This window comes from Lutibacter sp. (assembly GCF_033723435.1).
Taxonomy (GTDB): Bacteria; Bacteroidota; Bacteroidia; order Flavobacteriales; family Flavobacteriaceae; genus Lutibacter.
The window spans coordinates 1-57,671 of the sequence record NZ_JAWVXC010000005.1; the positions used below are offsets into that span (position 1 = coordinate 1).

Here is a 57,671-nt window from a genome sequence, read left to right on the forward strand (position 1 = left end):
TGCATCTAAAACAGGTAATCCTGCAAGGGTTTGATTTGTATTAGAATACAACGTGCCTGCAATATCAAATGTTGTTCCATTAGAGGTAACGTCTATATAATCTGGAATACCATCATTATCCGTATCTTTTACATATAAAGGTCCCGTACCTTGGCTAACATTACCATAAGAACCTGCAAATGTACTGCCATCAAAATAATCATACTTGTCTAATATACCATCAGTGAATAAATCATCAGATATCACAATAGGGCTTCTTCCGTTAGAACTAATGTCTGTTTCTCTGGTCTTATCATTGTCTGGTCCATCCCCAACACCATCGCCATTAATATCCCCATCTCCATTTTGAGTGCCTGCTGGAGCACTTGTGCTAACTACTCCGGATTCATCCACGTCAAAAATACCATCATTATCACTATCTAAATCTATATAATTTGGTACGCCATCACCATCACTATCTATTGGAGAGGATGTATCTGAGGCGTCATTCATGCCATTACCATTGGTATCTGGAAACCCAAGATTAATTTTTCCTGAGCCATCATATCCAATAATTTTATCTAAATTTCCGCTTTCTACTACATCTGGTATACCATCATTATCACTATCTAAATCGAAAGTGTCTGCAACACCATCACTATCCGTATCACATAAAGTCTGAGAAATTACTATATCGTCTAAGGCAAGGTCGTTACCAGATCCTCCAGGAGCATTATTTATAAACCTAACTATAAATTCGTTTCTATTCCCTATATTAATATCGTTACTACTAAAATTTAGCCAAACATTTTCGCTACATGAATTATCTGTAACATCTGTAGAACACCTACCAAATTGCCCAGTATTAATACTGGAAATAATAGTACCTGATGTGTCTAAAAATTGTACCGTTACGTTTGGTAAAATTGAACCAGAATACGTAGATTGTGCCATTATATTTAAAACCCAAAAGCTATAAGAAATAGGAACATTTGGTAAAACGCCAGTTATTGTAGTTTCATAAAATACACCTGGATCCCATGCTGCATTAAAAACTGCCATTCCTCCTGAATCTCCATCTCCAGAAGTATGATCAAGTACATTTGTCCAAGCTAGGTTTCCATGAATATTATCTGGGTCACTAACTGTTGTTCCAGTAATTTTGGATACTACAACATATTCCCCATCATCAAGAATCCAACTCGTTCCACAAGAAGATCCGCTACCTGTTCCAGGTTCATAACAATATGAAGTAGTTGCGTTGTATGTTGTATTAATTGTTGTTCTAGAACCTGGTGACAAAGTACCAAACGTTTCGTTTAAATATTTATAATTTGCGATTCCTGCTACGGATGATTTCCTACAATTTAATTCTTCATCAGAATCTGTAATACCATCGTTATCGTCGTCTATATCAACATTATCAAAAATACCATCTCCATCACTATCAAAAAAGTTTTGTTGTGCATCAGCAACAATCCTAAATGTATATGGATTTTCTCCCCCTGTTAAATCATTATTTGAAATTGAAATATCAAATTGCGCAGAACCAATAACTGTTGGATTAAAAGTAACGCTAAATGTTAAATCGGCACCGCCACTAGCTATACTATTAGCGGATGGTTGAGTAATAGAAAAAGATGAGCTTCCTGTACCTGAAACAATTGGTGTTCCTGTAAGGTTTAATGTTGAACTACCTAAATTCTGAATAGTAAATGTTTTGGTAACTGATGTTCCTAAATTTATTGATCCAAAATCTGTATAATCCGCTATTAGTGGTGTGATATCTCCACTATTAATTGTTGTTCCATTACCTGTTATATTAATATCTGGTTCATAAACAGTAGCCACAACTGCTGTTCTTGAAGAAACACATGTACTGTTTGTTGCTTCTACATAATATGTTGTTGTTGTAGAAATACTTGGTGTAGTAAAATTAGTTCCTGTACCTAATGATGTTCCTCCTGTTGGCACATCGTACCAATTGATAGCCCCTAGCGAAGCCGTAGCTCCTAATGTAACCGTACCAGGACCAACTCTATTTTCTGGTGTTGTTCCTGTAATAGTTGGAATTTCATTAATTACAAAATTTGTAGCTGTTCTTGAACAAGAACTTGACGAACATTCTGCATAATAAGTATAAGTACCTGGAGTATTAGTATCTGCTAACCCTGAATTTAAAACACCCACAGGGTCAAAAGATAATCCATAGCCAATAGCTGTACCTCCTGTAGAAGTAGTATACCAACTTACCCCTGAAACAGTATAATAAACAGTTATTTGTATATAATCTACATAAGCATCGTTAGTTTGTTTATCATTATTTACCTTTAAAGTAACTCCAAAATTAGAATCATTAATATCAGAAGGATTTAATGATGTATTCCAAATATCATTACTACTGCCATAGCTAACTAATGTGCTTGTATTTGTAGACCAGCTAGTACCTGTTATTGCTTTATTATCTCCTACAGCTGCCCCTGCCTTAATAAGTTGAACTATAACATCACTAGTTCCTGCCCCTGAATTATTAATTGAATAACGATTAATATTAACCTCTATACCGTCAATCGTTGCATTATAAGGAACTGCAAAACCAAAATTAGTTGCATCAAGATTTTGAGAGTCTCCTCTTCCTATAAAACTAGCATCAGATCCATTATCTGAATAAATATTTCCAGTGGCATTCCAAGGATCTCCACTTCCACTATTAGAACCTAATCCAGCATATTTTGAAACTGAGTTAACGGCCTCAGCTGAACAAGAAGAGGAACTTAATGAAGTAGAATTATCTCCTTGGCAAATTGATACTCCCGTTGTAATTAAAGGGGAGCTAACACTTACTGTTACTGTATTTGAATTAGCTGTACATGCTCCGCTTGTTATAAATGCTCGATAATATTTTGTTGTAGTAAGCGCACCCATTTGAGCTCCACTTAAAGTTGAAGTATCAGCTCCTGATATATTAATAAAGTTAATATTATCTGTTGATGATTGCCATTGAATTGTACCTGTTTGACCTGATAATGTTAAATCTGCTGGTAAAGTTCCACTACAAATTGATTGACTAGAAGATATTGAGCCACCAACAGCTGTTGGGCTAACTGTGATTGTGCTTGTTTCAGTATTTGAAATAGAATTACCTGATGAAAATGTACCTGTAACTGTATATGAAAAAAGATATTCTCCAATTTGGTTTAAAGTATATGAAGGAATTGATGTAGTATTTATATAAGAAGTAGTTGTTCCGCTTGGATTTGTTATAAACCCAGAATAGGATACTGTTTCTCCTGAAATAACTGATCCACTATATGATCCTATCAAATCTATAGTAGTATTAAGGCAATACACAGAATTATTAAGCGGATTATCGATATTCGCATTTAAAGTCCCTCCACTTGCAACAATTTCACCAAAAGTAGCTACTTTACCTCCACCTCCATTACAAACAGCTATAAGATCTCCTCCAATATAAATTTCAGTATTGTTAGAACATGCTCCAGTTATTTGGCCTCCATCTTGTATCTCTAACACTGCATTTGTAGGTAAATACAAGTCTACTTTTTGTGTATTAAATCTTAATTCTCCTCCATTAGCAATAGTAAGTAATTGCGTGTTTAGGGTTACGGTTCTTGGAGTTGAACCTCCTATCAAATTTAGGACTCCATATACTTCTACTTCCCCCATATTGGCACTTACAAAATTGGTGTTTACTGCAACTGTATGGCCAGCTTGAATAGTTACCATGTAAGTACCTGTATTTTGTCCTGGGTAAGATGTAGCTAAAACCCATGAAGTTCCATTATAAGTTTCCCAAGTACTTAGCACTTCCCAATCCCCTGTTCCTGTTGACCTATAATCACCTGAGGTTTGCGAAAAAGACAATTGAGTAACTGCTAAGGTTAGTAGAAAAAATAATGTTATTCTTGAGAAATAATTTCCCAATTTTAGGGAATAATTTTTTAAATTTATTGAGTAGCTTAAAAAAACTTCTATTTTAGAAAACTTTTTAAATGTAAACTTTTTCATAAGATAATGGGGTTATTTTCTCAACTAAAATATAAGAACAAGTCTTTAGTTGCTGTAATAACATTTAGTTACAAATATAAAATTTATTTAAAACTTAAATAACGTTACAAAATAATTGATGTTTGTATTTAGAAGCATTACTTTGGTTGGATTTAGGGTTATGACTTACTAAATTACAAAAAATTAAATTAATTGCCTAGTTTTCAGATATAAAGTTATTTTTTTATAAGTATTGAAAAGGTAAAATTTCGTCCTGGATTACTTATTGAAGATGCAAATTCTTTATAATGAATATCAAAAATATTATCTATTTTAAAGAACGCAGTTATACTATTATTAAATTGATAATTGGTATTTATATTAAGAATACTCCAACTTGGAGTTCCTTCATAAGAGTTTGTTTCTGTATTAAACGGAGTTTGCTCAATATTATCTTTCCCTTCAGTTATGTTATAATCTTTTAATTTTTTTTGAGCATTAAATTTCCAATTTATTGTCGCTTGAAATTTATTTTTTTGATATCCTATTTCAAAAGCACCAAATAATGGAGGAATAGAAGAAAGTGGTTCATGAGTATCATAAGCTTTACCTTTTGTGTAAGTTAAAGAAGCTCTTGAAATTAAATATTCATTAATTTTTCCTGTAAAACTATAAGTTCCTCCTAATATATAAGCATTCCCTTTATTTACATTTGCAACTACATTTCCTTCTTCGCCATCATAAATTATTGTGCTTGAATTATTAATTTTAAAATAATCTCGAGTTATGTAATTATTTAATAATGTGTAGTACATACTTACACCCATATTAAATTTTTTATTATTAAAATATTTTAAAGCGTTTATCTCAAAATTATAAGCATACTCAGGTTTTAATGTAATATTTGGCACGGTTACATTTCCACTTTTTTCTCTAATTTTTCCAACATCATCCAAGTTTGGAGATCTAAATCCTGATGAAATTACACTGTTAATTTGCCAATCTTTTGACGGTTTATAAGCATAACCAATTGTAGCTGTTAAGGCTGAATTATTTAAAGATATTTGAGTTTTAGGCAACGTCATAAAAGTTTCATCAATCCATTTTGCTTTTAAAAAATTTGCACTATAACGAATTCCTGTATTTAAAGTTGATTTTTCATTAATATCTTGTCTATAATTTACATAAGAAGCTAAAGTTGTATAACTACTTCCTCCATCAGGATATCTTGATTGTACAGTAAAATCATCACTAAATCCAATTATTTCATTACCTAAAACATCTAATGTTTTACCAAAAGCATTCGAATTTACTTTATTGTAAACAAACTCAACCCCATAAGATAAAATACGATTACTTTCTTTAGTTAATGGGACAAAAAAATCACCATTTAAACTGAAAACATCTACATTTTCTTTTCTATAAGAGCGATCTAAACTAGAAAATTTACGCTGAACTCTAGATTCTTTAATATTTTGATAAGCGGCAGTAATACTACCATTTTCTATCCATTTTTTTTCAGGATTAATTTTTAATTGTGATGAAAGCAACAATCTATTTTGGGGTCCGTAATACCACTCTGCATACTTTAATGTTCCATCGCTATATTCATTTAACTTATCAACTCTATTAATATTAGAAGATGTTGCATATTGAAAATTAAAAATTAAATCATCCTTTTTTGATAAAGGAAATACCAATTTTTGCAATACATCGGTTTGATTATAACCCGTGTTTTTTTGAATATTTGGATTTGGGTTAATAACCGGATTTGGGTTGTAATACGTGTTTGTGTTGTTAGAATACTCAAACACTTTTCCCCAATCCTTATACCCATGATTTCGGGATTTCCCCATTTTTAAATCTCCAAACTTACTATAAGAAACATTGGTAAATGATGCCCATTTTTTAAAACGCAATTCAATATTTCCAGAAGTTGTAAATTCATTATTTATAGTGCTAAACCGATTATAAATAGAAGAATTTACTTGATTTTTATCATTAACTTTTGGCGTTTTAGTAAAATAATGAACAACCCCGCCTAAAGCATCAGATCCATAAATTACAGATGATGGTCCAAAAATAACCTCAACTCTATCCAAAATATTTGGAGAAACAGTAATTGAATTTTGTAAATGACCTGTTCTGTATATCGCGTTATTCATCCTAACGCCATCAATCACTAATAAAACTCTATTAGCTTCCATACCCCTTAGTACAGGGCTTCCTCCTCCAAATTGTGATTTTTGAACTCTAATTCCTGGCAAGTTTGCTAATAAATCTGCTGAGGTTTGAGGTGCTATTTTAACAATATTCTCTTTTCTAATAACATCAATTTGTTCAGCAATTCTTCTTCTTTCTTCTTTTCCTTTTGAAGCTGATAAAATAATTTCATCTAATTGTTCCGATTTTTTATGAAGATGTACCTTGTATTTTAAAGCATTTAAATCTTTTTTTAAAACATCATATTCAATGTATGATAAATGATTAAAAGATATTACATCCGTTGAAGCAAACTTTGATAAATCTGCAATTCCTTTTTTGTTGGTATAAACCATTTTCGAATTATCGTCATTATAAATTGCTACATTTTCTAGAGGAAAATTAGTACCAAACTCTAATACTTTTACTTTTTGTGCTTTTACAGTTATACTAAAAATTAGAACAAATGATAATATTAATACCCTCATATTTAATTAAATACAGATTTTAAAATTGGTAATGATTTTGGTTTTTTAAATCCACTTAAATGAAGTTCGAAATATTTAATTAGCATATTTAGTATAGTTTGTCTGTTAGTTGAACTGAAATTAATTTGAGATAACACATCAAAATTTATGCCTAAAAGCTTTTTAAATTGCACTAAATTTTCACCTAAAATAACTTGCGAATGTTTTTTGGTAGTAAAACTTCCTTCAACTAAATCAAAATAAGGATATTCCACATGATTTAGCTCAGGATAAAACCCTAAAAACTTGGTTAAATTTAATAAAAATAATAAATGAAAATTGGAAACTTTATCATGTACATCTAACCATAAAAAAGAAGTTTCTAAATATTGAAATAAATCTGCATTATGTTCTTCTTCCTGAATAGAATAATATAAAATTTCAGCTAAAAATAAGGCAATGCTTTGCTTTTTTAAATCGGTATAAACCGAGTTGTAAAAATTTAAAACTTCCGCGTCTCTTAAACTATTTAAATTGCCTTTATTATTATGATTTGCGGTTAAATTTAATTGCGTTAAAGGTTGAAAATACGCAGCTTTTATTTTAGCCTTTTTAGCTTTTAATACTCCTTTAAGCATGTATGTTTTTTTTCCGTATTTTTCAGTATAACAAGTTGCAATTAAACTGGTATCGCCATACTTAATTGTATTTATTACAATTGCTTTAGTAGTTTCAATCATATTTAATTGATAATTGCAATTTTGGTAATTGCATTTTCTTGATTATCGGCATTAAACAATAGCACTATATAAACACCTGAAGCGACTTTTTTACCTGCTAAATTGGTCTTATTCCAAACTACTTTTCCGCCAAATAATTCTTGTCCTTCTTTTACATTAGTTTCATAAACTAAATTACCTGCAGCATCTAAAATTTTTACATTGGTATTGTTTGGTATATGTACGCCATTTCTTCCATCAATAGTAATAAATTCATTGTTTTTTGTAGATGGATTTGGATAAGCATAAACTTCAGGCATAGTATCTCCATAAACAGAAACTTTACTGTTAAAAGCTACAATACCTTTATCTGTAGCAAAATAAACTTTTCCAGAGTTTTTATCTACCGCTATTTTTAAAATTGTGTTTGACGGTAATGGTGAATTATCTTTATTGAAATTATGTAAAATAATACTTCCATCTGGATTTGTTTGTGTTGCTCCGCTAATTTCAGTGCCAAACCATTTATTATCAGCACCATCAATAGCGATGCTATTTATAGGTTGATCTCCTAATAATTTCTTCGGAATTCCATCGTCTAAAATTATAATTGGTTGTGCATCATAAGTGGTTTCATTAAATATAGATGCTCCATTATAAAGTACAACTAAACCTTTTTTAGTTCCTATCCAAATTCTATTGCTTGCATCAGCCTGGACTGTTCTTGCATTTAAATCTGGCAAAGAACCTTTAGTAGGTTCTGAAGTAAGCGCTATTTTTTTATTTCCATTTTCGTTAAAAACAAGCACTCCATTTCTTCTTGAACCAATCCAAATAGAATTTCTTTTATCTATAATTAGTTCGTTCAACCCAAAAGCTTCATTTGTTATTACAGAACTCATATCAAAACTTGACCAAGTTCCATTTGAACTATATTTTTTAATTCGATTATCGACCCAAGCATTTGCAATCCATAAATTCCCTTGATTATCAAAACTTGCCCCGTTTATTCTTATGCTAACATAATTAGGATCTGGAGCATAATCTAACTTTTCTAATCCACTATTTAAGTTATTCCAATGTGTTGTAATAGTATCATTTTCAACAACTAACATACCTCCTCCCCAAGAGCTAAAATAAACTTTATTATTATTGTTGGGATCTACAGTTGCGTTAACTAAATCTTTTACACCAAAAGTAGAATTATAGAGTTTATTAATCCAATTAGTTCCATTAAAATGGCTAAATCCAAGCTGTTTTACAAGTGGTGTGTAAGCAGAATCATATCCTCCATAAACCACCCATAAATTATTGTTATTTACTGTTATAGAAAATGGTGAATTTGAGTTTGGACCTTCAGGATGAATTTCTTCAAAAGCTGAAATAGTATTTAAATTACTTTTTAAAATTCCAAACTCTTTAGTTCCTAAATACAGATTAGTATCATCAAAAAAAGCGGTATTTAAATTATAATTATAGGTGCTTGTTGAATTTGGAGTATACATTGCAACTTCTGTATCAGAAATATCATTAATGTAAACACTTTTTAAAGTGGTAATAGTTAAATGATTTAAAGATGCTTTTAACGTTTCAATATCTGATGAATAGGTTTTAACTAATATTAAATTATTATTTTCAATTTTATATAAATTATTATTTCTTGATGTAAAAATTTGATTATTAAAAACTGTAATATCTGTAAAATCACCTGTAAAATTTTGTGTCCAATTATTAAAATCAATTAAATTAGGGTTGTTAACATCTGCAGTAAATATTCCGTTTTCAGTAGCCGCGTATAAGGTATCTTGAAATACTTTAATTTGATTAATTTTTAATTCAGAAGATTGATTTCCAATAAAGTAAGTGTCTCCAAATTGTAGACTTTCTAAATCATATACTACAATAGCAAATGAAGTAGATAAATACAATTTATTATTAAACTCTGTAATATTATTTATTGCTTTATTCCCCGAGTAATTAAAATTAACAATGTCTTTAGCGACAGTAACTTGATTTTGGCTATCAATTATCTCAATTAATCCTGTTTGATAACCTATAACTATTTTATCTAAAATTTTATTATAATAAATACTGGTAATAGTTTCACCTGATAAACCATTTACAGATGATATTTTTGAAATTTCTCCTGAAGTAATATCATAATTAAAAACTGCATTATCTGCTATAGCATAAATAGTTTGATTTTTAATTACAAAATCCTTTACATTATTATATGAATAGAAATCTTCCCAATTAGAAGAATAATCTTGCTGAGCATCTATACTTATAACAAAAAGCAATATTAATATTTGGATAATTTTTTTCATATCTTATTCAAAGATATTTATTAAAATTGGAATGAAGAAAGTATTAGAATTATAAAAGTTTTATCAAAAAAAAACCTCAAACATTGTAATACGTTCTTACAATGTTCGAGGAATAAATAAATCAACCCCAAAGACTTATTTAATGTTTTATTGTATTGTGTCAAAACCCCTCTTGACATTAATACAAGACAAATATAAGGCAGAATCTTATCTTTATTTTACTAAATAAATAAAATCAATTAAAAAATATATAAATGGTACTATTTAAACAATAAATGGTTTTTAAGAGGCGTAAAACGTTAAGTATTAACTAATTCTATGTTGCCAAAAAGCCAATCTGTCCCATCTTTTTTATAGATTACTTTTCGTTCCATATTATCTTTATGAAGTTTTAATTTTCTTATATAAAGAGTTTCTTTTAAATTTTGATAAAAGCTAGCATTACCAACAAAATTTAAATCATTTTTTTTGCGCTTAATATCATTACAGATTTTAGCATCTGACGGAACTGAAAATTTTAAAATTGACATTATTGTTTGGAAAAATTCTATTTAAAAGTAGACAAAATTATCTTTTGTTTTTGTTTTAATTTATTAATCAATAGAATTTGTATATAAACGGAAGTATTTACTTAATAAACGGAATTGTTAATATACTAATGGAAAGCTTATTTTAACCTCTGTTCCTGTTTTTTCGCCATTAGATATATCAGAAGTTATAATTTTTACATTTTCATTTTTATAAAGAATCTTTATTCTATTTTCGGTTGCTTTTGCTCCATAAAATTTACGTTTTTTGTCCATTTTATTAGACTGTTTTACCGAATTAATTCCAACACCATTATCTGTAATTATACACAAAACATTACTATCATCTTCTTTAACGGTAAGTTCAATTATTTTGTCTCCTTCTTTTTTCATTATGCCATGCCAAATTGCATTTTCAATAAAAGGTTGCAAAAATAGCGGTGGAACTTTAATGCTTTCTAAATGTAGTTTTTTATCGATGTTAACTACATAATCAAAACCTCCTGTAACCCTCATTTGCTCTAATTTAACGTATAAAGCCAAAATACCTAATTCATCTGAAAGAGTTGATGTTGGGCTTGAAGAGCTGTTTAAAATAGCTCTAATTAAACGAGAAAATTTAGTTATATAATCAGAAGCTTTTTCTACTTCATTTTTTAGTACAAAGTTGTTAATTGAATTTAAAGAGTTAAACAAAAAATGTGGATTCATTTGGCTTTGCAAAGCGGTCATTTTAAGTTCTTCTATTTCTTTTAATTTATTAGCTAATTTAACTTCTGCATTTTTACTTTTCTGTTCTATTCTTTTTATAATAAAACCAATTATTACTGAAAAAATAATACTTTGCAATATCGCTCCAAAATACACAAATGACATAGGTTGAAAACCATGTTTCAAAAAGGTTTCTTTACCTAAATACATTTCGGCAAAACTAATATGTGCAAAAACAAGATAAATTAATGATCCTATAACAAAATAGAGAGAAAATTTATCTTTTATTTTTGTAATAACTACATAATATGCTAATAATGCAAAAACTGTAAATGAGAGAGCTATAACTAAAAAGAGGTTTTCTTGAAATTTATATCCAAAAAATAGTTGAATGCCTATAAAAACAGGAACTAAAGCTATTAATATTTTGATTATTAATGCAAAAAAACCATCCCATTTTACTATAAAATTTCTAGTATCTAATAAAATTCTGGCAAATGCTACATAAGCAGCATAAGCTAAAAATTGAATAGGAAAATTAAGATATTGATGTAAAGTATTCCATTTTTCTGGAAATATATCTTGTGTTAAGTAAATAGTTAAAGCGGCTATATATAAACTGTAAAATAAATACAATTTACTCCGATTTTGAACATAAATCAAAAAGTGATAGATGAATAAAATAAATAATCCACCTCTAATCCAAGAAAATATTTCAGAATGGAAATCTAAAAACATTCTTAATCCAAATATAATTTATTAAATAACTCTGTTTTTCTATTTCTACTAATACTTGCTGTTAATCCATTTGTCATAATAAGCTCTCCTCCTAATCCTTTTAAATATTCTTTTACATGATTTAAATTGATTAAATAGGAATTATGCACTCTAAAAAATTCTGGAAATTGAAATTTCTTTTCTACTTCTTTTAAAGTTTTTGAAACTACAATTTGTTGTTCTGATTTTAAAAATATTGTGGTATAACTTTTATCCGATTTTAACATAATAACGTCCTCTTTTTCCAATAAATATACTTTCCCATCGGCTGAAATATTTATTTTATCGTTATTATCATTTAAATTATTTAGTAGTAATTGTAATTTGTTTTCAAGTAAGTTATTTTTTTCGGATTTTTTAATTTTTTTCATCGCAGCTAATAACTCATCTTTATCAACTGGTTTTAATAAATAGTCAATTGCAGATACTTTAATTGCTTTTAGTGCAAACTCATCATGAGCTGTGGTAAATATTAAATTAAAATCTCTAAATTCAAGAGCTTCAATTAAAGAAAAACCATCCATTTCAGGCATTTGAATATCTAAAAAAACAACATCAGGTTTAGTATTATTAATTAATTCTACAGCTTTTAGTGGAGAGTTACAGGTAGTAACATTCACATTTTCAATATAGTTGTTTAATTTCCATTCAAGGGCTTCTAAAGCATCCTTCTCATCGTCAACTAGTAATATTTGTAGCATACTTATAGGGTAGACATTAGGTTAATTAAATTGCAAGATACAACTTTTGTTTTTCATTTTCAAAGCTATACTTTTTTTTCATAAAATTTCAAATATTTTTAAACTTTAATTGGAAGCACATAAAAGAACACAGCAATAAAATGACAGAAGCTTCCTAATAGTACAAAAACATGAAAAATAGCATGGTTAAATTTTAATTTTTTTATACTGTATAAAATAGCTCCTATAGTGTAAAAAACTCCACCTGCTAATAACCATATTAATCCTTGAATAGGAAAATTATCTATTAATGGTTTAATAGCAAATATTATTAACCAACCCATTAATACATAGGCAAATGTTGAGATTTTATCATATCTACCAGTAAAAAAAAGCTTTAAAATAATTCCAATAAGAGCTAAACCCCAAGAAACACCTAAAATTGTCCAACCAACCCAACCTTTAAGTACAAGCATGGTAAAAGGCGTATAAGTTCCTGCAATTAAAACATAAATTGCTGCGTGATCAAAAATGTTTAATTTTTTTCTAAACTTAGGATTTTGTGAATAATGGTAAAAAGTAGAAGCTGAATATAAAACAATTAAACTAGCTCCGTATATACTAAAACTAACAACGTGTTTGGCAGTTCCTTCTAAACTAGCAAAAACCACTAATAAAACCAAAGCAATAACACTTAAAACCAAACCAATTGCATGAGATATTACATTGAATTTTTCTTCTTTTGGTTCGTAATATGTAATATTCTTTTCTTCCATTTTTAAAGAACGAAAAAAGCTTTAATTAATTACTTATTTCTTGTTGTTTTAAATCATTTTTTAATTCTTTATAAAGAATATCAAAAGTTTGCTTTTTTATAGGGTTAATGTTTTTTAAAGTGAGTCCTTCTGTGTTTATAAAATTGTGGATTTTCACTCTTAATTTTCCTGGCTTTCCGCTAAAAAAAGTATAAGAAAATCGTTTTTTACAATCGTAAAAAGTTAATGGAACAATTGGTATTTGATGCTCAATTGCTAATCTAAATGCACCATTTTTAAATTCACTTAAAATAATACTTTCGTCACTTGGCACTAATCCTTCTGGAAAAATGCATACGCTTAATCCATCACTTAATCGTCTTCTAGCTTCATCAAAAACAGCTTTACGACTTTTAGAATTATTTCTATCTACCAAAATACAAGTTCGCTTGTAAAAAAAACCAAATATTGGAATTCTGGCTAATTCTTTTTTGCCAACAAAAACAAACGGTTTGTTTGTAACTGAAAGCATTACCATAATATCAATCATAGAAGTATGATTTGGGCAAAACATGTAACTTTTATCTTTTTCTATACTTTGTTTTTGTACAAAAACTACTTTAAATCCCATAACAAAAAGAATGGTTTTTCCCCAAGCTCTAGCAATTTTAAAAAAAGCTGGATATAAACTTTCTGTAGATGTAACTACTATTAAAACAGGAAATATTGGTACTATGCTTAATAAGACCCAGGCATAAAACCAACATCGCCAAACAATATAAAAAAGGTATTTAAACATTTTCATAAGCATCAAAAGTAGTAATTTAAAATTATTCTGTATTTCTTTTTGAAATATGTATTTTTGCTATCAAATTTTATAGTAAATGTCAAGAATTTTAACCGGGGTTCAAAGTACAGGAACTCCACATTTAGGAAACTTATTAGGTGCAATTATTCCTGCAATTAAAATGTCTAATTCTTCAAATGAAGAATCATTTTTATTTATTGCAGATATGCATTCGCTTACACAAATTAAAAATGGAAATGAATTACGTGAGAACACTTATAGCGTTGCTGCTACTTGGCTTGCTTTTGGCTTAAATGTAAATAAAACTGTTTTTTACAGACAAAGTGATATTCCTGAAGTTACCGAACTTTCTTGGTATTTAAGTTGTTTTTATCCTTTTCAACGATTGACTTTAGCGCATAGTTTTAAAGATAAATCGGATAGATTAGAGGATGTAAATGCAGGTTTATTTGCTTACCCAATGTTAATGGCCGCAGATATTTTATTGTACGACGCTGAAATTGTTCCTGTTGGAAAAGATCAATTACAACACTTAGAAATATCTCGCGATGTAGCTAATAGATTTAACCATCAAATGGGAGAAACTTTGGTTCCGCCAGAAGCAAAATTACAAAAAAACACCATGTATGTTCCTGGAACTGACGGTGGAAAAATGAGCAAATCTCAAGGAAATATTATTAATTTATTTTTGCCTGATAAACAGTTACGCAAACAAATTATGAAAATTAAAACGGATTCTACTCCGTTAGAAGAACCTAAAAATCCAGACACTTGTAATTTATTTGCTTTATATAAATTAATTGCTTCTGAAGATCAAGTTAAAGAAATGAGAGCAAATTATTTAGCTGGAAATTATGGTTATGGCCATGCTAAACAGGCTTTTTATGAACTTTTAATCGAAAAGTTTTCTGAAGAAAGAGCTCGTTATAATTATTTTATGGAAAATAAAGAAGAAATTGATAAAGCATTGGCAATTGGTGCTGAAAAAGCTCGTGTTGTTGCAAATAATGTTTTAAAAAGAGTACGCAAAAAATTAGGATATTAATAATCCTAATCCATTATTTATAAAGTTAAAGCCTCAATTTAATATTAAATTGAGGCTTTTTTTATTTATGGTGCTGGGTTTGGTTGCAGCTCTTGAATTCTATCCATTTCCTCAAGAGTTTCCTCTGAAAGTTCTATCTGAATACTTCCAATATTTTCTTTTAATTGTTCCATAGAAGTTGCTCCTATTATATTTGAAGTTACAAAAGGTTGCTGATTAACAAAAGCAAGAGATAACTGTGCTAAACTAATATTCAATTCTTTTGCTAATTCTGCATATTTTTCAGTTAAAAAAATAGATTGGTCGCTATTATATCTTGAAAATTGAGGAAATAAATTTATACGAGAATTTTCGGGCATTTTGCCATTTAAAAATTTCCCTGACAATCTTCCAAAAGCCATTGGAGAATAAGCTAATAATCCCACTTTTTCTCTCATTGCTATTTCAGATAATCCAACTTCAAAGGTTCTATTTAATAATGAATATGGATTTTGAATTGTTTTGCAACGTGTTAAATTGTGTTTAGAACTTTCATTTAAATGACGCATTAAACCCCAAGGAGTTTCATTTGAAACACCGTAATGTCTAATTTTTCCTTCTTTTACTAATGAATTTAGTTTTTCAATAACTTCTTTAAAATTATCTTCCCATTTTTCATCAAAATCGTGTTTGTAATTTCGTTTTCCAAAAAAATTAGCATTACGCTCTGGCCAATGCAACTGATATAAATCTAAATAATCTGTTTTTAAACGATTTAAACTTTTTGTAAGTGCATCATCAATAGCTTCATTTGAAAAACCCATATTATCTCTTATATAACCTATATTAGGATTTGGACCAGCAATTTTAGATGCTACAATTAGGTTTTCTCTTTTTTGATGTTGTAACCATGTACCAATAAATCTTTCCGTACTTCCTTGAGTTTCTTTTCTGCCAGGAACAGAATACATTTCTGCAGTATCAATAAAATTAATTCCGTTTTCTACGGCATAATTTAATTGTTCATGAGCCTCATTTTCAGTGTTTTGTTCGCCAAAAGTCATGGTTCCTAAACAAATTTTACTAACCTTTATGTTGGTGTTTTGTATAGTAGTATATTTCATTTTTTTGATTTTTAAGTGGCTAAAAGTACTAATTTTATAAAACAAAAACGCTTTTGAAAATTCAAAAGCGTTTTAAAATGTAGTTAATTTATTTTTTATTTTAAAATAGCTTCAATACCTGGTAAAGTTTTTCCTTCTAAACTTTCTAACATTGCTCCTCCTCCTGTAGAAACATAACTTACTTTATTTTCGAAACCAAATTGTTTAACTGCAGCAACAGAATCTCCTCCACCAACTAAAGAAAATGCTCCATTTTTAGTTGCTTCAGCAATAGAATTTCCTAAAGCAATAGTTCCTTTAGCAAAATTTTCAAGCTCAAAAACACCTAAAGGACCATTCCAAAGAATTGTTTTAGATTCATTTACAATTTTATCAAACATTTCTCTTGATTTTGGACCAGCATCTAAACCTTGCCAACCATTTGGGATTTTATTTATATCGCATATTTGCGTATTAGCATTATTACTAAAAGCATCTGCTGCAATTACATCTACAGGAATATGCACTTGAACACCTTTTTCCTTAGCTTGCTTTAAAATATCTAAAGCCAAATCCTGTTTATCATCTTCACAAATTGAATCGCCTATTTTTCCTCCCTGAGCTTTAATAAAAGTAAAACTCATTCCTCCTCCAATAATTAAATGATTTACTTTATCTAATATATTTTCAATTACGGTAATTTTTGAGGAAACTTTTGCGCCTCCTAAAATTGCTAATACTGGTTTTTGTCCTTCTTCCAATACTTTTTTTATACTTTCAATTTCTTTTGCTAATAGATTTCCAAAACATTTATTTTCTGGAAAAAATTGTGCAACAATTGTAGTAGAAGCATGTGCTCTGTGCGCCGTACCAAAAGCATCATTTACATACACATCTCCTAACTTAGAAAGTTGTTTTGCAAAAGCAATATCTCCTGCTTTTTCTTCAGGATGAAAGCGTAAATTTTCTAGTAAAAGTACTTCTCCCATTTTAAGTTCAGAAACTGCTTTTTCAGTTTCATCTCCAATACAATTTGAAGCAAATTTTACGTCAACACCAAAAACTTCAGAAACTTTTTTTACAATATGTTTTAATGAATATTTTTCCTCAACTCCTTTTGGGCGTCCTAAATGTGACATTAAAACTACTGCACCTCCATCTTTTAATATTTTATCTATAGTTGGTTTTGCAGCTTGAATTCTTGTAGCATCGGTAATGTTAAAATTTTCATCTAGCGGAACATTAAAATCAACTCGAATTAAAGCTTTTTTTCCTTCAAAGTTTATGTTTTGTATTGTTTTCATTTTACTATGTATTAGTAGTACAAATATAATTCAATTTAATAAAGCGCTTACAATTTTCTACGAAAGCGATTTCATTAGAAAAAAGTATAAATAAAATGCTATGTGTCAATTTTTTTTTACATTCGCTTTAATGGAATTTTCGGAAGTATTAGGACAAGATTATTTGAAAAATCACTTGGTAAAATCTATCAAAAATGGTAGAATTTCTCACGCGCAATTATTTATTGGTAATGAAGGATGTGGTGTTTTACCAATGGCAATTGCTTATGCACAATATATTTTATGTAGCACTAGTAATGATAAAGAATCTTGTAATTTAAAATGTTCAAAATTAACGCATCCTGATTTACATTTTGCTTTTCCAGTTACTACAACTAATAGCATTAAAAAACATCCTGTAAGTAATTTATTTATTAATGAATGGCGAAATTTTATTGCTACTAATCCTTATGGAAATTTATTTGAATGGTTACAAGTATTAGGTGTAGAAAATAAACAAGGACAGATTGGAGTTGATGAAGCCGATGAAATTGTTAAAGCACTTAAACTAAAAGCGTATGAAGGAGGATTTAAAGTGATGATTATTTGGATGGCTGAAAAAATGAATAATGCAGCCGCTAATAAATTATTAAAATTACTAGAAGAACCTCCTGAAAAAACAGTTTTTTTATTGGTTGCTGAAAAAGAAGAACAACTAATTGCTACTATAAAATCTAGATGCCAAATTTTACACTTTCCTGCTTTATCCGAAATTGATATTGAAAATGGATTAGTTAAAAATGAAGGAACCGATATTTCTATCGCAAAACAAATTGCTATTCAAGTAAATGGAAATTACAACAAAGCACTTCACCTATTACATAATGACACTGCCGATGAACAATTTGAAACTTGGTTTATAACATGGGTTAGAGCCGCTTTTAAAGCAAAAGGAGATGTTTCTGTAATTAAATTATTAATTGATTGGAGCGATGTTATTGCAAAAACAGGACGTGAAACTCAAAAACAATTTTTGCAATATTGCATTCAATTTTTCAGACAAGCAATGCTTTTAAATTACGGAGCATCCGATTTGGTTTTTCTTAACCCAAAAAATTCTGGATTTAAATTAGAAAAATTTGCTCCATTTATTCACAGTGCTAATATTTTAAAAATTTCAAATGAACTAAATGAAGCCATTTTTCATATTGAACGAAACGGAAATGCTAAAGTTATTTTATTAGATTTATCTATAAAATTAACGCGACTTCTTCATAAAAAAGAAGTTTAAATTCTTTATTTAAAAAGAAAACCTTCTAAAAATAGAAGGTTTTAATTTATTGATTATTAGTGTTTTATATTATTTTTTATCAAAATCTTTATTTAAAATATCTAATACTTTATCTGTAACGTCTAAAGTTGTATCTCCATACATAACCGTTCCATTTCCTGAAGTACCTAAAATTAATTGATATCCATTAGCTTTAGCAAAAACAGCTACCAAACTATCTACTCGTTTGGTAATTTTTTCACTTTCATCTTGGTTTTCTTTTTGTAATTTTTGAGCTGCTTGTTGCTGGTTATATTGCAACATTTGTTGTTCTTGTTGTAACTCCTTTTCTACTTTAGCTCTTGTACTAGCAGACATACTTTTTGCCTTTTGATAATAATTTTGCACTTTGGCTTTAAAAGGTGCTTGTAAGCTATCTAATTGTTTAGAAACTTTTTCTTGCTTACTTTTTAACTTGGTTTGTAAAACTTCTGTTGCTTTATAATCTTTCATTAAATTTTCAACATTAACATAACCAATTTTAGTTTGATTACATGAAACCAACATTATAGCAAAAACTATTAATATTATTTTTTTCATTTTTAAATTATTTTTTAGGAGTTAAAATCGCTGCGAAGATAAAAACAATTTATAAGGAATAGACTGGAATTTTAAAGTATCGATAAAATTTATTAAATATTATTTATTAATAAGAATAAATTATTGAAATCGGTTTATTTTAAAGCTATTTAAACTAATAAAAACTTATTGGAAACTAATTGCGTATATGTAACCATAAAACAAGTTTAAAAAGCTTTAGAATTGTTTTTAGCTGTTTTTTAATACATATATTAAAGAAGAATACTCTTTGGATCGTTTAGCTTTAAAATTAGACCACCATCCAATACAAATTGCCTTTATAAAATTGCTTTTTTTGTTTTTATTTTTATCACTTAAAATAGAAACATAATAAGCATCAAATTTCATTGGAATAATTTTTACTAAATTAATTTGATGTTTTAAAAAAATGGAAGTTATTGCTTTTTTAGAAAAATGCCATAAATGTCTGGGAACATCAAAAGCTGCCCAAAATTGTTTAAAATAATTTGCATCAAAACTATTAAAATTTGGAACTGCAATAATTAAAATTCCATTTGGCTTTAGCAAATTTTTAATTTTAGATATATATTCTTGCAAATTTGGAACATGCTCTAATACATGCCACAAAGTGATTACATCAAATTGCGTTTCAATAATATCGTCTAAGTTTTTAAAAACATCCTCTCCTATTTTTTCACTCGCAATACTATTTGCTTTTTCATTTGGCTCTACACCAAAAACTTTATAGTTATTTTTTTTACAAGCGTTTAAAAAATCACCTGTTCCACATCCAATATCTAAAATTTTATTTTCTTCTTTTTCTAGCGAGTTTATTAATTTTAATTTGTTGTTTATATTTATTCTTTTTACAAATTGATATACTTTATCAAATAAAGTTTTTGAAGAATCGGTGTGAGAAATATAATCTTCACTTTTATAATAAGAAGGTAATTTGTCTAAACTAGGTACAGGGTAAGTTTCTAACATATCCAACTCTTCATTATAAAGTAAATCGAATTGTTGATTAGTTACTAAGTAATCTTTACAAGATAAATATTTGTTTTTGTTTGTTTTCAATTAAATAAATTTAGTAGAATGTTTCACGTGGAACACTTTTAATTTTATCTCCCCATATAAACTAATAAAACAGAAACATCACTCGGTGAAACTCCACTAATTCTACTCGCTTGTGAAATAGTTTCCGGTTGAATTTTAGTTAATTTTTGTCTTGCTTCAATAGAAAGTGATTTCACTTTTTCATAATTAAAATTAGCTGGAATAGGCACATTTTCTAATCGATTTAATTTGTCTGCTTGATTCTTTTCTTTTTCAATATACCCAGCATATTTAACATGAATTTCCGTTTGCTCAATTACTTCATTATCCAAATTATTTTCAGTTATAAATGAAGCAACACTATTAATTTTTTGAATATCGTTAAAATTTAATTGTGGTCGTGCAGCAATTTTAAACAACTTCATAGATTGACTAATCCTGGCAGAATTATTAGCTTCTAAAATTGGATTTATCTCTTCAGGCTTAACACTTGTTTCTTTTAAAAACTTTACAAATAAATCTGTTTTTTCTTGTTTTTCAACAACCCTATCCATACGCTCTTTAGATGCCAATCCTAATTTATAAGCCATTGGAGTTAAACGTAAATCCGCATTATCTTGCCTCAACAAAGTTCTATATTCTGCTCTAGATGTAAACATTCTATAAGGCTCTTCCGTTCCTTTAATAATTAAATCATCAATTAAAACACCTATATAAGCTTCATTTCTTTTCAACACAAATGGAGCTTTATTTTGAACTTTTAAAGCTGCATTAATTCCAGCAATTAAACCTTGAGCTGCTGCTTCTTCATAACCAGTAGTTCCATTAATTTGACCAGCGAAATAAAGATTAGTAATTAACTTAGTTTCTAAAGTTTTAGTTAATTGTGTAGGAGGAAAATAATCGTATTCTATAGCATAACCATATCTTAAAAACTTAACATTTTCAAATCCCGCAACTTTTCTTAAAGCTTTATCTTGAACATCTTCTGGTAAAGAAGTAGAGAAACCATTAACATAAATTTCTATTGTATTCCAACCTTCTGGCTCTACAAAAATTTGATGTCTTTCTTTCGAAGCAAATCTATCAATCTTATCTTCAATAGAAGGACAATATCTTGGGCCAACACTTTTGATTCTACCATTAAACATAGGTGATCTATCAAACCCTTCTCTTAATAAATTATGAACATCTAAAGATGTATAACTCATATAACAAGAACGCTGTTCTTTTAAAGCTGTAGTTGTTTTTAAATAAGAAAATTTTTCAGGGTTTACATCACCAGGCTGCTCAATCATTTTAGAAAAATCTAATGAACGAGAATCTACACGAGGAGGAGTTCCTGTTTTCATTCTGCCAGATTCAAAACCTTTTTTAACTAGATCTTCTGTAATTCCAGTTGCAGCACTTTCACCTGCTCTACCGCCACCAAAAGTTTTATTACCAATATGAATTAATCCATTTAAAAAAGTACCAGCAGTTATAATAACCGTTTTAGATTTTATTTCTATTCCTAAAGCAGTTTTAACACCAATAATTATATCATCCTCAAACAACAATCCGGTTACCATTTCTTGATAAAAATCCAAATTATCAGTTTGTTCTAACATATTTCTCCAGGTTTCAGAAAAACGCATTCTATCACTTTGAGCACGAGGACTCCACATTGCAGGTCCTTTAGATTTATTAAGCATTTTAAATTGAATAGCCGTTTTATCCGTTACAATTGCACTATAACCACCCAAAGCATCAATTTCACGAACTATTTGCCCTTTTGCAATTCCTCCCATTGCAGGATTACAACTCATTTGAGCAATATTTTGAAGATTCATTGTAATTAAAAGCGTTTTAGCGCCTAAATTAGCACTTGCTGCTGCTGCTTCAGCACCTGCGTGTCCACCACCAACAACAATTACATCATATACTGTACTAAACATATTTTAAAAATAAAGTTCCACGTGGAACAATTTAGATTAATTTTTGCAAACAAATAGCTTCTTGATCTCTCATGTTATTAGCATCATTTAGTGTTTTATCTTTAAAACCAAAATAATGTAAAATTCCATGAATAATAACTCTATTGAGCTCATTATCAGTATTTTGTGAATACATTTTAGCGTTTTCTTCAACACGTTCAACAGAAATAAAAATATCTCCTCCTATTTCTTTACCAACAGTATAATCAAAACTAATTATATCGGTTAAAGTGTCGTGCTGTAAAAACTCTTTATTTAATTTTAATAAATATTCATCATCACAAAATATGTAATTTATTTCACCTTCTTTAAAACCATAATCTGCAATACATAATGAAATCCAATTACGTATTTTATCTTCATTTACTAATTTAAAATCGGTTTCGTAATTAAAAATAATCATCGGTTTAATTATGTGTTTTAAAGTATTCGTTTACTTTTTTCTTATAAATTGTGCGCAAAGGTAAGGATTGTCTATTTAAAATTTCATTATTATTAAAATACTCCTTTTTAAAATTTAAATTTTTAACATTTCGTTGTAACAAATTTTGATTACCTGTCTTAGAATTTCTTTTTGAATCTTCACCCTGCTCCTTTAATGCATTTTCAAATTTTAATAATTCTTGTTTAATATCTTTCATTTTTTGAATTGCATTTTTGGTAACTCCATTACGTAGCATCTCTTGCTCTAGCTCTTCCATTTTTTTAGAAGCATTATTTCCATTGCCAGATTTAGATTTATTATTATTTATCAATTGTGACAACATTTCCCTTAAAAAAGCCTGTTGTTTATATATCTCATAGAGCTCGGAATTCCCCAGTTCATTTTGTTGTCCGTTTTTACCATTTTTGGATTTAGTTCCATTTTCGCCTTTCTTCTTTCCATCTTTATTGCCATCCAATTTTTTAATTAAATCTCCCTGCTTTTTAATAATGTCTGGCAAACTAAATTCAGGAGAACCAGATTTTCCTTTACGAAAACTTGGTGAAGCATTCATTAAACCTTCTAACAAATCACTTAATAAATTTGCCAAATTATTAACAGAAGTAATAACAAAACGTTGATCGGAAATTCCAGAATCAAAAAGGTTATCAGAAAAATCACTTAACGATTGATTTAAATAAAAATGCGTGTTGGAAACTTCTTTTTGAATAGTACTTGACATTTTTACCATTCGTAAAGAAAGCACATATAAGCTATCATCAATATGTTCAAAATATTCTTTTAATGTTTGCTGTTTTTTTAAATTTTTTGGATAATCAGGATGTTTATTATCAATAACTGAAGATGCTTTGTACAAGTTTTCTTGCATAAATGAAAACTCCAATAAATTGTCTACAATTTTTCGAAGGTCATCAATATTTTCATCAATTTGCTCCGTTTCCATTGCATCCATGGAAGTTTGCATTTTATCAGATAATTCCTTCATTTTTTTTGCAGCTGACTTTTGGGTTTTGGTAGCCTTAGAGTCTTTATTCTTTAATTGATTTTCAGCATTTTTAGTGTTTTTATTAATTTCAGAAGCTTTTTCTTTATACTCAGTAAGCCGCATTGGACGATTTAATTGATTATTTTGTTGGTGTAAATCTTTTAAATCCTCCACTATTTTATTAAAATCTTTTCCAATTTTTTGTTGCTTTATTACACTACTATCATTTAATTTTTCAGAAGAAAGTTTATTTTGTTCCTCAGATAATTGCTTTAATTTTTCGCTAATTTGATTTGCTTTTTGCTCTACATAAAACCGTTTTGTTAATTCTAATAAACGCTCTAAGCTTTGTTTATTCCGTTTACTTTTTTGAGCTAACGTCTCTAACTTTTTCAATAAATCTTCTTTTTGTAATTTTTTAGTCCATTTATTTAATTCATTAAGTGTTTTTTCTTGTTTTATTAATTGTTTAGCTTCTTCAATTCTTTTTTGTAAATCTTCTTTTTTCTCCTTATTACTTTTTGTGGTTATTTCCTCTTTTAAATTTTTATCAATGGCATTAGTTTGTTTTAAAAATTGATTTAAATAATTGTTTTGCCTATTCAAAAATTGTTGTAATAATTTAGTGTCTTCCCAATTTATATTAGGTTTATTTTCAATTTCTTGTTTTAGTTTACCCATTTCGTTAGCTGTTTTCTTATTATTTTCTAAAGTATTGGATAAACTTTGAATATTATTTTTTTGTTCTTCAATAACTTCTTTATTTACTTCGTTTTCGGTTTTTACATAATAAGAAAAAAGTTTACTTTTTGTTTTTTTACTTCCATTAACTGCATCATTATCAAACACTTCAAAATATATATTATAATTTTTACCCACTACTAAATTTTCATTTGTTGGAAATACATAATAAAAATCTGAAATACCGCTTTTGGAAACATTTATGGATGTTTTATGAAGAAGATTAGGTTTATCTGAAGTATAATAAACCAAATGTAGCTTTGTAACACTATAATCATCACTTACTTGACCAGCAAATTGGACAGGTCCTCTGCTAATAGAATCTATATCCGATTCCACAGAAATTTTTGGAAACTCATCCTTTATAACTTGAATAGCATAATTTAAGGATTCATAATTAGTTAATTGCTGGTTTGAAACAGCAATTTTATAAGATAAATCGGACATAATTTGCTTATTAAAACTAAAATAATCTGTTGAATTTTGGTTAAAACTGAATTTTTTATCGTTTTCAAAAAAGCTAACTGTATCTGTTTTTTGAGTGTTTATTTGCCAAGAAATTTTAGTTCCTTCAGGAACAATAGCATTACCTGTATTAGAAATTACTTCATTTTTTTTATTGGTATAACTTGGATAGCTTACCACCATTTTCATATCAATTATACTCGGCTTATCTAAACTATTTATTTTATATGTTTTAGAGGTAAATCCATTAGCTTCAAAATAAAAATTTATAGGATTATTAATTTTTGAAAAAGTATATTCAAACCTTCCAAATCCTTTATTAATTAGATAATAATTTTGATTTAAAAAAGAAATGGTAACTTCATTAGGAATAGAATTTCCAATAATTTTTAAATCAATCTTTAACGGACTTCCTTCTACAACCGCTAACGATTTGTTTAATATCTGAAATTGAAAAGGTGCAGGTTGTTTATATGCTGTTTTATAATGCACAACTCTTTTAAAGCTTTTATTAAAGGAAGAAGTATTTCCTGTAAAATAAACTAGGCCAATAATTATTATTGGTAAAAGTGCATATTTCAGGTATTTTTTATTTGTTGAAAAATTAATTGCTCTTTTAAATGGAATTAATTGTAATTCTTTAGAGCGCTGTTCAATACTAGCTTCAATAAGTTCAGAATGTTGATTTAAATTACTTAATTGCAACATATTAAGCAATTTATCACTAACATCAGGAAAGTAATCTCCTATTATTTTTGAGGCTTGTTCTTCTGAAATTCCACTTTTAAAACCATATATTTTAAAAATAGGAATTAGAATATAGTTGATTAATAACCCTAATTCAACCAAAATAAAGAGCCAAAATAATATGGTTCTATAAACTGGTTTTAGCCATAAAAAATATTCGAGAAATAAGGTGAATATAAAATATAATAATCCAATAGAAAAGAACAATAACAGTCCTTTAATAAGTTCATTTATATAGAACTTTTTAATAAACTTTTGAAGTTTTTCTTTTATGTGGTTATAATCATTCAATTCCGTACTTTTTCACCCTTATAACGGCTAAAAATAAGGAAAATACATTACAGTATTACTATTTTTTCTTTAATTGCGTATAACACAAGACCAATTCTAGTTTTTACATTAAGTTTATCAAACAAAGCTTCTCTGTAATTTTCAATGGTTTTAGGACTTAAACACATAATATCCGCAATTTGTTTATATGTATTCTCGGTACAAGCTAATTTTAAAAATTCTAATTCTCTTTCTTTAAGAAACGTTTCTTTAGCGTTAGGATTATCAATAGTGTTTAATAAACTATTAGTTACAATTTCAGTGTAATAAAACCCTTTTGAATGAACTTCATTTAAAGCATGTTGTAAAATATCTGGATGAATATCTTTTAATAAATATCCTTTTGCTCCTGCGCGTAACATTGCTAAAATTGTTGGTTCATCACACTCCATGGATAAAGCTAAAACTTTAATTTCTGGATGATTATCTTTTAACCATTTTGTGGTTTCAATACCATTCATTACTGGCATTTGAATATCCATTAAAACAATTTGAGGTTTTTGATTTTTTTGAGATAAATAATTTACCAACTCTTTCCCGTTAATTAAAACGGTTAATACATTAAATTCCTTAAAATTTGAAACTAAACCATTAAGCGCTTGTGAAAAAAGTAAGTGATCGTCAACAATAATTATATCAATAGGGTTCATGGTTATTTTTCTTTCGGACAACTAATATATAACTTAGTTCCATTATTTTCTGAAGATTTTAAATCAATTTTTGCTCCAATTAAATTAGCTCTGCTTTTAATGTTTGTTAAACCAATACCATTTTGTTTAGATTTATCGTTTACATCAAAACCAATACCATTATCTTCTGCATAAATTTCTAATTGATTTGTTCCAAATATTAATTCAATTTTTAGCTTTTCAGCTTTTGAATATTTCAACGTATTATTACAAAACTCCTGTAATATTCTAAATAATATAATTTCTTTTTCATTACTTAAATTAAATGGATCGTTAGATATTATTAATTCAGCATTTATAAAATTTAAACGATTAAAGCGACTAATTTCCATAGAAATAGCTTCAATTAAACCTTTATTTTTAATCGTTTCTGGATTTAAAGATTTTGCTAATCCTCTTAATTCCTGCAAACTTTTTCCAATAATTTCTCCTGTTTCATTAATTTGATTTTTTTCTTTTTCTGGTAAATTTATTTGTGCAATGTTTAATTGCATTTTTGCAACAGATAATAACTGACCTACATTATCATGAATTTCCCAGCTAATATTTTGTAATGCTTGTTCCTGAATTTCCATTTTAGATTTTGTAATTTCTTCTTCAAAGCGTTGTTGAATTTCTCTTTGTTTAATTAAATAAGACGATTTTTTTTGTTGAAAATAAAAGAAGAAAAACATTAATACTACTGCTAAAAATAATACAATAATAGTAGATACAAATACTAAAAGTTGAATTTCTGTTGGCTCCATAACTAACTATTATTTTCCCCTTTACTAATAATAAACCCAGTAATATAACACGAATGCATGATAATATTTAAAATAAAAGTTATGTACTGAAACATTCCAAAAACTGTAATAAACTTAAATAATGCAAAAGCGGGTAAAAATCCCAAATTATATAAAAACTCTCCTAAAGCTATCCAAAAAAACAACGAATTTTTAATGCTTAATACTTCATCACTTTCAAGTAATTCCATAAAATATGTTATGGTTAAAATTACTACTAAAAACTTAGAGAAAATAGCGTTATTTAAAAGTAAATGCTTTACATAATGACCAAAAAATATTACATTAATTAAAGTAACAGTAATAAAAATAAATACCAGTATTTTAATAAACAATCGTTTCTTTTTACTTGCTATTCTACTTAAAAAGAAGAAAGAAAAAAATAGAAAATTAACAATAGGCCATGTATTGTAAATAATATTATTAGGCACAACTAAATATCTTCCTAAGTATGCGCCTACAATTTCAGAGAAAAAGGTATAAATTAAAAAATAAATAAAATATTTCAGGTATTTATTTTGTGAAAGCTTTTTATAGTTTAATACTCCAACTAAAATGCTTATTCCATAAATTAGTGGATAGGTATAAATTGGCATTTTTTAAACTATTGAGGATATGTAGCTGAAGGTGGATTTCCTGTTGTTCCTTCATTCATTGGGTCAATGGTAACAATATCTGAACTTTGAACTACTCCTAATTCTCCATCTTCTAATGAATCACTTTTTTTAGATTGGGTTGGTACAAAAAAAACTGTGGAATAATTATTTTTAGTAGGGTTTTTATCATTTTTAGAATAAGCTCCAAAATAAACACGTAAACCATCTACGGTAATTCCTTTTGCTTTTCCTTCACTTTCTACATAAGAAATATAAGCTTTTAAATCATCTAAAGAAAACCAGCTAGAAATAGAATCTTTTTTACCAATTGCTATATCAACAGCCTTGGCACGAGTATTTACATAATTTTGATTAAGATCTTTTGCTTGTTGAGGTGTAATTTTTTTCATGAATATATTTTAAATAATTAACAAAGGATAAAGTTAATCATTTATCCGAATTAGTATAAATAAAAAAAAGGGGGTATTCCCCCTAAAAAAATAGGGATTATTAGGAAAGCAAAACTCAAAAAGTAAAAGTAGATTTGTTGTATAATTATAAAGTATATAAAGTTATGCATTTAAAGTCGTTTTTAGTAAAATACAAAGTGCATATAATTGGCCTAATAATAATAATTGCAGTATGCTTAAATTTTTATATGCTAAATAAAATTATTTCAAGTTCAAATTCTGAAATAAACTTAAATAAAAATATAATATCAAATCATGTGTGATATACTGTCATTATGAAGAAGATTCCTCACTTAGAAAATCCTTTGAGATTAGCAAAGGATAACTAAAATCGTTCGTTGGGCTGATTTTAAGGTTGCTTTCTGGCAACCTTTTTTTTGTAATAAAACTCCGTTATTTATCTTGATAAATTATCTTTGCAATTCAAAACATATTTTAAATGAAAAATGTAAGAGTACGATTTGCTCCTAGTCCAACAGGACCTTTACATATTGGAGGTGTTAGAACTGCACTTTATAATTATTTATTCGCCAAAAAAAATAACGGCACTTTTATTTTACGTATTGAAGATACAGACCAAACTCGTTATGTAGAAAATGCTGAAAAATATATTATTGATGCTTTAAATTGGTGTAATATACCATTTGATGAAGGACCAAATAAAAATGAAAAGTTTGGACCATATCGTCAATCTGAACGTAAAGATATTTATCAAAAGTATGCTACTGAATTAGTAAACAAAGGAAAAGCATATTACGCATTTGATACCGCTGAAGAATTAGATTTTCACCGTAAAGATCATGAAGAAAAAGGTAAAACTTTTATTTATAACTGGCATAACAGAGCAAAACTTACTAATTCAATTTCTTTGTCTAAAGAAGAAGTTGAAAAACGTATTGCAAATGGAGATAAATATGTAATTCGTTTTAAAATGCTTGACACTATAAATGAAGGTGAACATAATTTAATCTCAACTTCTGATTTAATTCGTGGTCATGTTTCCTTTAAAACAGAACTTTTAGATGATAAAATTTTATTTAAAAGTGATGGAATGCCAACATATCATTTAGCAAATATTGTTGATGATCATTTAATGGAAATAAGCCATGTAATTCGAGGTGAAGAATGGTTGCCCTCCCTTCCACTTCATATTGCTTTATATAAAGCTTTTGATTGGGAAGCTCCTGAATTTGCGCATCTACCATTAATTTTAAAACCTGTTGGAAAAGGAAAGTTAAGCAAGCGTGATGGAGATAAACTAGGTTTTCCAGTTTTTCCTTTAGCATATACAAATACGGAAACTAACGAAGTTTCAAGAGGTTATAGAGAAGATGGTTATTTTGCCGATGCCTTTATAAATATGTTAGCTTTATTAGGATGGAATCCTGGAACTGAACAAGAAATTTTTAGCTTAAACGAATTATGTGAAGCTTTTAGTTTAGATCGTGTGAGTAAAAGTGGTGCAAAATTTAATCCTGATAAAACAAAATGGTTTAATCAAAATTATCTTCAGAAAAAAACTAATAAAGAATTAGCTACTTTATTTGAACCTATTTTAATTGAAAAAGGAATTAATTCTAATACAAATTATATTGAAAAAGTAGTTTCTTTAATTAAAGAACGCGCAACTTTTGTACAAGATTTTTGGAGTTTAAGCGATTTCTTTTTTGTTGCACCAATTGAATATGACGCAAAAGCAGTAAAAAAACAATGGAAAGAATCTACTCCAGATTTAATGAAAGAATTAATAAATGTTATAGAAGAAATTTCTGACTTTAATTCTGAAACTATTGAAAACAATATTAAAGAATGGATAACATCTAAAGAAATTGGTTTTGGTAAAGTAATGCAACCATTTAGATTAAGTTTAGTTGGCGCATTAAAAGGACCTCATTTATTTGATATTGCCGAAATGATAGGTAAACCAGAAACTATAGCAAGAATTAAAAAAGCTATAAACACTTTATAAAACAAAAAAAGAGCAAATTGCTCTTTTTTTATAGCTGTAATTTTACGTTAAAATCTTTTAAAGTATCTTTATATTTTTCTGGTTCAAATGTATTTCTGCTAAACTCTAATTTGCGTTCATTCCTCATTTTAATATGTTTAATAGAACGTAAAAAACGTCTCAAATCATCAAAATTTGAAATTATTAAACCAGGAACTTGTACTCCATTTCCTTCATCATCTTTAGCAACCATTGAAAAATACGATGAATTGCAATGCTTTATAATACCTGTTCTAATATTTTGAGATTCTACTCTAATACCAACAACCATGGATGAATGTCCTACGTAGTTTACTTTAGCTCTCAAGGTAACCAACTCTCCTACTTCAATCGCATTTAAAAAATCAACTCTATTTACGGATGCTGTTACACAGTAGTGACCCGAAAATTTTGAAGCCGAAGAAAATGCTGCTTTATCCATTAACGACAAAATAAATCCTCCATGAATTTTACCGCTAAAATTTGAATGAGAAGGTAACATTAATTCCGTTAAAATAACTTCAGAATCACGTGGATTTTTAAAAATTTTATTCATCTAATCAATTATATTTTTTATTCTAAAAGAGTAAATATACTGTTTTTAACTACATTTATGTAACAAAGTAATAAACTTAACTACCTATAATTACAATCCGTTGATTACTAACAAAATCATCGTATCTTTAACTAATTCATAAATCTTAAAATAAAATAAAATGATTGGAACATATGTTATTATTTTTCTTGTACTTGTAATTATTGGCTCAGGATTATTTACTGTTAAACAACAAACCATTGCAATAATTGAACGTTTTGGTAAATTTCAAAGTTCAAAAGGTCCTGGTTTACGACTTAAAATTCCGTTTTTTGATAAAATTTCTGGACGTGTTAGTTTAAGGGTACAACAGTTAGATGTAATTGTAGAAACTAAAACTAAAGATGATGTTTTTGTACATCTTAAAATTTCAGTACAATTTCTTGTACAACAAAATCATGTATATGATGCTTTTTACAAACTTCAAAGTCCACATGAACAAATTACAGCCTTTATTTTTGATGTTGTACGTGCAGAAGTTCCTAAAATGATATTAGATGATGTTTTTGAAAAGAAAGAAGAAATTGCATTAGCTATTCAACGCGATTTAAAAGAAGCTATGCTTAATTATGGTTACGATATTATTAAAGCTTTGGTTACGGATATTGATCCTGATGAAAAAGTTAAAATAGCTATGAACAGAATTAACGCTGCAGAACGTGAAAAAGTTGCTGCTCAACACGAAGGGGATGCACAACGTATTTTAATTGTTGAAAGAGCAAAGGCAGAAGCAGAAAGCAAACGTTTACAAGGTAAAGGTATTGCAGATCAACGAAGAGAAATAGCTCGTGGTTTAGAAGAAAGTGTTGATGTTTTAAACAGAGCGGGAATTAATAGCCAAGAAGCTTCTGCATTAATTGTAATTACGCAACATTATGATACGTTACAAAGTATAGGTTCCGATACAAAATCTAACTTAATTTTATTACCTAATAATCCAAATGCAGCAAGTCAAATGCTTAATGATATGGTTACAAGTTTGGTAGCTGCAAATAAAATAAACGAATCATCTCATGAATCTAAAAAATCTTCAAAAGGAGATAATAAAGAATAGATAAACATAAATGTGAAACATAAAAAAACCTGAAAATTAAATTTTCAGGTTTTTTTATAAAGAGTTTTTAAATTTATTCTTTATCAATTTTTTCATCTTTTTTTACTTCATCTTCTTCATCTTGTGTGGCTTTCTTAAACTCTTTTATACCGCTACCTAAACCTTTCATAAGTTCTGGTAATTTTTTACCACCAAACAATAATAATATAGCTAAACCTATAATTATCCATTGCCAAGGTCCAACTATTCCTAAAAAAATATAAAGTGCATTCATTATTTATTATTTTTGAGTAGCAAAGATAGTAATAAATTCAAAACTAAAATTAATTTTTATCTTTTATAGTTCCTCCAATAATTTTTTTAGTCTTTAAAACTTCAGGAGTTCCTTTATAAAAAATAGTTCCTCCAAAACGAACTTTAGCATCTAAAACTTCTGAAGTATTAACTTCTACAATAGCTCCAGAAGCTGCAACAGCAGTAGTTTGTTTGCTCTCTAAATTATATGCTTTATAAATACCACCTGTAGTAGCTTCAATATCTTGATTTTGGGTTGTTCCTTGTAATTTAATAGATCCTCCAGAAACAGCTTTTACAGTTAAATATTTTACTTCTACTGGAACTTTTATTTTAGCTCCTTCTTGTACTTTAACTTCTAATTGTTGTTGATTAATTGCTTCATCCGATGTTATAGTAGCTCCTTCATTAGCATCAATAACTTCTATGTTTTTAGAATAATTAATAGTAACAACAACATCTTCAGCAGTAAAACTATCTGGAAATTTAAGTTTAATTTTTAAAATTCCATTAGAGTTTTTTACAGAAACATCATCTGCTTTAGAGCCTGTAATTACAATAGTTGGTTTTTTAGCTTTATGTAATTTTACGGTTAATCCATTAAATACTTTTATAGTATTAAAATCACCTAAATTTTTAGTAATTGGTTTTTGTGCAAAGGCTATAGAACCAACTAGAATAAGTAAAAGTGCTAGTTTTTTCATAATATATTTTAATTAATTTGTTATATAACTACTAAGCTAAACAATAATTGTACCTTTTTAGTTAAATATTTTTTAATTTTTCTATTAAAGTAAAATCTAAATGTTTACGCTCTAAATCGGTATTTTTAACTTTTATAAGTACATGATCTCCTAGCTGGTAAAGGTTTTTGGTAGATTGCCCAACTAAAGCATATTGTTTTTCATCATAAATATAGTAGTCATCTTTAATTTGACGAATTCTACACATTCCTTCACATTTATTTTCAATAATTTCAACATAAATTCCCCATTCAGTAACTCCTGAAATAACTCCTTCAAATTCTTGATTTTTGTGACTTTCCATATATTTAACTTGCATATACTTGATAGAATCTCGTTCTGCTTTTGTTGCTAAATATTCCATTTCAGAAGAATGTCTACACTTTTCTTCGTATGAAGTAGCTTTTGGGGATTTTCCACCTTCTAAATAATGTTGTAACAAACGATGTGTCATTACATCAGGGTATCTTCTAATTGGAGAAGTAAAATGCGAATAATAATCAAATGCTAATCCGTAATGACCAATATTTTGAGTTGTATATTCCGCTTTACTCATAGAACGAACTACTAAAGTTTCCACCATATTAGCTTCCCCTTTTCCATGTACATCCATTAATAATTTATTTAAACTAGAAGAAGTAGTTTTTTTATCTTTTGTATCAATTTTATTGGTGTAACCAAACTTGTTAATTATGGTTTGTAAAGCTGCTAACTTATCTAAATTTGGTTCGTCATGAACTCTATAAATAAAAGTATTTTTAGTTGGAACACCTTTACTTTTACCAACATATTCCGCAACTTTTTTATTAGCTAATAACATAAATTCTTCAATTAATTTATTAGCATCTTTAGATTCTTTAAAAAATACTCCTGTTGGCTCTGCATTTTCATCTAAGTTAAATTTAACTTCAACTTTATCAAAAGCAATTGCGCCTTGTTGCATTCTTTTTTTACGAATTTTTTTGGCTAAAGTATCTAAAGTTAAAATTGCATCAACTATTTTAGCCTCAACTTTATAAGATTTATTTGTTAATGAATTTTCAGAAGAAATTACATTGGTTTTGGTTTCAATAATTTCTTGAGCTTCGTTATAAGAAAATCGCTTATCCGAATAAATTACAGTTTTACCAAACCATTGATCTACAATTTGTGCTTTTGAATTAATTTTAAATATTGCTGAAAAAGTTAGCTTTTCTTCATTTGGACGTAAAGAACAAACTCCGTTAGATAAAACTTCGGGAAGCATTGGTACTACTCTGTCTACCAAATAAACTGAAGTTGCTCTTTTATAAGCTTCTTCTTCTAAAATAGTATTTTCTTGCACATAATGAGAAACATCTGCAATATGAATTCCTATTTCATAAAGGTTATCTTCTAAAACTTTAAAAGATAAAGCATCATCAAAATCTTTGGCATCCGTTGGATCAATAGTAAATGTAGTAACATCACGTAAATCTCTACGTTTTTTAATTTCGTTTTCAGAAATTTCTAAAGGAATTTTAGCTGCATAAGCTTCAACTTCTTCTGGAAATATATAAGGTAAACCGTATTCTAATAAAATAGAATGAATTTCGGTATTATGATCTCCTGGTAATCCTAAAACTTCTTTTATTACTCCAAATGGGTTTTTAGAATTTGCTGGCCAATCGGATATTTTTGCTAAAACTTTTACACCATGTTCTGCATTTTTAAGTTTATTTTTTGGAATAAAAATATCAGCATACATTTTAGAATCGTCTGGAATTACAAACCCAAAATTTTTATTAAGTTGTAAAACTCCTACAAATTCAGTTTTAAAACGTTTAACAATTTCAACAACATCTCCTTCTTCTCTACTATTTGGTTTACGTTTATAGAGGTAAATTTTAACGGTATCTTTATTTAATGCTCTATTTAAATTTCGTGCTGGAATGTAAACATCATGTTCTAATTCTTCAGATATAAAATAAGCATTTCCATTAGTGGTAGCATCAATAGTTCCTATATAATATTTTGAAATAGGAATTATTTTAAATTTTCCTCGATCTATTTCTTCTACTTTTTGTTCTAGTTTTAAAGCTTCTAATTTTTGAATGATTTGATTTCTACCAGGTGCATCCGTAATATCTAATTTAGCAGCAATTTGACGGTAATTGTAAGTTTTTGAAGTATCTTGATTTAATAGTTTTAGTATTTTTCTAGTTAAATCTTTTATTACATTACCTTTTTTTTTATAAATTTTATTTCTCTTCGACATTTATTTCATTTTATGTAATTTCAAAAGTACAAATATTTACCTTTGAATGTGTTATTTAAAAGTTATAATAAATTAATACCTTATTTAAAATATAATTAATGGAGCTTAATGAGTGGTTTGTTATTGTTAATCCAGTTTCTGGAAATGGTAAAGCAAAAAGGAAATGGCAATCTATTTATAATGAACTAAAAAAACAAGAGTTTAAATTTACTTATGCTTTTACAGAATACGAAAAACATTCTATAAAATTAATTGAAAATGCTATTAAACATGGTATTACTAAGTTTATTTGTGTTGGTGGTGATGGTAGTTTACATCATATAGTTAATGGTATTTTTCATCATAGTGATACTATAAATATTAAAGTTATAAAAATTGGTATAATTCCCGTTGGAACTGGAAACGATTGGATTAAAACCTATGGAATTTCAAAAAACTACAAAAAAGCAATTGAAATTATAAAAAAAGAAAACATTTTTTTACAAGATATAGGTAAAATTACTTTAGCTAATAAAAATAAAGTAGTTTATTTTAACAATCTAGCCGGAATAGGTTTTGATGCTCATGTTGTAAATTATGTACATAAATTTAAACATTTAGGTTTTATAGCTTATTTAGTTAGTACATTATTTAGTATAGTTAATTATAAACGAAGTTTACTTGAAATTAAATTTAATAACAAAATAATTAAACAATCTAGTTTATTATTTTTAATTGGTATTTGTAAATATTCTGGTGGCGGTATGCAGCTTACTAATTACATTTCATCAAGTGATGGTAAATTTGATATCACGTATTTAGATAAAATTAATTTAGTAACTATTTTAAAACATATTACTAAATTATTTAACGGAAAAGTTACAGATTTAAATTTTGTAAAATCATACACATCATCAAAAGCTTTTGTACGAGTGTTAGATACTAATAAAACACTTATTCAAGCAGATGGTGAAATTATTGGAACTGGTGATTTTGAAGTAAAAATACTACCAAAAGCACTACAATTTATAATACCTTAATTTATAAATGTTAAATTTTTCTTAATAAAATTGTAACAACTGTTAAAGTTTTTCGTCTTTATTAGTATAGAGCACAAAAAATGAAACGGTTATATAAAATAATTATCCTTTTTTTAATCATTTTTGGAATAGGAATCTATTTCACAATTAGAAGTATTAATTCTACATTTTCTTCTGAGGAAAAAGTAGAAACTGTTTCTACTACTCCAACATTAATAAATTTAGTTACTAAATTATAACTGTATTTTTCTTTCTTTAATAGTTTTCAACATATATAATTATAATATAAAAGAATTTAAAAATTTTAAAAAATATTTTTTGTTATTATAGTTTGTTAATATGTACAATAAAAAGTTTAGTAAATATTTTTTTAATACACTTATTAATAGATTTCAACAATATTTTAAAACATAAAGTATTATTCATCAATACTATTATACTACTTATTAACAAAATGTTTATAGTAATAAATTATCTAAACTTTTAATAAATACTACTATTAAAATTGTTAAAAACCATTTAAAAAATGGTTGAAAACTTATTACTTAAAAACTATAAAAAAATAGCTGTTGTATTACTTTATTTTATATATGATTTTTTAAGTTGAATTATCCAAAAATAGTTTTCAGTAATTAACTAAAATTTATCCACAATTCTATTATATTTTAAAGTTACTGTAAATCAATAAATTATAAATAACTATTAACATGTTATATTTTAGTAGTTAATAACTGCGAATTTGTATTTTTGTAGCTATAATTATAAACTTAATTTATGAAAATAGCAATTGGTAATGATCACGCTGGTACTGAATATAAATTTGAAATTCTAAAAGTTTTAAAAGATAAAGGATTTGAGGTATTAAATTTTGGAACGGATACTAATGAAAGTATGGATTATCCAGATACTATTCATTTAGTTGCAGATGCAGTTGAAAGTAATAAAGCTGATTTAGGTATTATTTTATGTGGAAGTGGTAATGGAGCTCAAATGACAGCAAATAAACATCAAGGTATTAGAGCTGCACTTTGTTGGAATAATGAATTAGTAAGTCTTGCCAGACAACATAATAACGCTAATATTTTAAGCATTCCAGCTCGTTTTGTTTCTTTACAACAAGCTTTAGGTTTTGTGGATATTTTTTTAAATACAAAATTTGAAGGAGGACGTCATCAAACAAGAGTAGATAAAATACCAACTAAATGTTGTTAAACTAATTATTTATAATTCTAAATATGAGTCATAATCATTCTCATAACACATTATCTGGTAAAAATTTATTATTATCTATATTACTCAATATTGTAATTACTACAGCACAAGTTATTGGTGGATTTATTTCAGGAAGTTTAGCTTTAATTTCCGATGCAGTTCATAATTTTTCCGATGTAATATCATTGGTAATTAGTTATGTAGCAAATTTACTTACACACACAAAAAAGCAAACTAAACAATACACATTTGGTTATAAAAGAGCAGAAATAATTGCAGCATTTATAAATGCTGCATCTTTAATTGTAATTGCTGTTTTTTTAGGAATAGAAGCTTTTAAACGTTTTTCAACACCCAAAACTATTGATAGTAATTTAGTTATTTGGTTAGCTATTTTAGGTATTGTAGCAAATGGTTTTAGTGTTTTATTACTTAAAAACGATGCAAAACATAATTTGAATATGAAATCAGCTTATGTACATTTATTATCGGATATGTTAACTTCTGTAGCGGTTTTATTTGGAGGATTATTAATGAAATATTATCAAATTTATTGGGTAGATGCTTTACTAACCTTACTAATTTCAATCTATTTAATTTATTTAAGCTGGGATATTTTAATATCCTCAACTAAAATATTAATGTTATTTGCTCCAAAACATATTGTTATTGATGATGTAGCTAATGAAGTACTAAAAATGGACGAAATTAAAAATATTCATCACGTACATATTTGGCAATTAAATGATTACGATTGTCATTTAGAAGCCCATATTGAGTTTAATAAAAATATAAAACTATCAGAGTTTGATGTAATTTGTGAGAACATAGAAAACACACTTTTGGAAAAATTTCAAATTAATCATTGTAATTTTCAACCAGAATTTAAAAGAGATGATTTAAAGGAATTAATAAAACAAGATTAACAAATGTTAAAAATAATAACTAAATCATTTACTGATTTATCTATAAACGAACTTTACGATATTTTACAATTACGTGCCGAAGTTTTTATTGTGGAACAAAATTGCGTATATCAAGATATAGATTCAAAAGATAAAAAAGCATTACATATTATAGGATTAAAAAATGATAAAATAATAGCATATACTCGTATTTTTAAATCAGGAGATTATTTTTCTGAAGCTAGTATTGGTAGAGTTGTAGTTAAACAACAAGAAAGAAAATATGGTTATGGTCATCAAATTTTAAAAGCATCCATTAAAGCTATTGAAACTAATTTTAAAACAACAGTTATTAAAATTTCTGCGCAAACCTATTTAAAAAAATTTTACGAAACTCATGATTTTAAACAAGTTAGTGAAGAGTATTTAGAAGATAATATTCCTCATATAGCAATGATTAAAGATTAATTATATGTCTAACAAAAAAGTTAAAATAAAGAGCATTAAAAATTTATCAAATAATTTTTATGTTTTAGATAAAGTAAACTTTGATTACAAAACCAAAAATGGAACTTGGCAAAATCAAAATAGAGAAAGTTATAACAGAGGTGATGGAGCAGCAATTTTATTATATAATCCTATAAAAAATACTGTAATTTTAACTAAACAATTTAGAATGCCTAGTTTTTTAAATGGAAACGAAAATGGAATGATGATTGAAGTTTGTGCTGGATTATTAGATAAAAACGATGCCATAACTTGCATAAAAAATGAAGCAGAAGAAGAAACCGGATATCAAGTTTTAAATCCTAAGAAAGTTTTTGAAATTTATTCTACACCTGGTGCAGTTACCGAGAAAATACATTATTTTACTGCGGAAGTAAATGAAACAATGAAAATTTCAGAAGGAGGTGGTTTAGAAAATGAAACTGAAGAAATAGAAGTTTTAGAAATTACTTTTGATAAAGCTTTAAAAATGATGTATTCCGGAGAAATACAAGATGCTAAAACTATTATACTTTTACAGCATGCAAAAATTAAAAACTTATTAAAATAAGTTAAGTTTTAGTATTTAAAACACCATTAAATTACAACCTCTAATATCTGAATTATCGAACCGTCCTAAAACTTCAAAAGTATTATTTTGATATGTTTTTCCTAAATCTTGTGTAGCAATAAAGGAACATGAATTAACGTTAGCTAAATCAATCACATTTATTCCTCCTGATTTTTCGTTTGGTAAAAAAGTAAAAGGATCTTCAGTATCTCTAATTAAAATTTTCATCCAAGGTGGACATTCAAAAATTCCGTTTCCTTTTGAATATGCTTGACTTAATAACTCCGTCATTCCATATTCCGAATGAATTAACTTAACTCCAAATCCATTGCATAATACTTGATGTAACTCTTCTCTAATCATTTCTTTACGTCTACCTTTCATTCCGCCAGTTTCCATTACTATTGTATTTTTTAAATCAAATTTATCTAATTCAATTAAATCTAATAAAGCATAGGTAACACCAATTAATAAAACTTTTCGGTTTGCTTTATCTAACAATTTTAGTTTATCTGCTAATTCCTTTAAATTATGAAGATAAAATCCACTTTCTGTTTTTTTAGAACCCTTTATTAAATTATCAACCATAAAAATTAATGAAGAACCTTTTCGTTCTAAATAGGATGGTAATAAAGCTAAAATGGTATAATCTTCTATATTTCCATAAAAAGAATGAAAACCTTTTTTAAAACTTTGTTCATATAAATTAACATCAGTAACGTAATGCTTACTTTGTTGCATTCCAGTAGTTCCGCTACTTAAAAAAGTTTGTTCTACTTCTTTTTGTGAAGAAATAATTTTATGAGATTTAAAAAATTGGATTGGTAAAAAAGGAATTTGATATATATTTTTTACAGAATTTATATCAACGTTTAAATAACTCAAAAATGAACTATAAACCAAATTATGAGTTGCTTGAAAATTAAATATATCAATACTAACTTTCTCAAAATCAACACGATTACTTATGTTAAAAATGTTTTTTTTTGTCATAAAATTTGGAAATCACCACAAAAGTAATGTAAATTTACGCAACCTATTATATTTTTAGGAATCTTATATTTAAATAACACGAAGTTTGGGGTTAAACAAACTGATAAAACAGTGTGCAAAAAACGATAGAAGGGCACAAAAAGAGATTTATCAACTTTTTGGTGGTAAGTTATTCTCTATATGCCTTAAATATTCGAAAAATAGGCACGAAGCTGAGGACAATTTTCAGGATGGCTTTATAACCATATTTAACAAAATTGATCAGTTTAGTTTTAAAGGTTCATTTGAAGGCTGGCTTAAACGTGTTATGATTAACACAATTTTAATTAAGTATCGAAAAAAAAATGTGTTAAATATTATAACGGATGAGATTCCTGATGAAGTAGTTGTTGATGTTGAAGAAGATGAATTTTCTTTGGATTTTTTGTTGAATCTCATTAATGAATTACCAGAAAGATACCGATTGGTTTTTAACCTTTATGTATTAGATGGTTATTCACATAGAGAAATTTCTGAAATGTTGCGTATAGCTGAAGGTACATCAAAATCAAATTTAGCTAGAGCAAGAGGCATTTTAAAACAGAAAATTGAAGAGTACCAAGAAGGACAACAATCTATTTAAGTAAATAATAGTAGTGAGCGATTTTAAAAACATTGATAGATTATTTCAGGAAAAACTGAAAGATTATGAGGTTTCCCCACCAAATAAGGTTTGGAGTGGTATTGAAAATAATTTAACAGTTTTACCACAAAAAAGAAGAATTCCAATTTGGGCTAAATTTGCTAGTATTGCTGCATTAATACTTCTTTTTATAAGTATTGGTGCTATTTATTTAGTCCCTACTAATAATTTTACAGAGAACTTATTTAAATTACCTCTTTCTGCTAAAGCTACCGTTAAAAATATAACAGACACTTTAAAACCTTTTGAGTCAACTAACAAACAAAAAGTTGTTGCAAAAAAGGTTATTAACCTTAAAGAAAAACAACAAAACAATATTGAAAAACCTATAGATAACATTATTAAAGTAGATGAAAATACAAGTATTGCGGATAATACAACTACTACAAAATCACTTCCAAAATATTTACCAGATACTAAAAATTTCCCTTTACCTAAAAAATCTAAAAATAAAATTACTAAAAGCGATATAGATAATAGTAAATTTACAGTAGCAACTATTTTTGCACCTATTTACATGAGTTCTTTTGGAGAAGGTTCAGGAATTGATAGTCAATTTAAAAATAATCCTTCTTCTGGAAATTCTTCTTACTCTTATGGAGTTAAAGTTGCTTATCAATTAAATAAAAAATTCACACTACAATCAGGAGTTAACCTAATAAATTTAGGTATTACAACAAACAATGTATTTATTACTCCAGGTGTTTCTGCTGTTGGATTATCAAACATTTCAAGCAGTCCTAACTTAGGAAAAAGTACCAAAAGTTCTAAAGATGAGTTAAATACTACCGGAAGTTTAAACCAAGTTTTTGGTTATGTTGAAATTCCAGTAGAAGTTAAATATAATGTTACTAATGGAAAATTTGGAGTTAATTTAGTTGGTGGATTTAGTACATTATTATTAAATAGAGATGAAATATTTGTAGAAACTTCAGATTATACCCAAAGCTTAGGAGCTTCTAATAACCTTAGATCTATAAACTTTAGTGGTAACTTTGGAGTAGATATTGATTATTTAATTCGTAAAAATTTATACTTAAACGTTTCACCAATGTTTAAGGTTCAAACAAATACCTTTTCAAAAAACTCTGGCAGTTTATTGCCTTATTATTTAGGAGTTTACACAGGGATAAATTATAAGTTTTAGTTGGTTTATTATTTGGTTGGTTACCAAATATTGAATGAAGAAAGCCGTTTCTATTTAGAAACGGCTTTTCTTTTTAAAACCTATTATTATTTGTAATTTTGCAACATCACAAACAAACGTATAATAAATCCTATTATGGAAACAACAATAGATAAAACAATACAAAAATCACTTGATTTATTAGGTGTTAAACATTTAAATCAAGGAACTTCAACTGGAAATATTTTTTTTGGAAATGGGGAAATAATTGATTCTATTTCGCCTGTAGATGGAAACTTAATTGGGAAAGTAACCACAACTACAAAAGAAGATTTTGAAAAAGTAATAACTACTGCAAAAGCAGCTTTTAAAACCTGGCGATTAGTTCCAGCTCCTCAACGAGGAGAAATTGTTCGTCAATTTGGACTTAAACTTAGAGAATTAAAACAACCTTTAGGAGAATTAGTTTCCTATGAAATGGGAAAATCTTTACAAGAAGGTTTAGGGGAAGTTCAGGAAATGATTGATATCTGTGATTTTGCTGTTGGTTTGTCTCGACAATTACAAGGTTCTACTTTACATTCAGAACGTCCAGGTCATAGAATGTACGACCAATATCATCCATTAGGAATTGTAGGAATTATATCTGCATTTAACTTTCCTGTTGCTGTTTGGAGTTGGAATACAGCTTTAGCTTGGATTGCTGGTGATGTTTGCGTTTGGAAAGCTTCAGAAAAAGCACCACTTTGTAGCATAGCTTGTCAAAATATAATTTCTTCCGTTTTAAAGGAAAATAACTTACCAGAAGGAATTTCAAATATTGTAAATGGAAATTATCAAGTTGGTGAATATATGACAACAGATAAACGTATTCCTTTAATTTCTGCAACAGGTTCAATTAGAATGGGAAAAATTGTTGCCAAAACAGTTGCTGAAAGACTAGGAAGAAGTTTATTAGAATTAGGAGGAAACAATGCAATTATTGTTACCCCTGATGCAGATATTAAAATGACCGTAATTGGAGCAGTATTTGGAGCTGTTGGAACTGCGGGTCAGCGTTGTACTTCTACTCGTAGATTAATTATTCATGAATCAATTTATGATAAAGTAAAAAACGCCATAGTAGATGCGTATAAACAATTAAAAATAGGGAATCCTTTAGATGAAAATAATCACGTTGGACCATTAATTGATAAAGATGCTGTTAAATTATATCAAAATGCTTTAAATAAAGTAGTGGAAGAAGGTGGAAAATTAGTAGTTGAAGGAGGAGTTTTAGAAGGTGAAGGATTTGAAAGCGGCTGTTATGTTAAACCTGCTATTGCAGAAGCTAAAAATAGTTTTGAAATTGTTCAAAATGAAACTTTTGCTCCTGTATTGTATTTAATTAAATATTCCGGAGATGTTGAAAATGCTATTGAAATTCAAAATGGTGTTGTGCAAGGTCTTTCTTCTGCTATTATGACAAATAATTTGCGTGAAGCCGAAAAATTCTTATCACAAGCTGGTTCAGATTGTGGTATTGCAAATGTAAATATTGGAACTTCTGGTGCGGAAATTGGAGGAGCTTTTGGAGGAGAAAAAGAAACCGGAGGAGGAAGAGAGTCTGGTTCTGATGCTTGGAAAGTATATATGAGAAGACAAACAAATACTATAAATTATACAACTGAATTACCTTTAGCTCAAGGTATAAAATTCGATTTGTAGTTTGTAAATCTTTTAATAAAAAAGCCGCTTTTTTAAAGCGGTTTTTTTATTGGTATTTAATTTTTCGAAGTACTCTTTGAGCTTCTTTATATTTTATATATGCTGATTTATCTTTCATTTCTCTTAAATAAGGACCTAATTCATTTAATTTTTTATAAGCATTTGGAATATCATTTAAAACACATAATAAATAATTAGTAGGTAAATCCTTTAATTCAATTTGCTCAATTTTTGATAAGGATAGCTTTTTCTTTAATTTGCTTAATAAAGTATTACAACTGTTAAAAAGATGAAGTAGTTCAACTTTATCAAATTGAGGAGGATTAAATAATAACTCACTTACAATATCTAACTTTCCATTTTCTTTAAAATTAATAACTTTTTTTTCAAGCGGATAATAATCAAAAATATCTTTTAACTGTAAAAAAATATACTCTGTAATTATAAAGGTTCTTTTATTTATTTGAATTTTAACTTCATCAAGTGCGGAATAAAATAATCGTACTTGTTCATTAATTAGTTCAATATCAACACGCGAATAAAATAATTTATCACCAACTTTTTTTCGTTTTCCAGCCCAACAAAGCACAAACTGTTCGTTAAAAACCTTGTATTTTGGGTTATATTCTTTACTATGTTTATTAAAAAACTGAAAAACACCATCAAGCGTTAATTGAATATTATTGCTAGCGTTTTTTTCAATAGATGCTACTATATTTTTATTCGTACTTTTTAAAACATATTTTCCTAAAGTGGACATAGAATTACTTCCTCTCCTATAAAAAACTAACCCTTTAACATATTTCCAGATTGATTTTTTCAAAGAAGTAACTTCGTTATTGGGAAAAATAGTAACTAATCCAACAACCTTATATTTAGGTAATTTGGGAAATGCTACATTTTCATAAATAATTTTTGGAGGATTTTGAAAATAGGAGTTAATTAAATTTTGAATTTTACTATCATCAAAAAAATCAACTCCTACTATTTTATTAGTTTCATCTTCAATACCTATAACTAAAAATGAATTATTTTCTGGGTTTGAATTAGATAATGCACAAACATGCTTTAAAAATTTAGCTTTTCCTTCTTTAGAGTTTAATGAAATTTTTTGTTTTTTATCATAAAAACTATTTTCATCAGATTGAGCTAATAAATTTTTTATTAAAAGCCGTTTGTTAATCATGTTTATTCTTTATTTAAAATAGTAGCGCTAGCTTGAGCTGTTGGGTATACAATTAAATCTTCAATATTTACATGGTATGGCCTGCTTACTACAAAATAAATAATATCTGCAATATCTTCTGGTTGTAGTGCTTTATATCCAGAATAAACAGATTTAGCACGTTCTTTATCTCCTTTAAAACGAACTTCAGAAAATTCGGTTTCTACAGCGCCAGGATGAATAGCGCAAGATCTAATATTATGTTTGTTTAAATCTATACGCATGGCTTTATTTAAAGCGTTTACAGCAAACTTTGATGCACAATATACATTACCGTTCGGATATACTTCTTTTCCTGCTATAGAGCCAATATTTATAATAAAACCATCATTTTTAGCTACCATGGTTGGAAGAATGGCTTTTGTTACATATAATAAACCTTTAACATTACCATCAATCATAGCATCCCAATCATCTAAATTTCCATCTTGAATAGTGCTTAATCCATGTGCATTACCGGCATTATTTATTAAAATATCAATTTGTTGAAACTCTTTAGGAAGTGATTTTACGGCATCAAATACTTCATTTTTATTACGTACATCAAATTGTAAAGAAGTTACTTTTGTGTGTTTGCTTAATTCGTTTTTTAGAGCTTCTAATTTCTCTTTTCTACGTCCGCATATTACTAAATTTATGTTATTTTTTGCAAAAATTATAGCAGTTGCTTTCCCTATTCCTGAAGTTGCTCCGGTTATAAAAGCTGTTTTTGTTTTCATGGTTTTTTATTTATTATTTTGACAATAAAGATACAAAAAAACCGCTCCTTTTAAGGAGCGGTTTTCATCAATTGGTTATTAAAATAACCAACCAAAAATCAACTAACCAAACTTTATTTTAAATATCTTCTTATTTTCGTTTCTCTTTTTATTTTAGTTCTCTTTCTGCCAGTGTTACTTACTTCTTTTTTAGTTTTATCAGATTTTAAATACTGAATGTAACCTCTGCCAGTGAATTCATAAGTTGTTCCAGAATTAATGTGGTATAAACTTATCGTTTCATCATTTATAACGGTTAATTCAAACTCTTCAGTATCTCCCAAATCATAATCTAATGTTAAAATTTTTAAATTATCATATCCTTGTACATCTGCAACAGAATAATTACCTACATAATCCCACAATAAATTATCAATATTTGTGCCAACATCATCTTGTGAGGAATAAAAGGTGGTAATATTTTCAGGCGTAAATTGTAAAAAGTTTTCATTATCAAACGCATTTACGGTACCGTTATCACTTACATATGTTTTTTCCCAAGCGTCGTACTCTTGTAAAAAGTACTCTATATTATCATAAAATATTTGATTATAATCAAAGTTATATTTTTGATAACCTTCTAAATAATATGTCACATTATCAAAATTATCTACTAATTTTATTTGATTGTTAGAAATCTGTATCACGTCAAAATTAAAATAGCCGTCAATTGTATGATTTACTTCAAGACTTCCATTATAAGTATTATAATTTCCAATTTGAATACCATAACCATTACCAGTGGAACCAATGCCAACTAAATTATTGTTTGCGTATAATTTTCCGTTTAAGAAAGAAATAGTAAATGCTTTAGATAAAAATGGCACATCACCTTGTCCTGTAGTTTTATTATAATTTATATACCATAAATCGTAGTTAGATACTACTTCTTCAAGAGAAATATAATTTGGATTATTAATATCATCAACAACAATACTACATGAGGAAACTGCTATGCTGGTTACTGTTATTATAAAAAGTAATTTTAAAGATTTCATACTCATTTATTTTTGGTTACAGTATTGAAATTTCAATTTCCGTGCCAAAAAAATATTGAGTAATTTTTAATTGTGTAAAATACAGATAATAAGGTATTTAGTTAATTTTTTTTATTTTACTTATTTTGTAATAATATCTTTTAGTTTGGTTTTTATAACTTACTACCGCTTCGTTATCATTTATTTTAAAAGGAATATTTTTTGATGTTGATTTTGGAGAATTTCCAAACTCTTTAGTGCTATCTTTATCTATTATATAATCATTTATACCTTTAGAAGTAACAAATATGCCTATATATGTGGATGGATTTGAATTAACCAGTAATTCTAATGCGGTTTTTTGATTTCGAAAATAAAGACTATCTAATTTAATGTTTTTATTATCAATACTTATGGAAACTTTTAATCCTCTAACTCCAGGTTGGCCTCCAACCCAATCTGAAACTTCTGCATTTATAACTTTAAAAGGAGGTTTTTTTTGAAGTGCATACATGGTTTTATCTTTGGTTGCTCCACAACAAAAAAATAAAGTTGATGTGATTGTTAAAATGAATATAAATTTAATGATTTTCATGGTAAAGATTATTTATTAGATATAATAACAGCAAAGCATGTACCAAAATACAAAAAGTCTATCATAAAATGATAGACTTTTAATTTATAGAAAATTTATTTTGTTTAATTATTTAATGCTTCTGCACCTCCAACAATTTCTAAAATTTCATTAGTAATAGCAGCCTGACGAGCTTTATTATACATTAATAATAAATCATCGCGTAATTCAGTTGCGTTATCAGTAGCTTTATGCATTGCAGTCATACGAGCTCCATGTTCCGCAGCAAATGAATCTCTAATTGCTTTATAAAGTTGAGTTTTTAAAGATTTAGGTATTAATTCTAAAACTATTTCAGCTTTTGATGGTTCAAAAATAAAATCTAAATTAGATTTAGTCTCACTTCCAGCTTCAGGTTTAATAGGTAAATAATCTTCTATTGTTGGAATTTGAGTAGCTGCATTTTTAAACTGATTATATGCTAATTGTATTTTATCATAACTACCTTCTGCATATAATTGCATAATATTTTCAGCAATATTAGCAACATTTTCAAAAGTTAATTCATCAAAAACATCACTTTTATTATCTATAATAGTATGTGTTTTTTTAAGAAGGTCATTCGCTTTTTTACCAATAGATAAAATATCAACTTGTTTAGTTTTATAGTCACTTTCAATTAAAAGTTCTACTTCTTTAACAATGTTTGAATTAAAACCACCACATAATCCCCTGTTTGAAGTTATAACCACTAATAATACTTTGGAAATTTCTCGTTGTTCCGAAAAAACACCTCCTGTTTCACTATCTAATGAAGCACTTAAACCTTGTAAAAGTTCAGTTAACTTATTAGCATATGGCTTCATTTTAGTAATTGCATCTTGAGCTTTTTTCAACTTTGCCGCCGATACCATTTTCATGGCACTGGTAATTTGCATAGTTGAACCAATAGAGGTAATTCTGTTTCGTATTTCTTTTAAGTTTGCCATTCTTTATTATCTGTTATTCCGTAAATAAGGAATCCTTTTAAATAAACATTAGGTTATGCATATTTTGCCGAAACTTCATTAGCGGCACTAGTTAAAACGTCTATTACTCCGTCTGTTAATTTCCCTGATTTTAATGTATTTAATGCATCTCTGTGTTTAGCATTAAGGTATTCAATATAATCTTTTTCGAATTCTTTAACTTTTTCTACAGGAACATTTTTCAACAAGTTTTTTGAACCTGCATAAATAATAGCTATTTGATCTTCTACTGTAAATGGATCAGCTTGATTTTGTTTTAAAATCTCTACGTTTCGTTTTCCTTTTTCAATTACATTCATTGTAGCAGCATCTAAATCAGAACCAAATTTTGCAAAAGCTTCTAATTCTCTATATTGAGCTTGGTCTAATTTTAAAGTTCCAGCTACTTTTTTCATAGATTTAATTTGGGCATTACCACCTACACGAGATACAGAAATACCTACGTTAATAGCTGGACGTACACCAGAGTTGAATAAATCAGACTCTAAGAAAATTTGCCCGTCAGTAATAGAAATTACGTTTGTAGGAATATATGCCGAAACATCCCCTGCTTGAGTTTCAATAATTGGTAAAGCAGTTAATGAACCTCCACCTTTTACTTTTCCTTTTAAAACTGCAGGAACATCGTTCATTTGTGCTGCAATAGTATCATCATTAATAACTTTTGCTGAACGTTCTAATAAACGTGAGTGTAAATAGAATACATCCCCTGGGTAAGCTTCACGTCCTGGTGGACGACGTAATAATAAAGATATTTCACGATAAGCTATTGCTTGTTTAGATAAATCATCATAAACAATTAATGCAGGACGACCTGTATCTCTAAAATATTCTCCAATTGCAGCTCCTGCAAATGGAGCATAAACTTGCATTGGAGCAGGATCTGAAGCGTTTGCAGCTACAATTGTAGTATATGCTAAAGCTCCTTTTTCTTCTAATAAATTAGCAATAGCGGCAACGGTTGAACCTTTTTGTCCGATTGCTACATATATACAATATACTGGTTCACCAGCATCGTAAAATTCTTTTTGGTTAATTATGGTGTCAATTGCAACAGTAGATTTACCTGTTTGACGGTCACCAATAATAAGCTCTCTTTGCCCTCTTCCAACAGGAATCATAGCGTCAATTGCTTTAATACCTGTTTGTAGTGGTTCAGTTACAGGTTCTCTATAAATTACACCTGGAGCTTTTCTTTCTAATGGCATTTCAACAGTTTCTCCAGAAATAGGACCTTTACCATCAATTGGATTTCCTAAAGTATCTACTACACGTCCAACAATTCCTTCTCCAATTTTAAGTGAAGCAATTCTTTTAGTTCTTTTTACAATAGATCCTTCTTTAACATTTTTTGAGTGTCCTAAAAGTACAATACCTACATTGTCTTCTTCTAAGTTTAGTACAATACCTTCTAATCCACCTTCAAATTCTACCAATTCGCCATATTCTACATTAGCTAATCCATAAGCGCGAACAATACCGTCACCTACTTGTAAAACAGTTCCAACTTCATCTAACGATGCGGAAGAATCAAATCCTGCTAATTGTTGCTTTAAAATCGCTGAAACTTCAGCTGGTTTTATTGATGCCATTTTTTATCTTTTTTAAACCTTTATTCTTTATATAAATTTGAAATAATATTAATTTTCAAATTGTCTTTTTAAACTTTGTAATTTGTTTGCAATACTTGCATCGTATTGAATATCGCCAATTCGAAGTATAAATCCGCCTAATATATCTGGGTTAATGATATTTTCAATACTAGCTTTTTTACCTGTAATTTCTTTTACTTTATCTAAAACTTGATTGTTTAGTTCTGAGTTTAAAGGAATTGCAGTGGTTATTTTTGCAATTTCTTTACCTTTAAGTTCGTCATAAATAATAGTGTATTTTTCCGCAACTTCATTTAAAATATCCAATCGATTATTGTCTATTAAAAGATTGATTGAACTTATAGTTAAAGGAGATACATTTGAAGAAAATATAGTTTTTATAGTTTCCTTTTTTAAATTGGTTTTTAAAATAGGATTTTTAAGCATTAATTGTAATTCTTTACTTTCTTCTAAAGTGTTTACAATTAATAACATATCGTTATTAATATCATCTTCTTTGTGTTGTTCAACTGCAAAATTTAAAATTGCTTTTGCGTATCTTAAAGCTGCTTTAGTTCCACTCATTTGTTATAAATTAACGTATCGTTATTTCTTTTAACATTTCTTCAACAAGTTTTACTTGTTTGTTTTTATCTGCTAATTCGCCTTTAACTACTTTTTCTGCAATATCAATAGATAGTTCAGCTACCTGATTTTTTATATCTACAATAGCAGCTTGTTTTTCAGCTTCAATACTTGTTTTAGCTTGGTCAATTACTTTTTGTGCTTGTTGTTGCGCTTCGTTTTTAGCTTCAGAAATCATACTTTCTTTCATTTCTCTCGCTTCTTTTAAAAGGCTATCGCGTTGCATACGTGCTTCTTTTAAAATTCGTTCGTTATCTGCAGTAAGATTTTGCATTTCTTTACGTGCATTTTCAGCTTCATCTAAGGCATTTTTAATACCTTCTTCTCGTTCATTAATTGCATTTAAGATTGGTTTCCAAGCATATTTTCTTAGTAAAAATAATAATACTATGAACAATAAGGTTTGCCAAAAAAACAATCCGTAAGAAAAGTCGTTAATTAATTTTTCCATAATTTAATATAGTTGTTTTAAAAATTAAACAAAAGCTATAACCAACCGTTACAGCTTTTTGTTTTTTAAAAATTAAACTGCAAATAATGCTGCAAACGCTAATCCTTCAACTAGGGCTGCTGCAATTAACATTGCGGTTTGAATTTTTCCAAAAGCTTCAGGTTGACGAGCGATTGCATCCATTGCAGAACCACCGATTCTACCAATACCAATACCTGCTCCTATTACAATTAAACCTGCGCCTACCATTACTGGAATTTGTCCCATAATATATATATTAATTAATTAAACATTCATTTTTAAATTATTCATTATGTTCTAATTCATGTTCTTCAGAAGCAAATCCAAAGTACAATGCAGATAACATAGTGAATATATATGCTTGTAATATTGCAACTAGTAATTCTAATATAGAAATTACTAATGCTAATCCGAAACTTAAACCTCCTCCTATATAGCTTTTAAATACAAATAATAAACCTAAAATACTATATATAACTATATGCCCTGCAAAAATGTTTGCATACAAACGCATCATTAAGGCAAAGGGCTTTATAAATACACCTAATAATTCAATTGGTGCTAAAATTATTTTCATTGGAACTGGAACTCCTGGCATCCAAAATATATGTTTCCAATAATTTGGTTTGGAAGTAAACTGGGTAATTAAAAATGTTAAAAAAGCTAAAGCAGCAGTTACAGCTAAATTACCTGTAATATTCATTCCAAAAGGAGTAATACCGATTAAGTTTGAAAACCATATAAAAAAGAACACTGTAAGTAAAAAATTCATGTACTTTTTATAGTGTTTATGTCCTATACTTGGTATAGCAATTTCATCACGAATATAAATTACAATAGGCTCAAAAAAGCGCCCAATTCCTTTAGGAATAGATCCGTTTTTAGCATAGGATTTAGCTAAACTTAAAAATATTAAGAATACAATTATAGAAACCACTAAAATACTAAAAACGCTTTTTGTAATAGAAAAATCTAATGGTTTTATATTGGTTGGATGGTGATGCTCATCATAAGTTAACTTACCATCCGCATTAGTTTTGTAAATTTTGTTATGGTATAGCTTGTAGTAATTCCCTCCTACTTCTGCAATTTCTTTACCATGATGAAATTTAGAAGACATAAAAACTTTTAATCCTCCATCGAACAAAATAACGGGTAAAGAAAAACCATTATACTCTTCAGTTTCAGAATTTGAATTAAAATCAAAATAATAAGAATCTTTAACGTGATGTCTTATTTCTTCTTTTATTTCAGTTTTATAATCTTTTTCAGAAGATGCTTGTTCTTCATGAGAGTTTTCAGAAGATTCATGCTGTGCATTTACGGAAAATGTAACTACTAAAAGTAGTAAAGTAAGGGTTTTTACCAAGTTTCTTTTATACATATCACTTTTTTACTAGTGTGCCTATAAATATTTTGCAAATATATGTTTTTAAATTAGAAACTAAAAAATATTTTTTAGCAGTATTTATAAAGTATTATTTTAAGCTAATAATTAGTGTTAATCATTGTTATTCATTAGTTTAACTAAAGCTAAAATTTCAAGGATTAAACATAAAAAGTATGGTGTTAAAAATGAAAAAGTTTCATAGGAAGTTATTACACCATCGTCTTTATATGAAGGATAAAACAATAAAAAAAATACCGCAAATTTTAAAAAGCTACCACCTAAAAATATAAACCCTAAAATGCTTTCAAAAGTGTTTTTTAAAATATAAAGGATAGAGAATATTCCTATTGCCAATATAAAATTCACTAAATAGGCTAGTATAATTTTATTATTAAATAGAGGTTGGTTTAGTTCTTTTAAAATAGTTATGTGAAGTGCAAATACAACTAAGTTTATTATTAGTAGTAGCAAACTAAAACCAGTAATGGAATTAATCTTTAGTTTCATTTATTTTTTTTACTTGATTTAAAACCATATAGAGTGCTATCAGTAATGCTAATAGCGTACCTATTAGTGTAAATGTTTTTTTTGAAGGATTAAAATGTGCATCTAATTTTTTACCAAAATAAGCTCCGGCATAAATGGTAATACCCATTTGAAAAACAATGCCAGTTAATTGTAAATACTTATTAAGCGGTTTTTTCTTTAGTTGCTTTTTCATTTTTTAATTCCTTAATAGAACCTTTCATTACACAAGTAGCATTAAATTCTGCACCAGGTTCTACAGATAATTTGCTAATAACTACATCACCAGAAATTTGTGCTGTGGCTTTTAGAGTAAGTAAATTATTTACTAATAATTCTCCTGAAAATTTTCCGTCAATATCGGCATTATTACAAGTAACTTTACCTTTAACGCTTCCTGAACTACCTATAATTACTCGTCCAGCAGTTTGAATAGTTCCTTCAACATTACCTTCTACTCTAAAATCACCTTCCGAAATAATATCACCTTTAATAGAAGTGTTTTTACTGATTACGTTTCGTTCGGATACTTGGGTTTGTTTTTCTTTTTTTTCTGAAAACATCTTTAAATTTTTATTAGGGTTTGCTATAATTTTGCTTTTAGTTTTTTTACCATTGCCAAGGCTTTTTTACCTTCGTTTGTGTTTGGATAATTCATAGCAACAAAATTTAATGCTTCCTTAAAAGCTTGTAAACCATCTTTTTTACCAATAGCATATGCTTTTAACAATTCAAATTTAGGAACAATTGCTTTTCCTTCGTATAAACTTATGGAAGAATCTGCTTTTTTAATTACAGCTTCATAATCTTCATCTTTATATTGATAGTATAATTTTTCGTAAATTTTTTCAGGGGAATTTTCATCGTTTTCCTTCAATACCAATTTTGGGTTGATAATCAATTTGGCATATTTTGAATCAGGAAAATTAGTTACAATATTATTTTTATAGGTATCTGCTTTACTATTTTTTAATTTTTCATATATTTTATATAAATGAAACTTTGCAGGTAATTCTAAATCTTTTGAAGGATTAAAAGTGAGTAATTTTTCTAATTTATTTACCGCTAAATTATATTCATGAAATTGTTCTTTATAAATTAATCCTAATTTATAATAAGCATCATTTCTTACAACTTTTATACTGTCAATTTGTTTTTTAGAAGAAGGAATTTGATTTAAATAAAAGTTCAAATCATATTTTTCAGATGATTTTACAACATTTTGATCTTTAGTATTTGATGCTTTTGTGTTATTAAGGTTAATTTGAGTTTTATCACTTAATCTCCAATTATCTTCTAAAGGTCTGTTTCCCCATATTTTTTTAAATTCTTGAGATCCAAATCCAACAGTTTGAGGATTGTAAAAGTACCATTTTCCAGAATTATTATTACCATTATTATTGGAATCACCGCCACTTGCAAAAAGCGCATTACCGGTATTTAACTTTTGTTGTTGCTGTTCTTCAGCTTTTTTTAATTCATCAATATAATTAGTATAATAATCAGCTTGTTCTTGTTTGCTCATAGCAACAACATTTAAAATACTGTCCGTATTTTTTGTGATGCTTTCATACGACAGAACTTCATTTAAATTATTTCGCTTACGCTTTATACTTCTAATTCGTTTAGTATTTGTATTTTTTGTAATTGCTAAAATGCTGTCATAATAAGCTCCTGCTGTTACATAGTTTGCTTTATTGAAATAAATGGTACCTAAAGCTTGGTACGCCAATTCTTTTTGAAAATTTGGAGTTTTGCTATTTGCTAAGGAATTTTTAAAGCTAGAAGTAGCAATAGAATCATTACTTGCAAGTTGTAAATCTCCAAGTTGATAATATAATGCATCTAAATACGGGCGATTGTCTCTGTCTTTAATACGTTTTTTTAAATTAGCAATAGCAACTGTTTTTTCTTCGTTAGTTCTAGCGTTTTTTGCTTTTTCTATTGCAGCATGTATTTTGTATTTATATGGCGCTTTTTTTAAATCAAGTAATTTTTGAAATGCAATATTAGAAGAATCTATTTCCTTTTTTTGTTGATATAATTGTCCTAATACAAATAAATTACGTGCTGTTTGTTCTTTGTTTTCTGCAATTTCAACAGCCTTATTTAAATGAAATATTTCTTGTTTTAAACTATCTGTTGCAACATAGGCCATTGCTATTGCGGTATGAGCTTCTTCTTTAATGTTATCTTTTAAATCTTTATACTTAAATAACATTTTTAAGTTGTCTATTGCTTGTTCAGGATTTTGTAATCTAACTAGAGTTTTTGCTTGCCAAATTTTGGTTTCGTTAATTAAATTAGCATTTGGGTAATTTAACAATACAAAATTAAAAGCTTCTAAAGCAGGCACAAATCGTTTCGAGTAATAACGAGCTTTTCCTAATAATAAATACGCATCATCTATTTGATTATTACGCTCTCTTCTTGCAATTAACATGGAATGTTTTTGCACAGCTTTTACTGCTTTTTCTTCTGCTTTATCAAATTCTTTAGGCGAAGTATCAGCATCTTGTTGTATTCCTGGCAAAGCTAATTCATCTACTTTTAATGGTTCAATTGGTAGAATTTTCCAATAATCATCTTTGTAATTTTGGTTTAATTCTGTTAGTCCTTTTTGCAAGGCAACTTTACCATTGTACAATACATTGTATTTTGTTGCAACAGAATGATAGGTTCGGTTTAAAAAAGCATCTTTTTTAGTTGAACAACTCACAACAACTAAAATTATAAGAAGTGATACAGGTATTTTAAAGCTGATTTTCAATACAAATTGTTTAGCCCTTTAACTTATTAATTACATTATTTATTGTAAAAGGAATGTAAAAATACAAAATTAAGTGTTTTTTACGTGTTTAAACTGAAAAATAGGCTTCTAATTCTTTTAAAGTTTCTGTTGAGGTTTCAATATCTTTAACTACATCTCCTTTATCTAACACTACAATTCGGTCGCAAACTTCAGTTACATGACCTAAATCGTGACTAGAAATTAGTACGGTTGAATTACTGTTTTGTGTTAAATTTTTAAGTAGTTTTTTGAGTCGAATTTGTGTGGTTGGATCTAAATTTGCGAAAGGCTCATCTAAAATAATTACCTCAGGATTGCCAATTAGCGCAGAAACTATTCCTGCTTTTTTTTGATTTCCTTTAGATAAATCTCTTAAATACTTTTTCTTCCCTAAAATTTCATCGTTAAAAATTTCTTTAAACTGTTGTAAAAAAGAATTAATATCCGCTTTATTTAATCCTCGTAATTCCCCAATAAAATAAAAATATTCTTCGGGAGTTAAATAGCCAATTAAAAAACTTTCATCTATAAATGCAGAAGTATAAGGTTTCCAATCTTCACTTTTGTTTACTTGTATAGTTTTGTTTGTAATAAATCCAGTAGTTGGACTTATTAAATCGAGCAGTAAATTAAAGAAAGTAGTTTTTCCTGCGCCGTTATTACCAACTAATCCAAAGGCCTGTCCTTTAGGAATTGTTAAATTTTCAATATTTAAAACTTGAACTTTATTATATTTTTTAGATAAATTATTTACGGTTATCATTTTTTGCTATTTTTTTAAGTGACTTATTTTTTTTCGTTGTATGCTGCTATAGTTTTATATTTTCCTTTTTGATAAATACTTTCAATTTTATTTAAAAAGAAGTTTTTAAAAACAATTCCTAAAACACCGCTTAAACCAAGCACTAAAAGTCCTGCATTAAAATTGAAGAATTTATAAGGAATATAAAATAACAACATTGGCAAAGCTAATTTTGGTAATGCAATTAACATTTGAGTTGGATTAAATCCGTTAGTATTACTAAATGCTTTTGCCTTTACATTTAACTCAATTGGCACTCTGTTTAAAGCGCCTCCAAATAGAGTTATAAAAGAATTTAAGCCAATATTAAAAAGTGCTCCGGCAGCAATCATTCCAAAAATTTTCCATCCAAAATATAAATATGGAGTACTTAAAATAAAGGAAATTGCAACCGCAACAACCATTAAATACCATTTAGATTCTAAATATTTTTTATACGGAATGTTTTGACTCATTAACAACTTGTAATATTCGCTATCCCAAGAAGGAACTAATTGACCAAAAGACAATAAAAAACCACCTGTTACAAACATAGAAGCAAATGCTAAAAAGGCAGGCATTTTTTGATAGGCTGGTTGCGTATAAAATATTAGTCCGTAAAACAAAAATAGAAAGGACATTAACATTACTTGTCTTGGTCGTGCATTTCTCCAAATTAGTTTTACATCGTTTTTTAAAAATGGAGCAACACTTCCAAATCTATTCATCCACGACAAATCTGTAGTTTTAGCTTCTTTAACTTTTTTTGAAACTTTTC

At 27.8% G+C, this 57,671-nt stretch carries 54 protein-coding genes (1 of these 54 running past the window's edge); 13 read left to right on the top strand and 41 right to left on the bottom strand.

The window, feature by feature from the left end; all coding sequences use genetic code 11:
- From R3342_RS08620 to R3342_RS08660, 9 genes are all read right to left on the bottom strand, one after another.
- On the bottom strand, positions 1-3,924 hold a 3,924-nt coding region (locus R3342_RS08620; protein WP_318939625.1), incomplete at its 3' end, for a choice-of-anchor D domain-containing protein.
- A gap of 299 nt (positions 3,925-4,223) precedes the next feature.
- Positions 4,224-6,677: a TonB-dependent receptor plug domain-containing protein gene (locus tag R3342_RS08625; RefSeq protein WP_318939626.1), complete on the bottom strand. Its 2,454-nt coding sequence runs from the start codon at positions 6,675-6,677 to the stop codon at positions 4,224-4,226.
- 2 nt (positions 6,678-6,679) lie between these two features.
- A complete protein-coding gene (gene recO, locus R3342_RS08630; RefSeq protein ID WP_318939627.1) occupies positions 6,680-7,396 on the bottom strand; it encodes a DNA repair protein RecO in 717 nt (238 codons plus the stop codon).
- Positions 7,397-7,398: 2 nt separating this feature from the next.
- Entirely contained in the window at positions 7,399-9,702 is a 2,304-nt protein-coding gene (locus tag R3342_RS08635; RefSeq protein WP_318939628.1) for a hypothetical protein, read from the bottom strand.
- A 299-nt stretch (positions 9,703-10,001) separates the two neighbouring features.
- Positions 10,002-10,232 (bottom strand): hypothetical protein, encoded by a 231-nt coding sequence (locus R3342_RS08640; RefSeq protein ID WP_318939629.1) that lies wholly within the window; start codon positions 10,230-10,232, stop codon positions 10,002-10,004.
- Between the two features lie 117 nt (positions 10,233-10,349).
- On the bottom strand, positions 10,350-11,678 hold the full coding sequence (locus tag R3342_RS08645) for a sensor histidine kinase (RefSeq protein WP_318939630.1): 1,329 nt from the start codon (positions 11,676-11,678) through the stop codon (positions 10,350-10,352).
- A 2-nt stretch (positions 11,679-11,680) separates the two neighbouring features.
- Positions 11,681-12,418 carry a LytTR family DNA-binding domain-containing protein gene (locus tag R3342_RS08650; RefSeq protein ID WP_318939631.1) on the bottom strand — a complete coding sequence of 246 codons (738 nt, stop codon included), beginning with the start codon at positions 12,416-12,418 and terminating at the stop codon, positions 11,681-11,683.
- Between the two features lie 98 nt (positions 12,419-12,516).
- On the bottom strand, positions 12,517-13,173 hold the full coding sequence (gene trhA / locus R3342_RS08655) for a PAQR family membrane homeostasis protein TrhA (RefSeq protein ID WP_318939632.1): 657 nt from the start codon (positions 13,171-13,173) through the stop codon (positions 12,517-12,519).
- Between the two features lie 25 nt (positions 13,174-13,198).
- A complete protein-coding gene (locus tag R3342_RS08660; protein WP_318939633.1) occupies positions 13,199-13,957 on the bottom strand; it encodes a lysophospholipid acyltransferase family protein in 759 nt (252 codons plus the stop codon).
- A gap of 79 nt (positions 13,958-14,036) precedes the next feature.
- Here R3342_RS08660 and trpS point away from each other — a divergent pair, with 79 nt between their 5' ends.
- Positions 14,037-15,005, top strand: coding sequence for a tryptophan--tRNA ligase (gene trpS / locus R3342_RS08665; protein ID WP_318939634.1), 969 nt, complete (start codon positions 14,037-14,039; stop codon positions 15,003-15,005).
- Between the two features lie 65 nt (positions 15,006-15,070).
- Here trpS and R3342_RS08670 read toward each other — a convergent pair whose 3' ends face one another.
- Positions 15,071-16,108, bottom strand: coding sequence for an NADP(H)-dependent aldo-keto reductase (locus R3342_RS08670; protein WP_318939635.1), 1,038 nt, complete (start codon positions 16,106-16,108; stop codon positions 15,071-15,073).
- Positions 16,109-16,203: 95 nt separating this feature from the next.
- The gene (locus R3342_RS08675; RefSeq protein ID WP_318939636.1) at positions 16,204-17,391 is read right to left on the bottom strand and encodes a phosphoglycerate kinase; all 1,188 of its coding nucleotides are present in this window, start codon (positions 17,389-17,391) and stop codon (positions 16,204-16,206) included.
- Positions 17,392-17,521: 130 nt separating this feature from the next.
- Here R3342_RS08675 and R3342_RS08680 point away from each other — a divergent pair, with 130 nt between their 5' ends.
- Entirely contained in the window at positions 17,522-18,661 is a 1,140-nt protein-coding gene (locus R3342_RS08680; protein ID WP_318939637.1) for a DNA polymerase III subunit delta', read from the top strand.
- Between the two features lie 69 nt (positions 18,662-18,730).
- On the opposite strand, the gene R3342_RS08685 is transcribed toward R3342_RS08680, so the two are convergent.
- From R3342_RS08685 to R3342_RS08725, 9 genes are all read right to left on the bottom strand, one after another.
- Entirely contained in the window at positions 18,731-19,240 is a 510-nt protein-coding gene (locus R3342_RS08685; protein WP_318939638.1) for an OmpH family outer membrane protein, read from the bottom strand.
- Between the two features lie 228 nt (positions 19,241-19,468).
- On the bottom strand, positions 19,469-20,317 hold the full coding sequence (locus R3342_RS08690; protein WP_318939639.1) for a class I SAM-dependent methyltransferase: 849 nt from the start codon (positions 20,315-20,317) through the stop codon (positions 19,469-19,471).
- Between the two features lie 44 nt (positions 20,318-20,361).
- Complete coding sequence (gene mnmG, locus R3342_RS08695) at positions 20,362-22,233, bottom strand: tRNA uridine-5-carboxymethylaminomethyl(34) synthesis enzyme MnmG (RefSeq protein WP_318939640.1); 1,872 nt, start codon at positions 22,231-22,233, stop codon at positions 20,362-20,364.
- A 31-nt stretch (positions 22,234-22,264) separates the two neighbouring features.
- Positions 22,265-22,675 carry an rRNA maturation RNase YbeY gene (ybeY, locus tag R3342_RS08700; RefSeq protein WP_318939641.1) on the bottom strand — a complete coding sequence of 137 codons (411 nt, stop codon included), beginning with the start codon at positions 22,673-22,675 and terminating at the stop codon, positions 22,265-22,267.
- A 4-nt stretch (positions 22,676-22,679) separates the two neighbouring features.
- Complete coding sequence (locus R3342_RS08705; RefSeq protein ID WP_318939642.1) at positions 22,680-25,946, bottom strand: DUF4175 family protein; 3,267 nt, start codon at positions 25,944-25,946, stop codon at positions 22,680-22,682.
- 47 nt (positions 25,947-25,993) lie between these two features.
- A complete protein-coding gene (locus R3342_RS08710; protein WP_318939643.1) occupies positions 25,994-26,635 on the bottom strand; it encodes a response regulator transcription factor in 642 nt (213 codons plus the stop codon).
- Between the two features lie 2 nt (positions 26,636-26,637).
- Positions 26,638-27,420, bottom strand: a complete 783-nt coding sequence (locus R3342_RS08715) for a sensor histidine kinase (protein WP_318939644.1) — start codon at positions 27,418-27,420, stop codon at positions 26,638-26,640.
- Between the two features lie 2 nt (positions 27,421-27,422).
- Complete coding sequence (locus R3342_RS08720; RefSeq protein ID WP_318939645.1) at positions 27,423-28,055, bottom strand: hypothetical protein; 633 nt, start codon at positions 28,053-28,055, stop codon at positions 27,423-27,425.
- A gap of 8 nt (positions 28,056-28,063) precedes the next feature.
- Positions 28,064-28,465, bottom strand: coding sequence for a hypothetical protein (locus R3342_RS08725; RefSeq protein ID WP_318939646.1), 402 nt, complete (start codon positions 28,463-28,465; stop codon positions 28,064-28,066).
- 499 nt (positions 28,466-28,964) lie between these two features.
- Here R3342_RS08725 and gltX point away from each other — a divergent pair, with 499 nt between their 5' ends.
- The gene (gene gltX, locus R3342_RS08730; RefSeq protein WP_318939647.1) at positions 28,965-30,494 is read left to right on the top strand and encodes a glutamate--tRNA ligase; all 1,530 of its coding nucleotides are present in this window, start codon (positions 28,965-28,967) and stop codon (positions 30,492-30,494) included.
- 28 nt (positions 30,495-30,522) lie between these two features.
- Here the strand turns inward: gltX and R3342_RS08735 are convergent, their stop codons facing one another.
- Positions 30,523-31,068, bottom strand: a complete 546-nt coding sequence (locus R3342_RS08735; protein WP_318939648.1) for an acyl-CoA thioesterase — start codon at positions 31,066-31,068, stop codon at positions 30,523-30,525.
- 160 nt (positions 31,069-31,228) lie between these two features.
- On the opposite strand from R3342_RS08735, the gene R3342_RS08740 reads away from it, so the two are divergent.
- Positions 31,229-32,161, top strand: a complete 933-nt coding sequence (locus tag R3342_RS08740) for an SPFH domain-containing protein (protein ID WP_318939649.1) — start codon at positions 31,229-31,231, stop codon at positions 32,159-32,161.
- Positions 32,162-32,234: 73 nt separating this feature from the next.
- Here the strand turns inward: R3342_RS08740 and tatA are convergent, their stop codons facing one another.
- From tatA to rnr, 3 genes are all read right to left on the bottom strand, one after another.
- Positions 32,235-32,435, bottom strand: coding sequence for a twin-arginine translocase TatA/TatE family subunit (tatA, locus tag R3342_RS08745; protein ID WP_318939650.1), 201 nt, complete (start codon positions 32,433-32,435; stop codon positions 32,235-32,237).
- A gap of 49 nt (positions 32,436-32,484) precedes the next feature.
- Entirely contained in the window at positions 32,485-33,159 is a 675-nt protein-coding gene (locus R3342_RS08750; protein ID WP_318939651.1) for a head GIN domain-containing protein, read from the bottom strand.
- 61 nt (positions 33,160-33,220) lie between these two features.
- Positions 33,221-35,434: a ribonuclease R gene (gene rnr / locus R3342_RS08755; protein ID WP_318939652.1), complete on the bottom strand. Its 2,214-nt coding sequence runs from the start codon at positions 35,432-35,434 to the stop codon at positions 33,221-33,223.
- Between the two features lie 98 nt (positions 35,435-35,532).
- Between rnr and R3342_RS08760 the strand changes: the two genes are divergently transcribed.
- From R3342_RS08760 to R3342_RS08785, 6 genes are all read left to right on the top strand, one after another.
- Positions 35,533-36,453, top strand: a complete 921-nt coding sequence (locus R3342_RS08760) for a diacylglycerol kinase family lipid kinase (protein WP_318939653.1) — start codon at positions 35,533-35,535, stop codon at positions 36,451-36,453.
- Between the two features lie 80 nt (positions 36,454-36,533).
- A complete protein-coding gene (locus R3342_RS08765; RefSeq protein WP_318939654.1) occupies positions 36,534-36,692 on the top strand; it encodes a hypothetical protein in 159 nt (52 codons plus the stop codon).
- Between the two features lie 535 nt (positions 36,693-37,227).
- The gene (gene rpiB / locus R3342_RS08770; RefSeq protein ID WP_318939655.1) at positions 37,228-37,665 is read left to right on the top strand and encodes a ribose 5-phosphate isomerase B; all 438 of its coding nucleotides are present in this window, start codon (positions 37,228-37,230) and stop codon (positions 37,663-37,665) included.
- A gap of 23 nt (positions 37,666-37,688) precedes the next feature.
- Positions 37,689-38,591 carry a cation diffusion facilitator family transporter gene (locus tag R3342_RS08775; RefSeq protein ID WP_318939656.1) on the top strand — a complete coding sequence of 301 codons (903 nt, stop codon included), beginning with the start codon at positions 37,689-37,691 and terminating at the stop codon, positions 38,589-38,591.
- A gap of 3 nt (positions 38,592-38,594) precedes the next feature.
- Positions 38,595-39,038, top strand: a complete 444-nt coding sequence (locus R3342_RS08780) for a GNAT family N-acetyltransferase (protein WP_318939657.1) — start codon at positions 38,595-38,597, stop codon at positions 39,036-39,038.
- A 4-nt stretch (positions 39,039-39,042) separates the two neighbouring features.
- The gene (locus R3342_RS08785; protein ID WP_318939658.1) at positions 39,043-39,627 is read left to right on the top strand and encodes an NUDIX domain-containing protein; all 585 of its coding nucleotides are present in this window, start codon (positions 39,043-39,045) and stop codon (positions 39,625-39,627) included.
- Between the two features lie 15 nt (positions 39,628-39,642).
- On the opposite strand, the gene R3342_RS08790 is transcribed toward R3342_RS08785, so the two are convergent.
- Complete coding sequence (locus R3342_RS08790; RefSeq protein ID WP_318939659.1) at positions 39,643-40,620, bottom strand: acyl transferase; 978 nt, start codon at positions 40,618-40,620, stop codon at positions 39,643-39,645.
- Positions 40,621-40,705: 85 nt separating this feature from the next.
- Here R3342_RS08790 and R3342_RS08795 point away from each other — a divergent pair, with 85 nt between their 5' ends.
- The 3 genes from R3342_RS08795 to R3342_RS08805 all read left to right on the top strand — a co-directional run bounded on the left by R3342_RS08795 (position 40,706) and on the right by R3342_RS08805 (position 44,135).
- Positions 40,706-41,242: a sigma-70 family RNA polymerase sigma factor gene (locus R3342_RS08795; protein WP_318939660.1), complete on the top strand. Its 537-nt coding sequence runs from the start codon at positions 40,706-40,708 to the stop codon at positions 41,240-41,242.
- A 13-nt stretch (positions 41,243-41,255) separates the two neighbouring features.
- Positions 41,256-42,449, top strand: coding sequence for an outer membrane beta-barrel protein (locus tag R3342_RS08800; protein ID WP_318939661.1), 1,194 nt, complete (start codon positions 41,256-41,258; stop codon positions 42,447-42,449).
- A 135-nt stretch (positions 42,450-42,584) separates the two neighbouring features.
- Positions 42,585-44,135 (top strand): aldehyde dehydrogenase family protein, encoded by a 1,551-nt coding sequence (locus R3342_RS08805; protein WP_318939662.1) that lies wholly within the window; start codon positions 42,585-42,587, stop codon positions 44,133-44,135.
- A 46-nt stretch (positions 44,136-44,181) separates the two neighbouring features.
- On the opposite strand, the gene R3342_RS08810 is transcribed toward R3342_RS08805, so the two are convergent.
- The 16 genes from R3342_RS08810 to R3342_RS08885 form a co-directional block, all read right to left on the bottom strand.
- Complete coding sequence (locus R3342_RS08810) at positions 44,182-45,321, bottom strand: DUF5929 domain-containing protein (protein WP_318939663.1); 1,140 nt, start codon at positions 45,319-45,321, stop codon at positions 44,182-44,184.
- 2 nt (positions 45,322-45,323) lie between these two features.
- Complete coding sequence (locus R3342_RS08815; RefSeq protein WP_318939664.1) at positions 45,324-46,079, bottom strand: SDR family NAD(P)-dependent oxidoreductase; 756 nt, start codon at positions 46,077-46,079, stop codon at positions 45,324-45,326.
- A gap of 113 nt (positions 46,080-46,192) precedes the next feature.
- On the bottom strand, positions 46,193-47,116 hold the full coding sequence (locus R3342_RS08820; RefSeq protein WP_318939665.1) for a hypothetical protein: 924 nt from the start codon (positions 47,114-47,116) through the stop codon (positions 46,193-46,195).
- 97 nt (positions 47,117-47,213) lie between these two features.
- Positions 47,214-47,690 carry a hypothetical protein gene (locus R3342_RS08825; RefSeq protein WP_318939666.1) on the bottom strand — a complete coding sequence of 159 codons (477 nt, stop codon included), beginning with the start codon at positions 47,688-47,690 and terminating at the stop codon, positions 47,214-47,216.
- Between the two features lie 104 nt (positions 47,691-47,794).
- A complete protein-coding gene (gene atpG / locus R3342_RS08830; protein ID WP_318939667.1) occupies positions 47,795-48,658 on the bottom strand; it encodes an ATP synthase F1 subunit gamma in 864 nt (287 codons plus the stop codon).
- Positions 48,659-48,711: 53 nt separating this feature from the next.
- Positions 48,712-50,289: a F0F1 ATP synthase subunit alpha gene (gene atpA / locus R3342_RS08835; protein WP_318939668.1), complete on the bottom strand. Its 1,578-nt coding sequence runs from the start codon at positions 50,287-50,289 to the stop codon at positions 48,712-48,714.
- Between the two features lie 48 nt (positions 50,290-50,337).
- Positions 50,338-50,874, bottom strand: coding sequence for an ATP synthase F1 subunit delta (gene atpH / locus R3342_RS08840; protein ID WP_318939669.1), 537 nt, complete (start codon positions 50,872-50,874; stop codon positions 50,338-50,340).
- Between the two features lie 10 nt (positions 50,875-50,884).
- Positions 50,885-51,385, bottom strand: a complete 501-nt coding sequence (locus tag R3342_RS08845) for a F0F1 ATP synthase subunit B (protein ID WP_318939670.1) — start codon at positions 51,383-51,385, stop codon at positions 50,885-50,887.
- Between the two features lie 72 nt (positions 51,386-51,457).
- Complete coding sequence (gene atpE / locus R3342_RS08850; RefSeq protein WP_318939671.1) at positions 51,458-51,652, bottom strand: ATP synthase F0 subunit C; 195 nt, start codon at positions 51,650-51,652, stop codon at positions 51,458-51,460.
- A 37-nt stretch (positions 51,653-51,689) separates the two neighbouring features.
- Positions 51,690-52,790, bottom strand: coding sequence for a F0F1 ATP synthase subunit A (atpB, locus tag R3342_RS08855; RefSeq protein WP_318939672.1), 1,101 nt, complete (start codon positions 52,788-52,790; stop codon positions 51,690-51,692).
- 117 nt (positions 52,791-52,907) lie between these two features.
- Entirely contained in the window at positions 52,908-53,303 is a 396-nt protein-coding gene (locus R3342_RS08860) for a hypothetical protein (RefSeq protein ID WP_318939673.1), read from the bottom strand.
- Complete coding sequence (locus R3342_RS08865; RefSeq protein WP_318939674.1) at positions 53,287-53,517, bottom strand: AtpZ/AtpI family protein; 231 nt, start codon at positions 53,515-53,517, stop codon at positions 53,287-53,289. Before R3342_RS08865 ends, R3342_RS08860 begins: the two co-directional genes overlap by 17 nt.
- Positions 53,486-53,884 (bottom strand): polymer-forming cytoskeletal protein, encoded by a 399-nt coding sequence (locus R3342_RS08870; protein WP_318939675.1) that lies wholly within the window; start codon positions 53,882-53,884, stop codon positions 53,486-53,488. Before R3342_RS08870 ends, R3342_RS08865 begins: the two co-directional genes overlap by 32 nt.
- A 23-nt stretch (positions 53,885-53,907) precedes the next feature.
- The gene (locus R3342_RS08875; RefSeq protein ID WP_318939676.1) at positions 53,908-56,091 is read right to left on the bottom strand and encodes a tetratricopeptide repeat protein; all 2,184 of its coding nucleotides are present in this window, start codon (positions 56,089-56,091) and stop codon (positions 53,908-53,910) included.
- An 88-nt stretch (positions 56,092-56,179) separates the two neighbouring features.
- A complete protein-coding gene (locus R3342_RS08880; protein WP_318939677.1) occupies positions 56,180-56,875 on the bottom strand; it encodes an ABC transporter ATP-binding protein in 696 nt (231 codons plus the stop codon).
- A 23-nt stretch (positions 56,876-56,898) separates the two neighbouring features.
- Positions 56,899-57,671, bottom strand: partial view of a DUF5687 family protein gene (locus tag R3342_RS08885; protein ID WP_318939678.1) — the 3' portion only. The gene runs 700 nt beyond the window's last position; 773 of the gene's 1,473 nt are visible here — the last part of the coding sequence; its start codon lies beyond the right edge, outside the window; the stop codon is at positions 56,899-56,901.

What these genes read in the sequence shown, in the direction of transcription:
- R3342_RS08625 (WP_318939626.1), bottom strand. Translation starts at nt 6,677, where the DNA reads ATGAGGGTATTAATATTATCATTTGTTCTAATTTTTAGTATAACTGTA.
- recO (WP_318939627.1), bottom strand. Translation starts at nt 7,396, where the DNA reads ATGATTGAAACTACTAAAGCAATTGTAATAAATACAATTAAGTATGGC.
- R3342_RS08635 (WP_318939628.1), bottom strand. Translation starts at nt 9,702, where the DNA reads ATGAAAAAAATTATCCAAATATTAATATTGCTTTTTGTTATAAGTATA.
- R3342_RS08640 (WP_318939629.1), bottom strand. Translation starts at nt 10,232, where the DNA reads ATGTCAATTTTAAAATTTTCAGTTCCGTCAGATGCTAAAATCTGTAAT.
- R3342_RS08645 (WP_318939630.1), bottom strand. Translation starts at nt 11,678, where the DNA reads ATGTTTTTAGATTTCCATTCTGAAATATTTTCTTGGATTAGAGGTGGA.
- R3342_RS08650 (WP_318939631.1), bottom strand. Translation starts at nt 12,418, where the DNA reads ATGCTACAAATATTACTAGTTGACGATGAGAAGGATGCTTTAGAAGCC.
- trhA (WP_318939632.1), bottom strand. Translation starts at nt 13,173, where the DNA reads ATGGAAGAAAAGAATATTACATATTACGAACCAAAAGAAGAAAAATTC.
- R3342_RS08660 (WP_318939633.1), bottom strand. Translation starts at nt 13,957, where the DNA reads ATGAAAATGTTTAAATACCTTTTTTATATTGTTTGGCGATGTTGGTTT.
- trpS (WP_318939634.1), top strand. Translation starts at nt 14,037, where the DNA reads ATGTCAAGAATTTTAACCGGGGTTCAAAGTACAGGAACTCCACATTTA.
- R3342_RS08670 (WP_318939635.1), bottom strand. Translation starts at nt 16,108, where the DNA reads ATGAAATATACTACTATACAAAACACCAACATAAAGGTTAGTAAAATT.
- R3342_RS08675 (WP_318939636.1), bottom strand. Translation starts at nt 17,391, where the DNA reads ATGAAAACAATACAAAACATAAACTTTGAAGGAAAAAAAGCTTTAATT.
- R3342_RS08680 (WP_318939637.1), top strand. Translation starts at nt 17,522, where the DNA reads ATGGAATTTTCGGAAGTATTAGGACAAGATTATTTGAAAAATCACTTG.
- R3342_RS08685 (WP_318939638.1), bottom strand. Translation starts at nt 19,240, where the DNA reads ATGAAAAAAATAATATTAATAGTTTTTGCTATAATGTTGGTTTCATGT.
- mnmG (WP_318939640.1), bottom strand. Translation starts at nt 22,233, where the DNA reads ATGTTTAGTACAGTATATGATGTAATTGTTGTTGGTGGTGGACACGCA.
- ybeY (WP_318939641.1), bottom strand. Translation starts at nt 22,675, where the DNA reads ATGATTATTTTTAATTACGAAACCGATTTTAAATTAGTAAATGAAGAT.
- R3342_RS08710 (WP_318939643.1), bottom strand. Translation starts at nt 26,635, where the DNA reads ATGAACCCTATTGATATAATTATTGTTGACGATCACTTACTTTTTTCA.
- R3342_RS08715 (WP_318939644.1), bottom strand. Translation starts at nt 27,420, where the DNA reads ATGGAGCCAACAGAAATTCAACTTTTAGTATTTGTATCTACTATTATT.
- R3342_RS08720 (WP_318939645.1), bottom strand. Translation starts at nt 28,055, where the DNA reads ATGCCAATTTATACCTATCCACTAATTTATGGAATAAGCATTTTAGTT.
- R3342_RS08725 (WP_318939646.1), bottom strand. Translation starts at nt 28,465, where the DNA reads ATGAAAAAAATTACACCTCAACAAGCAAAAGATCTTAATCAAAATTAT.
- gltX (WP_318939647.1), top strand. Translation starts at nt 28,965, where the DNA reads ATGAAAAATGTAAGAGTACGATTTGCTCCTAGTCCAACAGGACCTTTA.
- R3342_RS08735 (WP_318939648.1), bottom strand. Translation starts at nt 31,068, where the DNA reads ATGAATAAAATTTTTAAAAATCCACGTGATTCTGAAGTTATTTTAACG.
- R3342_RS08740 (WP_318939649.1), top strand. Translation starts at nt 31,229, where the DNA reads ATGATTGGAACATATGTTATTATTTTTCTTGTACTTGTAATTATTGGC.
- tatA (WP_318939650.1), bottom strand. Translation starts at nt 32,435, where the DNA reads ATGAATGCACTTTATATTTTTTTAGGAATAGTTGGACCTTGGCAATGG.
- R3342_RS08750 (WP_318939651.1), bottom strand. Translation starts at nt 33,159, where the DNA reads ATGAAAAAACTAGCACTTTTACTTATTCTAGTTGGTTCTATAGCCTTT.
- rnr (WP_318939652.1), bottom strand. Translation starts at nt 35,434, where the DNA reads ATGTCGAAGAGAAATAAAATTTATAAAAAAAAAGGTAATGTAATAAAA.
- R3342_RS08760 (WP_318939653.1), top strand. Translation starts at nt 35,533, where the DNA reads ATGGAGCTTAATGAGTGGTTTGTTATTGTTAATCCAGTTTCTGGAAAT.
- R3342_RS08765 (WP_318939654.1), top strand. Translation starts at nt 36,534, where the DNA reads ATGAAACGGTTATATAAAATAATTATCCTTTTTTTAATCATTTTTGGA.
- rpiB (WP_318939655.1), top strand. Translation starts at nt 37,228, where the DNA reads ATGAAAATAGCAATTGGTAATGATCACGCTGGTACTGAATATAAATTT.
- R3342_RS08775 (WP_318939656.1), top strand. Translation starts at nt 37,689, where the DNA reads ATGAGTCATAATCATTCTCATAACACATTATCTGGTAAAAATTTATTA.
- R3342_RS08780 (WP_318939657.1), top strand. Translation starts at nt 38,595, where the DNA reads ATGTTAAAAATAATAACTAAATCATTTACTGATTTATCTATAAACGAA.
- R3342_RS08785 (WP_318939658.1), top strand. Translation starts at nt 39,043, where the DNA reads ATGTCTAACAAAAAAGTTAAAATAAAGAGCATTAAAAATTTATCAAAT.
- R3342_RS08790 (WP_318939659.1), bottom strand. Translation starts at nt 40,620, where the DNA reads ATGACAAAAAAAAACATTTTTAACATAAGTAATCGTGTTGATTTTGAG.
- R3342_RS08805 (WP_318939662.1), top strand. Translation starts at nt 42,585, where the DNA reads ATGGAAACAACAATAGATAAAACAATACAAAAATCACTTGATTTATTA.
- R3342_RS08810 (WP_318939663.1), bottom strand. Translation starts at nt 45,321, where the DNA reads ATGATTAACAAACGGCTTTTAATAAAAAATTTATTAGCTCAATCTGAT.
- R3342_RS08815 (WP_318939664.1), bottom strand. Translation starts at nt 46,079, where the DNA reads ATGAAAACAAAAACAGCTTTTATAACCGGAGCAACTTCAGGAATAGGG.
- R3342_RS08820 (WP_318939665.1), bottom strand. Translation starts at nt 47,116, where the DNA reads ATGAAATCTTTAAAATTACTTTTTATAATAACAGTAACCAGCATAGCA.
- R3342_RS08825 (WP_318939666.1), bottom strand. Translation starts at nt 47,690, where the DNA reads ATGAAAATCATTAAATTTATATTCATTTTAACAATCACATCAACTTTA.
- atpG (WP_318939667.1), bottom strand. Translation starts at nt 48,658, where the DNA reads ATGGCAAACTTAAAAGAAATACGAAACAGAATTACCTCTATTGGTTCA.
- atpA (WP_318939668.1), bottom strand. Translation starts at nt 50,289, where the DNA reads ATGGCATCAATAAAACCAGCTGAAGTTTCAGCGATTTTAAAGCAACAA.
- atpH (WP_318939669.1), bottom strand. Translation starts at nt 50,874, where the DNA reads ATGAGTGGAACTAAAGCAGCTTTAAGATACGCAAAAGCAATTTTAAAT.
- R3342_RS08845 (WP_318939670.1), bottom strand. Translation starts at nt 51,385, where the DNA reads ATGGAAAAATTAATTAACGACTTTTCTTACGGATTGTTTTTTTGGCAA.
- atpE (WP_318939671.1), bottom strand. Translation starts at nt 51,652, where the DNA reads ATGGGACAAATTCCAGTAATGGTAGGCGCAGGTTTAATTGTAATAGGA.
- atpB (WP_318939672.1), bottom strand. Translation starts at nt 52,790, where the DNA reads ATGTATAAAAGAAACTTGGTAAAAACCCTTACTTTACTACTTTTAGTA.
- R3342_RS08860 (WP_318939673.1), bottom strand. Translation starts at nt 53,303, where the DNA reads ATGAAACTAAAGATTAATTCCATTACTGGTTTTAGTTTGCTACTACTA.
- R3342_RS08865 (WP_318939674.1), bottom strand. Translation starts at nt 53,517, where the DNA reads ATGAAAAAGCAACTAAAGAAAAAACCGCTTAATAAGTATTTACAATTA.
- R3342_RS08870 (WP_318939675.1), bottom strand. Translation starts at nt 53,884, where the DNA reads ATGTTTTCAGAAAAAAAAGAAAAACAAACCCAAGTATCCGAACGAAAC.
- R3342_RS08880 (WP_318939677.1), bottom strand. Translation starts at nt 56,875, where the DNA reads ATGATAACCGTAAATAATTTATCTAAAAAATATAATAAAGTTCAAGTT.